Origin of the sequence: Streptococcus mitis (assembly GCF_901542415.1) — a bacterium.
Taxonomy (GTDB): domain Bacteria; phylum Bacillota; class Bacilli; order Lactobacillales; family Streptococcaceae; genus Streptococcus; species Streptococcus mitis_BL.
Window position 1 is genome coordinate 1748416 of the sequence record NZ_CABEHV010000004.1, and the last position, 57671, is coordinate 1806086.

General features: G+C 41.4%; 46 protein-coding genes and 1 pseudogene (1 of these 47 running past the window's edge). 41 read left to right on the top strand and 6 right to left on the bottom strand.

Features of this window, described 5'->3' with window-relative positions; all coding sequences use genetic code 11:
- The 11 genes and pseudogenes from FQT24_RS09135 to FQT24_RS09185 form a co-directional block, all read left to right on the top strand.
- Nucleotides 1–424 carry the end of a proline--tRNA ligase gene (locus FQT24_RS09135; RefSeq protein ID WP_143952794.1) on the top strand. Its footprint begins 1430 nt before the window's first position, so the window shows 424 of its 1854 coding nt (coding positions 1431–1854); the start codon falls outside the window, past its left edge; the stop codon is at nucleotides 422–424.
- A gap of 98 nt (nucleotides 425–522) precedes the next feature.
- Nucleotides 523–1902 (top strand): 6-phospho-beta-glucosidase, encoded by a 1380-nt coding sequence (gene bglA / locus FQT24_RS09140; RefSeq protein WP_143952795.1) that lies wholly within the window; start codon nucleotides 523–525, stop codon nucleotides 1900–1902.
- Between the two features lie 192 nt (nucleotides 1903–2094).
- Nucleotides 2095–3903, top strand: coding sequence for a glutamine--fructose-6-phosphate transaminase (isomerizing) (gene glmS / locus FQT24_RS09145; RefSeq protein WP_143952796.1), 1809 nt, complete (start codon nucleotides 2095–2097; stop codon nucleotides 3901–3903).
- A gap of 117 nt (nucleotides 3904–4020) precedes the next feature.
- A complete protein-coding gene (locus FQT24_RS09150) occupies nucleotides 4021–5070 on the top strand; it encodes an LLM class flavin-dependent oxidoreductase (protein WP_143952797.1) in 1050 nt (349 codons plus the stop codon).
- A 221-nt stretch (nucleotides 5071–5291) separates the two neighbouring features.
- Nucleotides 5292–6299: pseudogene (locus tag FQT24_RS09155) on the top strand (uroporphyrinogen decarboxylase family protein).
- Between the two features lie 9 nt (nucleotides 6300–6308).
- Entirely contained in the window at nucleotides 6309–6512 is a 204-nt protein-coding gene (locus FQT24_RS09160) for a hypothetical protein (protein WP_143952798.1), read from the top strand.
- 2 nt (nucleotides 6513–6514) lie between these two features.
- Nucleotides 6515–7513, top strand: coding sequence for a uroporphyrinogen decarboxylase family protein (locus FQT24_RS09165; RefSeq protein ID WP_143952799.1), 999 nt, complete (start codon nucleotides 6515–6517; stop codon nucleotides 7511–7513).
- An 11-nt stretch (nucleotides 7514–7524) separates the two neighbouring features.
- On the top strand, nucleotides 7525–8403 hold the full coding sequence (locus FQT24_RS09170) for a transporter substrate-binding domain-containing protein (protein WP_143952800.1): 879 nt from the start codon (nucleotides 7525–7527) through the stop codon (nucleotides 8401–8403).
- A 177-nt stretch (nucleotides 8404–8580) separates the two neighbouring features.
- On the top strand, nucleotides 8581–9273 hold the full coding sequence (locus FQT24_RS09175; RefSeq protein WP_004256697.1) for an amino acid ABC transporter permease: 693 nt from the start codon (nucleotides 8581–8583) through the stop codon (nucleotides 9271–9273).
- Between the two features lie 3 nt (nucleotides 9274–9276).
- A complete protein-coding gene (locus FQT24_RS09180; protein WP_143952801.1) occupies nucleotides 9277–9999 on the top strand; it encodes an amino acid ABC transporter permease in 723 nt (240 codons plus the stop codon).
- A gap of 9 nt (nucleotides 10000–10008) precedes the next feature.
- Nucleotides 10009–10773 carry an amino acid ABC transporter ATP-binding protein gene (locus FQT24_RS09185; RefSeq protein ID WP_143952802.1) on the top strand — a complete coding sequence of 255 codons (765 nt, stop codon included), beginning with the start codon at nucleotides 10009–10011 and terminating at the stop codon, nucleotides 10771–10773.
- 74 nt (nucleotides 10774–10847) lie between these two features.
- Here the strand turns inward: FQT24_RS09185 and FQT24_RS09190 are convergent, their stop codons facing one another.
- Both FQT24_RS09190 and FQT24_RS09195 read right to left on the bottom strand, forming a co-directional pair.
- Entirely contained in the window at nucleotides 10848–14744 is a 3897-nt protein-coding gene (locus FQT24_RS09190) for a pullulanase (protein WP_143952803.1), read from the bottom strand.
- Between the two features lie 106 nt (nucleotides 14745–14850).
- Nucleotides 14851–16335 (bottom strand): M protein trans-acting positive regulator PRD domain-containing protein, encoded by a 1485-nt coding sequence (locus FQT24_RS09195; RefSeq protein WP_143952804.1) that lies wholly within the window; start codon nucleotides 16333–16335, stop codon nucleotides 14851–14853.
- Between the two features lie 484 nt (nucleotides 16336–16819).
- Between FQT24_RS09195 and rpoB the strand changes: the two genes are divergently transcribed.
- From rpoB to FQT24_RS09310, 22 genes are all read left to right on the top strand, one after another.
- Nucleotides 16820–20431, top strand: a complete 3612-nt coding sequence (gene rpoB / locus FQT24_RS09200) for a DNA-directed RNA polymerase subunit beta (protein ID WP_143952805.1) — start codon at nucleotides 16820–16822, stop codon at nucleotides 20429–20431.
- Nucleotides 20432–20463: 32 nt separating this feature from the next.
- Nucleotides 20464–24141, top strand: coding sequence for a DNA-directed RNA polymerase subunit beta' (gene rpoC, locus FQT24_RS09205; protein ID WP_185952566.1), 3678 nt, complete (start codon nucleotides 20464–20466; stop codon nucleotides 24139–24141).
- Between the two features lie 108 nt (nucleotides 24142–24249).
- Entirely contained in the window at nucleotides 24250–24672 is a 423-nt protein-coding gene (gene ndk / locus FQT24_RS09210) for a nucleoside-diphosphate kinase (protein WP_143952806.1), read from the top strand.
- Nucleotides 24673–24803: 131 nt separating this feature from the next.
- Nucleotides 24804–25436 carry a competence protein gene (locus FQT24_RS09215; protein WP_260666578.1) on the top strand — a complete coding sequence of 211 codons (633 nt, stop codon included), beginning with the start codon at nucleotides 24804–24806 and terminating at the stop codon, nucleotides 25434–25436.
- Between the two features lie 95 nt (nucleotides 25437–25531).
- Complete coding sequence (gene tsaE, locus FQT24_RS09220) at nucleotides 25532–25975, top strand: tRNA (adenosine(37)-N6)-threonylcarbamoyltransferase complex ATPase subunit type 1 TsaE (RefSeq protein ID WP_143952807.1); 444 nt, start codon at nucleotides 25532–25534, stop codon at nucleotides 25973–25975.
- The gene (locus FQT24_RS09225) at nucleotides 25965–26483 is read left to right on the top strand and encodes a GNAT family N-acetyltransferase (RefSeq protein ID WP_143952808.1); all 519 of its coding nucleotides are present in this window, start codon (nucleotides 25965–25967) and stop codon (nucleotides 26481–26483) included. Before tsaE ends, FQT24_RS09225 begins: the two co-directional genes overlap by 11 nt.
- 7 nt (nucleotides 26484–26490) lie before the next feature.
- Entirely contained in the window at nucleotides 26491–27543 is a 1053-nt protein-coding gene (gene lytR, locus FQT24_RS09230; RefSeq protein ID WP_143952809.1) for a glycopolymer--peptidoglycan transferase LytR, read from the top strand.
- A gap of 93 nt (nucleotides 27544–27636) precedes the next feature.
- A complete protein-coding gene (locus tag FQT24_RS09235; protein WP_143952810.1) occupies nucleotides 27637–28893 on the top strand; it encodes a competence/damage-inducible protein A in 1257 nt (418 codons plus the stop codon).
- A 54-nt stretch (nucleotides 28894–28947) separates the two neighbouring features.
- Nucleotides 28948–30114 carry a recombinase RecA gene (recA, locus tag FQT24_RS09240; RefSeq protein ID WP_143952811.1) on the top strand — a complete coding sequence of 389 codons (1167 nt, stop codon included), beginning with the start codon at nucleotides 28948–28950 and terminating at the stop codon, nucleotides 30112–30114.
- 101 nt (nucleotides 30115–30215) lie between these two features.
- The gene (locus tag FQT24_RS09245; protein WP_143952812.1) at nucleotides 30216–31586 is read left to right on the top strand and encodes an MATE family efflux transporter; all 1371 of its coding nucleotides are present in this window, start codon (nucleotides 30216–30218) and stop codon (nucleotides 31584–31586) included.
- A gap of 368 nt (nucleotides 31587–31954) precedes the next feature.
- A complete protein-coding gene (locus FQT24_RS09250) occupies nucleotides 31955–32905 on the top strand; it encodes an N-acetylmuramoyl-L-alanine amidase family protein (RefSeq protein ID WP_143952813.1) in 951 nt (316 codons plus the stop codon).
- 329 nt (nucleotides 32906–33234) lie between these two features.
- Nucleotides 33235–33678, top strand: a complete 444-nt coding sequence (locus FQT24_RS09255; RefSeq protein WP_260666580.1) for a DUF4231 domain-containing protein — start codon at nucleotides 33235–33237, stop codon at nucleotides 33676–33678.
- A gap of 12 nt (nucleotides 33679–33690) precedes the next feature.
- Entirely contained in the window at nucleotides 33691–34299 is a 609-nt protein-coding gene (locus FQT24_RS09260; RefSeq protein WP_143952814.1) for a hypothetical protein, read from the top strand.
- Complete coding sequence (locus tag FQT24_RS09265; protein WP_000595751.1) at nucleotides 34292–34702, top strand: hypothetical protein; 411 nt, start codon at nucleotides 34292–34294, stop codon at nucleotides 34700–34702. Before FQT24_RS09260 ends, FQT24_RS09265 begins: the two co-directional genes overlap by 8 nt.
- A 10-nt stretch (nucleotides 34703–34712) precedes the next feature.
- On the top strand, nucleotides 34713–36128 hold the full coding sequence (gene ply, locus FQT24_RS09270; RefSeq protein WP_143952815.1) for a cholesterol-dependent cytolysin pneumolysin: 1416 nt from the start codon (nucleotides 34713–34715) through the stop codon (nucleotides 36126–36128).
- A 668-nt stretch (nucleotides 36129–36796) separates the two neighbouring features.
- Complete coding sequence (locus tag FQT24_RS09275) at nucleotides 36797–37513, top strand: YebC/PmpR family DNA-binding transcriptional regulator (RefSeq protein WP_000532893.1); 717 nt, start codon at nucleotides 36797–36799, stop codon at nucleotides 37511–37513.
- A gap of 177 nt (nucleotides 37514–37690) precedes the next feature.
- Complete coding sequence (locus FQT24_RS09285; protein WP_143952816.1) at nucleotides 37691–38161, top strand: MarR family winged helix-turn-helix transcriptional regulator; 471 nt, start codon at nucleotides 37691–37693, stop codon at nucleotides 38159–38161.
- Nucleotides 38136–39905, top strand: coding sequence for an ABC transporter ATP-binding protein (locus tag FQT24_RS09290; protein WP_143952817.1), 1770 nt, complete (start codon nucleotides 38136–38138; stop codon nucleotides 39903–39905). The genes FQT24_RS09285 and FQT24_RS09290 overlap by 26 nt, the downstream gene beginning before the upstream one ends.
- A complete protein-coding gene (locus tag FQT24_RS09295; protein ID WP_143952818.1) occupies nucleotides 39895–41652 on the top strand; it encodes an ABC transporter ATP-binding protein in 1758 nt (585 codons plus the stop codon). Before FQT24_RS09290 ends, FQT24_RS09295 begins: the two co-directional genes overlap by 11 nt.
- Before the next feature lie 98 nt (nucleotides 41653–41750).
- The gene (locus FQT24_RS09300) at nucleotides 41751–42254 is read left to right on the top strand and encodes a phosphatase PAP2 family protein (RefSeq protein ID WP_185952567.1); all 504 of its coding nucleotides are present in this window, start codon (nucleotides 41751–41753) and stop codon (nucleotides 42252–42254) included.
- A 113-nt stretch (nucleotides 42255–42367) separates the two neighbouring features.
- On the top strand, nucleotides 42368–42814 hold the full coding sequence (locus FQT24_RS09305) for a LytTR family DNA-binding domain-containing protein (RefSeq protein ID WP_143952819.1): 447 nt from the start codon (nucleotides 42368–42370) through the stop codon (nucleotides 42812–42814).
- A 4-nt stretch (nucleotides 42815–42818) separates the two neighbouring features.
- A complete protein-coding gene (locus FQT24_RS09310) occupies nucleotides 42819–43493 on the top strand; it encodes a LiaF transmembrane domain-containing protein (RefSeq protein WP_143952820.1) in 675 nt (224 codons plus the stop codon).
- A 259-nt stretch (nucleotides 43494–43752) separates the two neighbouring features.
- On the opposite strand, the gene FQT24_RS09315 is transcribed toward FQT24_RS09310, so the two are convergent.
- Nucleotides 43753–44919, bottom strand: coding sequence for an IS30 family transposase (locus FQT24_RS09315; protein WP_143951979.1), 1167 nt, complete (start codon nucleotides 44917–44919; stop codon nucleotides 43753–43755).
- A gap of 223 nt (nucleotides 44920–45142) precedes the next feature.
- Between FQT24_RS09315 and rpmB the strand changes: the two genes are divergently transcribed.
- Nucleotides 45143–45331 (top strand): 50S ribosomal protein L28, encoded by a 189-nt coding sequence (gene rpmB / locus FQT24_RS09320; protein ID WP_001140948.1) that lies wholly within the window; start codon nucleotides 45143–45145, stop codon nucleotides 45329–45331.
- A 327-nt stretch (nucleotides 45332–45658) separates the two neighbouring features.
- On the opposite strand, the gene FQT24_RS09325 is transcribed toward rpmB, so the two are convergent.
- The gene (locus tag FQT24_RS09325) at nucleotides 45659–46825 is read right to left on the bottom strand and encodes an IS30 family transposase (RefSeq protein WP_143951979.1); all 1167 of its coding nucleotides are present in this window, start codon (nucleotides 46823–46825) and stop codon (nucleotides 45659–45661) included.
- Between the two features lie 205 nt (nucleotides 46826–47030).
- Here FQT24_RS09325 and FQT24_RS09330 point away from each other — a divergent pair, with 205 nt between their 5' ends.
- The 7 genes from FQT24_RS09330 (at nucleotide 47031) to FQT24_RS09360 (ending at nucleotide 55041) form a co-directional block, all read left to right on the top strand.
- On the top strand, nucleotides 47031–47396 hold the full coding sequence (locus FQT24_RS09330; RefSeq protein WP_000216437.1) for an Asp23/Gls24 family envelope stress response protein: 366 nt from the start codon (nucleotides 47031–47033) through the stop codon (nucleotides 47394–47396).
- A 2-nt stretch (nucleotides 47397–47398) separates the two neighbouring features.
- On the top strand, nucleotides 47399–49066 hold the full coding sequence (locus FQT24_RS09335) for a DAK2 domain-containing protein (protein ID WP_070528646.1): 1668 nt from the start codon (nucleotides 47399–47401) through the stop codon (nucleotides 49064–49066).
- 200 nt (nucleotides 49067–49266) lie between these two features.
- Nucleotides 49267–50967, top strand: coding sequence for an acetolactate synthase large subunit (locus FQT24_RS09340; protein WP_020900041.1), 1701 nt, complete (start codon nucleotides 49267–49269; stop codon nucleotides 50965–50967).
- Nucleotides 50960–51436, top strand: coding sequence for an acetolactate synthase small subunit (ilvN, locus tag FQT24_RS09345; protein WP_001253803.1), 477 nt, complete (start codon nucleotides 50960–50962; stop codon nucleotides 51434–51436). The genes FQT24_RS09340 and ilvN overlap by 8 nt, the downstream gene beginning before the upstream one ends.
- A gap of 168 nt (nucleotides 51437–51604) precedes the next feature.
- Nucleotides 51605–52627 carry a ketol-acid reductoisomerase gene (gene ilvC / locus FQT24_RS09350; RefSeq protein ID WP_000290683.1) on the top strand — a complete coding sequence of 341 codons (1023 nt, stop codon included), beginning with the start codon at nucleotides 51605–51607 and terminating at the stop codon, nucleotides 52625–52627.
- Nucleotides 52628–52739: 112 nt separating this feature from the next.
- Nucleotides 52740–53990 (top strand): threonine ammonia-lyase IlvA, encoded by a 1251-nt coding sequence (gene ilvA, locus FQT24_RS09355; protein WP_000952976.1) that lies wholly within the window; start codon nucleotides 52740–52742, stop codon nucleotides 53988–53990.
- 835 nt (nucleotides 53991–54825) lie between these two features.
- Entirely contained in the window at nucleotides 54826–55041 is a 216-nt protein-coding gene (locus tag FQT24_RS09360; protein WP_001130035.1) for a capsule biosynthesis transcriptional regulator, read from the top strand.
- A 243-nt stretch (nucleotides 55042–55284) separates the two neighbouring features.
- On the opposite strand, the gene FQT24_RS09370 is transcribed toward FQT24_RS09360, so the two are convergent.
- Both FQT24_RS09370 and FQT24_RS09375 read right to left on the bottom strand, forming a co-directional pair.
- Nucleotides 55285–56025 carry an amino acid ABC transporter ATP-binding protein gene (locus FQT24_RS09370; protein ID WP_000189477.1) on the bottom strand — a complete coding sequence of 247 codons (741 nt, stop codon included), beginning with the start codon at nucleotides 56023–56025 and terminating at the stop codon, nucleotides 55285–55287.
- Nucleotides 56025–57590 carry an ABC transporter substrate-binding protein/permease gene (locus tag FQT24_RS09375; protein ID WP_143952821.1) on the bottom strand — a complete coding sequence of 522 codons (1566 nt, stop codon included), beginning with the start codon at nucleotides 57588–57590 and terminating at the stop codon, nucleotides 56025–56027. Before FQT24_RS09375 ends, FQT24_RS09370 begins: the two co-directional genes overlap by 1 nt.
- Nucleotides 57591–57671 lie beyond the last annotated feature (81 nt).

Genomic DNA, 57671 nt, shown 5'->3' on the forward strand with positions numbered 1-57671 from the left:
TTACGGTATCGGTGTCAGCCGTCTCCTTTCAGCAGTGATGGAGCAACACGCTCGCCTCTTTGTTAATAAGACACCAAAAGGTGAATATCGTTACGCTTGGGGAATCAACTTCCCTAAAGAATTGGCGCCATTTGATGTTCACTTGATCACTGTCAATATCAAGGACGAAGAAGCGCAAGCCTTGACAGAAAAGCTTGAAGCAAGTTTGATGGGAGCTGGTTACGAAGTTTTGACAGACGACCGTAACGAACGTGTCGGAGTCAAATTCAGTGATAGCGACTTGATTGGATTGCCAATTCGTATCACTGTTGGGAAGAAAGCGGCCGATGGCATCGTAGAAGTTAAGATTAAAGCGACTGGTGACACCATCGAAGTTCATGCAGATAACTTGCTCGAAACGCTTGAAATCCTTAGTAAGAAATAAAAACTATAATCAGAAGAAAAACAAGGAAAAAATGTAACTAGTTTTTACCTTGTTTTTTCTGTATAATGGGAAAAATGAGTAGATAAAGAGGTAAATGTATGCTAAGATTTCCAAAGGATTTTGTCTGGGGATCCTCTACTTCTGGACCACAAACAGAAGGACGTGTAGCTGGTGACGGTAAGGGAGATAATCTCTGGGATTATTGGTACCAAGTGGAGCCAAATCGTTACTATAATGGGATTGGTCCAGATAAAACATCAACCTTTTATGAAAACTGGGAAAAGGATATTGACCTCTTGTTAGAAACTGGTCACACGGCCTTTCGGACTTCTATTCAGTGGTCACGGATTTTTCCACAAGGGCGTGGGGAAGTCAATCCTCAAGGTGTAGACTTTTACCGTAAGGTTTTTGAGGCTATTAAGGCCAAAGGGATTCGTCTTTTAGTCAATCTTTATCATTTTGATTTGCCTTTTGCCCTTCAAGAGGATGGTGATGGTTGGGAAAATAAGGCAACTGTCTCAGCCTATGAAGACTATGCTCGTTTTTGTTTTGAGACTTATGCAGATTTAGTGGATCAATGGATTACCTTTAACGAGCCAATCGTTCCAGTAGAATTTGGCTATTTTTACGATGCCCATTATCCACATAAGGTGGATGCAGAGGCAGCCGTTAAAGTAGCTTATCATACACAATTGGCCAGCAGTCGGGCGGTCAAGGCCTGCCATGAACTCTTGCCTGATTCCAAGATTGGGATTGTCTTAAACTTGACACCGGCTTATCCACGTAGCCAGCATCCTGCTGATGTTAAGGCAGCTCGCATTTCGGACCTTTTTCAAGCTCAATCTTTCTTAGATCCGTCCGTTTTGGGTACTTATCCACAGGAGTTAGTAGAAATCTTGCATGAACACGGTCTCTTGCCTGATGCTACAGAGGAGGAGTTGGATCTCATTCGTGACAATACGGTGGACTTCCTTGGTGTCAACTACTATCAACCTTTGCGTGTTATGGCTCCTCGATTTGCTAAGCATCCAGAAAGTCCACTCTTACCAGAACATTTTTACGAGCCTTATGTGATGCCTGGACGTAAAATCAATCCTCATCGTGGGTGGGAGATTTATGAGCAAGGGATTTATGACATTGCACAAAATATCAAGGAAAATTATGGCAATATTGAGTGGATGTTGACAGAGAATGGTATGGGTGTTGAAGGGGAAGAAAAATTCCGTGAGAATGGAATGATTCAAGATGATTACCGTATTGACTTTGTAAAAGGTCATCTTCGCGAACTTCACCGTGCTATTGAAGATGGAGCCAACTGTAAAGGATACTTAATCTGGACCTTTATCGATTGCTGGTCATGGCTCAATAGCTATAAAAATCGCTATGGCTTGGTCGAATTAGACTTGGAAACGCAAGAACGTCGTCTGAAGAAATCAGGGCACTGGTTCAAGGAATTAAGCGACAATAATGGATTTTAAAAAGGACTCTGACTGATTATCCTAATTGGTCAGAGCTTTTTTGAATACAGAAGGGTAATTTGAACTATACCAATTTTTACTCTTGACAAGTGAAAGAAACAAGTATATACTGTTTTTGCTGATTCTATAAAAGAGGAATTAGACTATACCAATTTTAAGGAGAAAGCACAGCTGGTCTGTGTCGTATATACTATGTGTGGAATTGTTGGTGTTGTTGGAAACACAAATGCAACTGATATTTTGATTCAAGGGCTTGAAAAGCTCGAATACCGTGGCTATGATTCTGCGGGGATTTTTGTCCTAGGTGGTGCTGAAAATCACCTAGTCAAGGCTGTCGGTCGTATCGCAGAATTATCTGCTAAGACAGCTGGTGTTGAGGGTACAACTGGTATCGGACATACTCGTTGGGCGACTCACGGGAAACCAACGGAAGACAATGCTCACCCACACCGCTCTGAGACAGAACGTTTTGTCTTGGTGCACAATGGAGTGATTGAGAACTACCTTGAAATCAAGGAAGAATACCTTGCAGGTCACCACTTCAAAGGGCAAACAGACACTGAAATTGCCGTTCATTTGATTGGAAAATTTGCGGAAGAAGAAGGGCTCTCAGTTCTTGAAGCCTTCAAAAAAGCTCTTCACATCATCCGTGGTTCTTATGCCTTTGCCTTGATTGACTCTGAAAATCCTGAAGTTATCTACGTAGCTAAGAATAAATCACCACTTTTGATTGGTCTTGGGGAAGGATATAACATGGTCTGCTCAGATGCTATGGCTATGATTCGTGAGACCAATCAATACATGGAAATTCATGACCAAGAGTTGGTAATCGTCAAGGCTGATAGCGTGGAAGTTCAAGACTATGATGGTAATAGTCGTGAGCGTGCTAGCTACACTGCTGAGCTAGACTTGTCAGATATCGGTAAAGGAACTTACCCTTACTACATGCTTAAGGAAATTGACGAGCAACCAACTGTTATGCGTAAACTAATCCAAGCCTACACAGATGAGGCTGGTCAAGTAGTAGTAGACCCAGCTATCATCCAGGCTGTTCAAGACGCAGACCGCATCTATATCCTTGCAGCTGGAACATCTTACCACGCAGGATTTGCTTCTAAGAAGATGCTGGAAGAATTGACGGATACACCAGTTGAACTTGGAATCTCATCTGAGTGGGGCTACGGTATGCCACTTCTCAGCAAGAAACCACTCTTCATCTTTATCAGCCAGTCTGGTGAAACAGCGGATAGTCGTCAAGTTTTAGTCAAGGCTAATGAAATGGGAATCCCAAGCTTGACAGTGACAAATGTCCCAGGTTCAACTCTTTCTCGTGAAGCCAACCATACCATGCTCCTTCATGCAGGACCTGAAATTGCCGTAGCCTCAACCAAGGCTTATACAGCGCAAATTGCAGCCCTTGCCTTCCTGGCAAAAGCAGTTGGTGAAGCAAACGGCAATGCTAAAGCTCAAGCCTTCGACCTGGTTCATGAGTTGTCAATCGTAGCTCAGTCTATCGAGTCAACTCTTTCAGAGAAAGAAACCATTGAAGCCAAGGTTCGTGAGCTTCTTGAAACAACTCGCAACGCCTTTTATATCGGACGTGGTCAAGATTACTATGTAGCCATGGAAGCAAGTCTCAAACTCAAAGAGATTTCTTACATCCAGTGTGAAGGCTTTGCGGCAGGAGAACTCAAGCATGGAACCATTGCCTTGATTGAAGAAGGAACGCCAGTCTTGGCCCTCTTGTCAGATCCAGTCCTTGCCAACCACACTCGTGGAAATATCCAAGAGGTTGCAGCCCGTGGTGCCAAAGTCCTCACTATCGCAGAAGAGAATGTTGCCAAAGATACAGACGATATCGTCCTTACGACTGTACACCCTTACCTCTCACCAATCTCAATGGTCGTGCCAACGCAATTGGTCGCTTACTTTGCAACACTCCACCGTGGCCTTGATGTGGATAAACCACGTAATCTTGCCAAGTCAGTAACGGTAGAATAAGCTAAAAAGTCTAGTTATCTAGGCTTTTTCTTATGAGCAAATGGGTTGCTTGTACTCAAGATTCGTGTTAGAATAATTTTTCAAATTGAAGGACAGAAATAGACAGGGAGAATCACAATGGTAGAATTGGGAATTTCAACATTTGGGGAAACAACGGAGCTTGAGGGGACTGGGCAAACTTACAGTCATGCCGAACGCATTCGTCAGTTGCTGGCAGAGATTGAACTGGCTGACAAGGTTGGTTTGGACGTGTATGGGATTGGCGAGCACCATCGAGAGGATTTTGCAGTATCAGCCCCAGAGATTGTTCTGGCTGCTGGGGCAGTTAATACCAAGAAAATCCGTTTGACCAGTGCAGTCAGCATACTCTCGAGCATGGACCCGATTCGTTTGTTCCAACAGTATGCCACTATCGATGCTTTGTCAAATGGGCGAGCGGAGATTATGGCTGGAAGGGGTTCTTTCACGGAATCTTTTCCCTTGTTTGGATATGATTTGAAAGACTACGAAGTCCTTTTTGATGAGAAATTAGACTTGCTTCAGTTAGTCAATGAAAAGACCAAGTTAGACTGGCAAGGTCGATTGACCCAAACAATCTCTGGTAAAGAAGTTTATCCTCGTCCGGTTCAGGACAAATTGCCCTTGTGGATAGCGACAGGTGGTCATGTAGAATCAACAGTGAAGATTGCTCAGACAGGCCTACCGATTGTCTATGCCATTATTGGTGGTAACCCTCGTTATTTTAAAAAGTTGATTCAGGCTTATCGTGAGATTGGAAGCGAAGCGGGTTATGCCAGTCAGGAACTAAAGGTTGGAGCTCATTCTTGGGGTTGGATTGCTGAAGATGGTGAGCAGGCTGTAAAAGATTATTTCCATCCGACTAAGCAAGTGGTGGATGCTATTTCCAAAGACCGTCCGCACTGGCAGGAATTGCGTTATGAGCAATATTTGGAGCAAGTTGGGCCAAATGGTGCTATGTTTGTGGGCAATTCAGATCAGGTGGCCGAAAAATTGATTCGCATGATTGAAGACTTAGGTTTGGATCGCTTTATGTTGCACCTACCTCTTGGTTCTATGCCTCATGAACAAGTCCTGAGAGCTATTGAACTCTTCGGTACACAAGTTGCACCCAAAGTACGGGCTTATTTTGCCATGAAAGAGGCTTAATAAAAAATCCTAATCAAGCTGATAAAAAATCTATATAACAACTATTTTTAAAAAAGTAATAAACAGAAAAGAATCTCTGAAAAGCTAGTAAAATCAAGCTTTCCAGAGATTTTTTTCGTTATTGATATAAACAATCCCAATCAAGTCGATAGTCAATATATATTGGGAAAAGGTCAAAAGGAGTGGTAAGATGGTTTCAATCCAAATGGAAGGAGAAAAGTATGACAAGTAAAAGAGAACTAGTTTTTAGAGCCATCCGAGGAGAAGAGGTGGAACGGGTTCCTGTAGGCTTTTGGTTTCATTTTGTAACACTGGAGGAAAAAGGGCAAGGATTAAATAACCCACGTATCTTTCAAAAAAGTGTAGAGGGGCATCGGAAGTACGTTGAAAGAATCCATCCTGACTTTGTTAAAATAATGAGTGACGGCTTTTTCATTTATCCAAGTAATGTTTATGGTCCTTCAGTTGCAAGTATTCAGGAGTTGGCTTCTATTGAGTCGATTGGTGAAAACCATCCTTAGATTCAGCAACAAGTAGAAGTGGTACAAGCCATTCGAGCAACCTTCACTGAGGAAATTGCTTCATTCTACAATATCTTTTCTCCGATTTCCTACTTGAAAAGGTGGTTTCGTACAGAGGCTTCTAGAGGTGATAAGGATGTTGCAGATATTTTTCTTGAAAATCCAGAGTTATTCAGTGAAATTTTAGACGTGATAGCAGAGGATATCGCTATCCTAACTAAAAAAATCATTCAGGATGGTGGAGCAGATGGAATCTATCTCAGTACTCAAGAAATTCAGGATGAGCGCATCACAGCAGAATTGTATCAGACCTATATTGAGCCAAGCAACATAAAGGTTTTAGAAGCTGCCAATCAGGTAGGTGGGGTAAATATCCTGCATATCTGCGGTTTCCAAGGTGCCAGTAACAATGTGACTATTTTCAAAGATTATCCAGCCCAGGTTTTCAATTGGGCAACCCACCATGAAGCAGTCAGTTTACCTCAAGGTCAGGAGCTATTTTATGGCAAAGCGGTCTTGGGTGGTTTTGAAAATGGGAAGCAGAGCCTGCTTTATGGAGGTAGTAAGGCTAAACTACAAGAGGAAACCAAACGATTGTTGACTGAAGCTGGGACTAGAGGGGTCCTTCTTGGAGCGGATTGCACAGTTCCAGATGACTTTGAATTAGAAAGATTGGACTGGATTCGTCAGGCTGCTATTTTAGAATAGGAGGACCTTATGAAAAGAAAAAAGTGGCTATTGGTAGGGACGGCCCTCGGCTTTGTCATCTTACTTGCGATCAGTCTTACAAAGGGACTTACTTGTAAGGGAGGGCCAAGATGTCATGGAGTTCAGGATTTTCAGAAAGGAAGTCTTCACTTTATTCAAACCAATGATATTGCCAGTGTTTTATTAGTTGAAAAAGAAAGAAATGGAGAATAAAGATGTCAGAAAATAGAGAATGGGTTTTAAAAGCATTTAGAGGAGAAGCGGTCGATCGTGTGCCAGTTGGTTTTTGGCATCACTTTACATCAGAAGAGGAATGGTTAAAGGGTTTTTCAAATCCTGTGATTATTGAAAAGAACATACAAGGTCACAAACAATTTATCCGTGACCTACATCCCGACTTTATCAAGTTGATGAGTGATGGCTATTTTGCTTATCCAAATCCAGTTATTGCCAAAGGAAAGTCACTCCAAGAGCTGTCGGAGATTCAACCTCTGGGTGAAGATCATCCGTGGATTAGAGAGCAGGTAGAATTAGTGAAGAAGATTAAGCAGGAGTTTACGGAAGATATTGTTGCTATTTACAATATATTTGCGCCTGTGACCTACCTCAAATGGTTACTTGGAGAAGTGTCTGGTGGAGATGATCTCATTGCAGATTTCTTGGTCCAAAATCCTCAGAAATTGAAAAAAGTACTTGATGTGATTGCGCAAGATATCGCTAGCTTGAGTCAAGCTATTATTAAAGATGCAGGAGTAGACGGTATTTATCTCAGTGTGCAAAGTATTCAGGATGCGCGTGTTTCTGCTGAAGCCTATCAGGAGATTATTGCGCCGAGTGAACTGACTGTTTTAAATGCAGCTAAGTCGGTTGGTGGGGTAAATATACTTCATATCTGTGGCTATGAAGGAGCCCGAAATGATATTCATATCTTTGCTGACTATCCAGCTCATGTTTTTAACTGGGCAGTTGGTCCAGAAGGGATCAGCTTAAAAGAAGGTCGTGAGATTTTCAAGGGTCATGCTGTTCTGGGAGGATTTGAAAACGGTAAAGATGGCCTTCTTTATCGAGGCAGTAAGGAAGAAATTCAAGCTGAAACCAAACGCTTGATAGAAGAAACAGGTAAAGATGGCCTCATACTTGGAGCAGATTGTACCATTCCGAGCGATATTGCAGTGGAACGTATCCAGTGGGTGAGAGAAGCATTAGATAAATAAAGGAGAAGAATATGAGTAAGAAAACATGGATTATTGGTGGAGTTGCGGTTGTGGCAGTACTTGGAGCAACGATTGTTGGTAGAACTTTGGCAGGAGCATCTGCTAAAGGTGCAGATGCAGCTTCGTCTGGACAAGTAATAACTTTAAAAGTTGCTCATACCCAAAACTATGTCCCTTATGATTTTATTGACGAAAAAGGGGAATCAGATGGTTATGAAGTCGCTGTTTTAAAGGCGGTTGATGAGAAATTAGCAGATTATAAATTTGAGTATACAGGAACTAGTGATGATGATCTTTTGATTGGACTTGAGTCTGGCAAGTACGATATTGGAACTAAAGGTGCTTGGTATACAGATGAACGGGCTAAGAAATTCATTATTCCATCTGAGCCAGTAGGAGCCAGCATTATTGGTTTTACTGTTAGAAAAGAAGATGAAGCCAAATATAAGAATATTGATGATTTCGCCAAAAACAAAGGCAAATTAGTACCAATCTCTCCTCAAAATGCTCAGTGGAATGTTATCAATAGTTATAATGACAAGCACAAGGATTCACCAATTGAGTTGACAGCTGCTGAATCATTCAAGGTGGCAGATGCTTATGCTTGGGTTTTAGAAGGACGTTACGATGCCTTCTTTGATATCAAGTTGTCTTTTGAAAAAGCAGTGACAGCAGAGGATGGTTCTTACCACCAATATGCGGACAAACTTAGCTGGTTCCCTTATAAAGGAATCCCAACCTATCCATTAATTCACCGTGATGAAAAGGGTGAGAAGTTTACTAAAGAGTATGAAAAAGCTATTAAAGAATTAAAAGAAGACGGTACTTTAGCTAAGCTTTCTCAAAAATACTTTAAAGAAGACGTCTTTAGCTACGTTGATAAAGATTAGATGAACAATCAGGCATGTTATACTCTTCGAAAATCTCTTCAAACCGCGTCAACGACGCCTTGCCGTAGGTATGGTTACTGACTTCGTCAGTTCTATCCATAACCTCAAAACACTGTTTTGAGCAACCTGCGGCTAGTTTGCTTTTTGATTTTCATTGAGTATTAGAAAGAGGTTTATATGGTTTCATATGATTTTTCAAGAGTGTTCCAATTTTTACCAACCTTATGGCAGGCTCTTCCTATGACCTTGTCCATTCTCTTTTTTACTACAATCCTCGGTTCCCTTTTCGGTGGCTTACTGGCTTGGGCTCAAGTGGGAGAAGATAAGACTTTTGCAGGTCTTTCCAAGGGCTATATTTTCACTCTTCGCTGTACTCCCCCCATTGTCTTACTGTTTTTAGTTTTTTATGGTTTGCCTGAATTTTTAAAATGGTGGCTGAATTTAGATATCAACAACTGGTCTAAGACGGTCTTCGTCTTATTCACCATGGTCTTACTATTTGCGGCTATCATTGCAGAAGTATTTAAGGCGTCCTATCAGGCAATTCCCAAAGGTCAGATGGAGGCTGGAGTCAGTATTGGTCTGACCCCTAGTCAGACATTTTGGAGAATCATTTTTCCTCAGGCTTTTCAAGTGGCTCTTCCAAATATGACGACCGCTATTCTAAATTTGATGCGGGACGCTGCCCTAGCCTATACGATTGGTTTTGTGGATGTCATGGGGGCTGGGAATCTCTTAATCAGTCGCAATTTGGGGAATTACTCTCTGGAAACCTATACAGCGGTTGCCATTCTTTATTGGGGTGTAGCCTTGGCTGTTTCCTTCTTGAGTCGCTTGTTAGAAAAATCTTTGGAAACGAAAGGGAGATAGGATATGGATTTAGACTATATTGCAAAAACCTTTTTAGAGACCTTAAAAGGGGTACCGACCACCTTGATTATCATGATTGTAGCCATGATCTTAAGTTTTCTACCAGCCTTGTTTTTAGCTCTGGGACAAATATATAAAGTAAAAGGTGTTCGAACTTTCTCTCTCGTGTATCTAGCTTTTATAAGAGCAACACCTCCGATTTTGCTGATTCTTTTCTTTTATAGTTTGTTTCCGAGTTTGCTCAATCAATTTCTCAAAAGCATAGGGAGTGATGTTGATATCTTTAAACTCAATCCGATCTATTATGCTTTTATTATCTATAGTTTGATGACGACAGGTAGTTTATCAGAAATCTTACGTTCGGCTATTTTGACTGTGGATAAGGGACAATTAGAAGCTGCACAAGCGATTGGCTTAACCACTAGTCAAGCTTATGTGAGGATTGTTTTTCCACAGGCCTTGCGATCAGCTTTGCCCAATCTGGCTAATCTAGTTATAAATATTGTAAAAGGAACCTCATTGGTCTTTGTGATGACTATTAAGGATATTACAGCAATTGCCCGTGTTGAAGCATCTTATGGTTATCAGTATTTTGAATCCTATTTTGTGATCTTTTTACAGTACATTCTTATTTGCGGATTGATTCAATGGGGCTTTTCAATCTTAGAGAAACGCTATATTCGAAGAGAAAAGGGACAAGTAGTGCCCAGTACAGGTTTAGCATAGGAGGAGACAATGTTACAAGTAGAACATGTTGCAAAAAAATTTGGAAACAGACAAGTCCTAGAGGATGTTAATCTCAAAGTCAACCAAGGGGATGTGGTTGTAATATTGGGGCCATCTGGATCAGGTAAAACGACTTTTCTCAGATGTCTCAATCATTTAGAAAAAGCAGATAGTGGCTCTTTGAAGCTTGCTGATAAAGACTACGATCTTGGCAAATTGACCAAAAAAGATATTTTAGAAATTCGCCAGAAGACCGCCTTTGTTTTTCAACATTATAATTTATTTGCTAATAAAACGGCCTTGGAAAATATTTTGGAGGGCCTGGTGATTGCGCGGAAAATTCCTAAGGAAGAAGCAACCAAACGTGCGGAAGCTGCCTTAGAAAAAGTTGGTTTACTAGCTTATAAAGATTACTATCCCTCTCAGCTTTCTGGAGGTCAGCAACAACGAATCGGCATTGCGCGTGCCATCGCTGTGAAACCAGAGGTCATTTTATTAGATGAGCCAACATCGGCCTTGGATCCAGAGTTGGTAGGGGATGTTTTAGATGTTTTAAAACAGTTGGCAAAAGAAGGGGTTACTATGGTAGTAGTGACTCATGAGATGGGTTTTGCTAGAGATGTAGCCAATCATGTCATTTTTATGGATGGTGGGAAAATTGTTGAAGAAAATAATGCCCATGATTTCTTTAGTCGTCCAAAAGAAGAAAGAACCAAGCAATTTTTGGCACGAATACTCTCGGATGCGACCTATAGTGTAGAATATATGATTTGATAGATAGGATTATTAGGGAAAAATCAATCCCCCGAGCATTGAGGCTCAGGGGATTTTTCTATAGGAGGGCTAGTTTAGTTCTCTTTTTTGTTTTTTAGTAAGAAACTGAGACCTAGAAGGGCAAGGAGACTAATTCCTGCAAACAGGAGTTTGTGATCGTTTTTGGTTCCTGTATTTGGAAGTTCAGCTTGTTTAGCTAGGGGTGAAGGTGTATTGTCTTTGCTAGAGTTTTCTACCGATTCGTTTTGAACCGCCTCTTTTACAGATGATGCTTGTGCTTCTTGTGCGGGTTGTTTAGCGTGTGAATCGGTTGTAGCTTGGCTAGGTTTATTTTCCGCATCAGCTACTTTGGCATCTGGTTTTGCAGAATCAGGTTTAGTTTGTGGAGCTGGAGTTTGCTGTTCCGGTTTGACTACTCGGTTGGACATATTGTCTTGGCTGTTATTTTGACCGTGTTCTTGTTTTAAGCTAGAAAGATCAAATTCTGGTTTTTCTTCCATAGCTGGGGCAACAATGGCACCGCCTTGAGAGACTCGAAGAACAGTAGCTGTAAGGGCATTTAATTTCAAGCCTTTTTCAGTCCACTCAAGTCCTTTCGGGTTGGCAATTCCGACTGGCCCTGCTTGGTTTTCATCTGCTAAAACTTCAGCATTTCTGAGATGTGCAAAGGCAGTTCCCAAATTAAATTCGCGAGCTTTTTCGTCCGCATTGACAAAGACTGCGTAGATATCCCCATTTGGAGCAGTGATTTGGTAGCCAATTACCACGTCCTCTTTTGCCACACCATTTTGGCCTGGAACAGTGATGAGGTGGACACGGTCTTTGATATCTTGGAGACTCTTAAGTCGGAAGGCATCTGTAGATTGACGAAGGGCAATCAAACCTTTCATATAGTCACGGCTCTTGACATTTTCAGGATATGCTTTTCCATCTGTAGCCTTAGTCCAGTCAAACTTGTTAATAGCATCACTCGAATCGTAAGAGTCATGGATGAAGTAAGGATAGTCAAATGGATTGCCGTCCTTATCACGCAACAAGTGAGATTTGTTTGGGACCTTATCCTCTGCTACTGGAGTCTTGTAGGCTGGGTCACGGAATTGTTTGGTACGTCCGTATTCCTGACCAGAGTGGATAAATGGAGTTCCTTGAGCTGTCAAGACCATGAGGTTTCCAAGTCGCAAACGACGGTGGATTTCAGCATAGTTCTCAGCCTTGCTTGGGTCTTTTTTGATAGACTGGGCAATGATGTCAAAGAGGGTCAAGTTATCATGGGCTGCGATGTATTGGATAACATCTCCAGGACTATCTGCTTCAAAGTTGGTTGGTTGAGCAATGAGATTTTTGAAGATAGTGTTGATATCACGCTTGCCACCTGTGATAAAGGCAGGTTGACCTTCGTTTGGATAACCAGACTTGAGGTTGTTACGGATGTCGTCTGAGAAGACTGCTACAGTATCGGTATGTTTCATCCAATCTTGGTCAGCAGCTTTAGTAGGCATATTTTCATCACCAGCATAGGTTCTCCAACCTTCACCCAGCATGATGAGGTTTGGATTGAGGGCGCGTGCAGCCTTGTACGCTTCTTCGATAGAAGCGGCATCATGGTCTCCCATCATATCGAAGCGGAATCCATCCACTTTGTAGGTATCAACTAGATATTTGATAGAGTCAACTAGGAGTCGTTTGGCCATATGATGGGTTGTTCCCAAACGTCCACCACCAAAGCTAGTGCGAGGTGTACCATCAGCATCCATAAAGTGGTAGTAGTTTGGTTCTAAATCTTCAAAGATATCGACTTTAGCTGTATGGTTATACACTACATCCAGGATAGCTCCCATGCCACGTTTGTGGATCTCGTTGATGAGGTTTTTAAATTCTGCGATTCGTTTTTCTGGATTTTTAGGATCGCTTGAGTACATACCAGTCAATGAGAAGTAGTTTTGAGGGTCATATCCCCAGTTATAGTTGCTGTTGCTTGAAGAATAGTCAGACAAGCGTTCATGGTTTTTCAATTCATTGACAAAGTAGTAAGACAAGACTGGAAGGAGCTGGATGTGGGTCACACCTAAGTCTTTGAGATAGTCTAGTTTTTCAATAAAGGCTTCAAAGGTACCAAATGGTTTGGTCAAGTCTTTTGCAATGGCAGGATCTGAAGTGAAGTCACGCACATGAGCTTCATAGATAACGGCATCTTCACGAGTCTTGAAGTTGTGAATCTTACCATAAGTTAAGTCTTGAGGTCCTAGTTTAGCTGGATTTACAAAGGCGGCTTTAGCCACTTTATGGGAATCGTCAATCTTAGCATCGTCGCTATTCCAAGCAGCGAGGGACTTAGCGTAAGGATCGAGTGCAAGAACCGTTTTACCCTGACGCTCGATTTGGTATTGATAATAGTATCCAGTGAAATCTGTGATGCCTAGTTTATTTGTGCTATCTAGAGTTTGTTTCCAAGTTCCTTTTTCCCCTTTTTCAAGAGCGACAGTTCCAACCACTTTTTCAGGGTCATTCTTGTCGTAGACAACAACAGAAACCTTATCAGCACTTGGTGACCAGAGAGTTAAATCAACCTGTTTTCCATTTTCTTTGAGGTCAGCTCCAAGTTTACCATCATAGCTGTAAGTCTCATCTTTAAGACGCCAGCTTGTTTTGGTAGTGAATTTGTCAGAGTTGTAGCTAACTGTATAAGGATGTTGTGTGTCAGAGAAATCTCCGCTGTAGGTCACTTTCTTGCCGGCTTCATCGATTGCGACATCGGTAATAGCTACTTTTTCTCCTAGGTGATTAGTGATGCTAGAGTGCTTGAGGATATCCTCTTTTTTAGCACCTACAAGTGTTGAAAAGCTACTTTCAATGCTAGAAGTTCCTACGTGTTGGGCTCCTGTCATACGGATATCATGGACATAGTATGGATTTGTGTAAATCGTTTCGTCATCGTCTTTTAGGAAAATTTGGCTATGGTTTTTCAAATCTGTGAACTTATAATCTTCTTTACGGATTTTCACGTCATCTCCTTGCTTGCTTCTGTCTAATAATAAAAATCCAAGGTCTTTAGCTGCATCTTTGAGTGGAATATCGATATAGCGACCGTATTTGCCTGTGGCCGTAAAGTCTGTTCCGTTAGGCCATTCACCACTACTTGGATTTTTCACATCTCCCCAGTACCAGAGAGATTTCTTGTCATAGTTGCCATCTGTACGGTAGTAGTTGACGCGAATAGTTCCTGCAGGCTGTGGTTCGTAAGAGAAAACCTTGTGATCTTGGTCCAACCAAGCCTCATTCATCTTTGGTGCCAGTTTTTCTACCGATTTATCACCTGTCAGATTTTTTCCAGCTGTATTGTTGATGAGGAAGCTAATTTTCTTGGCTTGTTCTCCCTTTAATTTGACATCTAGGTAATAGCCGTAGTCATCTTTTTTGGCATCCTTAAAGGACAAGGCTCCGTTAGGCCAATTTTCAGATGGTTTTTCAACATCATCCCAAGTCCATAGTCCTTGACTATCCTTGTTTTCTTCAGGAAGTTTTTTGACGTGGATACGGAAATAGTTGTCTTCGATTGGCTCTTCTGCCTTAGTTTCAGTCGTTACTGGACTCGTAGAAGTTGTTGGCTCGCTTGAACGATCTTGCCCAATTTGTGGTGCTGAGTCGGCTGGAGTTGCAGCAGGAGTAGTTATCTCTGTTGCAGGTTTTTCTTCTGTTTTTTCTAGGGAAGCGTTTGCATTTTTAGGCGAAGAAATATCACTTTCCTTCTTATCAGCGTTGGCTGTTGTATCAGTAAAAGGTTGGGCAAGGGCAGTAGTAGTTTCATTACTAGTTCCCTTATTATTTGTAGTATTTTCATTGGCTGAGATAGTTGGTGTAACCATGGCAAGCAGAACAAGGCTTGCTCCAATAAGGACAGAACCAGTTCCATTCTTGAGGGAACGGATGCTGTAAACCATTTTTTTCTCAGTGTGAGATGGTGTTTTTCTCATAATCATTCTCCTGTAAATGAATTTCTCTATCAGTATAGCATGTAGTAAAACAATATGCAAGCGTTTTCCTGGAATTAAACTAAAAGAAAAATCGCAACAGGTTTTGTTACGATTCAGTCAGTCTTTCTTTATGAATTTGTGAACCCAAAAGGTGGAGGTGGTGAAATAGTTCTGCAGTAGAAAGATTCCGACTACAAATAATTGGTTTCGGACAGTTGGAAACAGGGAAGGTAGTGATCACAATATCGTGAGAAATTTGATTGAAAATTGAGAATGAAATAGTAGCTTCTTCCCAAGAATCAAAGAGATAGAGATTATTGCCGTAGTGAGTTAGGGTGTCAATTAGATTTTGTGCGTGATGGCTATCCAGATGACTAATGACTAAAACACGTATTTTGGGAAGTTTTTGAAGTAATTGGACTAAAATTCGATGCCCTTGAATCGAAAAGGTATAGACAAGTTCTTGTAGCTTAATTTGGTGATTTTCCAGTCCCATCTCAATCAGATAAGATTGGAATTTGTATTGACTTACTTCAAATAGTTTTGGGAATTCTGCTTGATAATTACTTAAAATCTGGGATTTCTGTCTGTCGAGAGACTGGTTACTGAGTAAATGGAAGAAATCAGATTGGGCAGTGTAGTGGAGGAGCCAAATCAATTCCTCACGATTTTCAATCTGTAGGTGAAATTCTTTGGCCAGTTCTTCTAGAATTTGGCTCAATAAACGGTAGGATTTTTGAATCTGATGAATGTCTCCTAACGCTCCACTACTAGGATTAGTTGCGATTTGAGGAGACTTTACTGGGTTTGAAAATAGCTGTTCCAGTGTTTCTTTTGTCGGTTCAAAATAGAGCTTTTTAGCTATCTTCTTAATATTTTCTTCAAACTGGGTAATCTGCATGAGAGAGCTGTAGTGACTGGTTAAAAGGGGAGTAGGATTTTCAATCAAATGACTCTTATTAAAGCGCTCCAGATTGATAGCGAGGATATATTTGATTTGCCGTAAGCTACTGAGGTTGGGTGAAACTTGTTGGGCGTCCAAAAATAGCTGAATCAAGTGTGTGAGTGATTCTTCAGAAATAGAAGGGAAGGGCCAATCAAGAAAACTGTAACTTTGGCTAAAGTAGTCCAGATAAAAGGTGCGAATGTCTTCTTCTGCTCCCTCCAAGACTAAAGGAGAAAGTTGGATGTTGACGCTATAGTGTTGTGGAAGTTTAGTGTTGATACGATGAATGATTTCCTCAATCTGCTCTTGATTAGTGGAAAGTGCCTGACATATTTGCTCAAGCGATTGCCCCTCTTTGAAAAATAACTGGTTCAAAAAAGAATAGGTTTCAGATTGTTTAAAAATCGCAATCCTAGGATCCAAGGTGTTTTGAAAGTCAAATTGCAATTGAATACCTTTAGTTCTTGATTGTATCAGGAGGTTTGGGAATAATTGCTCAAGCTTAAAAAGGTGTTCTTGTAATTCTTCTATTGAACAATTCAGCTTCTCAGCCAAGACTGAAAGTGCTATCCAATCATGGTGTTTGGTTAATTCTTCCAGTAAGAATAGCAAGTCTTGATCAGTTTTAGACAGCAAGATATTCATCGCAAACCTCCCTATATATTTATACATATATATTAAAAGAAAAGCCTAGTAAAGTCAAGAAAAATAGCCTAAGATAAAAAAGTAAAGTTGTGATTTACTATATTTTGTATCGAACTGTTAAACTGAAAATGAAGTTTGCAAAGTAATCATTGAATTTAAATTTTTATAGGAAAAGATTTTGTCAAAAAATCGTTAATCCCCTTGAAAAATCTAGCTAAATAGGGTATAATATGAGTAATCATTTGTCGTAGGTTTTGTCTGAAATATTGTCCAGACAAGGCTCACAGCAGTTAAATCTTCTGGAAAAGTCAGATTTAGCTGCTCTTTTTGTGCTTTTTTTCAGGATTTCGCGTGTTTGTAACAAAGACTTAAAGATTCTGAAAATTCATCAAGAGGACACGGTGATAGGGGTTTTTAAAACCATATGACGATTAGAAAAGCCTGATTGACAAGGCTTGGAACTTATTTACAAAGGAGAATCATCTTGGCAGGACATGACGTTCAATACGGGAAACATCGTACCCGTCGTAGTTTTTCAAGAATCAAAGAAGTTCTTGACTTACCAAATTTGATTGAAATTCAAACTGACTCATTCAAAGATTTCCTAGACCATGGTCTGAAGGAAGTGTTTGAAGATGTATTGCCAATTTCAAACTTCACAGACACAATGGAGTTGGAATTTGTTGGATATGAAATCAAGGAACCAAAATATACGCTAGAAGAAGCTCGTATTCACGATGCTAGCTACTCAGCACCAATTTTTGTAACCTTCCGCTTGATCAATAAAGAAACAGGCGAAATTAAAACCCAAGAAGTTTTCTTTGGTGATTTCCCAATCATGACTGAAATGGGTACTTTCATCATCAATGGTGGTGAACGTATCATCGTATCTCAGTTGGTCCGCTCACCAGGTGTTTACTTTAACGATAAAGTTGATAAAAACGGTAAAGTGGGCTACGGTTCAACTGTTATCCCTAACCGTGGAGCTTGGTTGGAACTTGAAAGCGACTCAAAAGATATCGCCTACACTCGTATCGACCGTACTCGTAAGATTCCATTTACGACATTGGTTCGTGCGCTTGGTTTCTCAGGTGATGATGAAATCTTTGATATCTTTGGTGATAGCGAATTGGTTCGCAACACTGTTGAAAAAGATATCCACAAGAACCCAATGGACTCTCGTACAGACGAAGCCTTGAAAGAAATTTACGAACGCCTTCGTCCAGGTGAGCCTAAGACTGCTGAAAGCTCACGTAGCTTGCTTGTGGCTCGTTTCTTTGACCCACGTCGTTATGACTTGGCAGCTGTCGGTCGTTACAAAATCAATAAAAAACTCAATGTTAAAACACGTTTGCTCAACCAAACCATTGCGGAACCATTGGTAGACCCTGAAACAGGAGAAATCTTGGTAGAAGCTGGTACAATCATGACTCGTAGCGTGATTGAAAGTATTGAAAGCCATTTGGATGGTGATTTGAACAAGATTGTTTACATTCCAAATGATGCAGCCGTTGTGACTGAGCCAGTTGTTCTTCAAAAATTCAAGGTTGTTGCTCCAACTGATCCAGACCGTGTTGTAACTATTATTGGTAATGCTAATCCAGATGACAAGGTTCGTATCGTCACTCCTGCAGATATCCTTGCTGAGATGAGCTACTTCCTCAACTTGGCTGAAGGACTTGGGCGTGTAGATGATATCGACCACCTTGGGAACCGTCGTATCCGTGCGGTTGGTGAATTGCTTGCCAACCAAGTACGTTTGGGACTTTCTCGTATGGAACGTAATGTCCGTGAACGTATGTCTGTTCAGGACAACGAAGTTTTGACACCGCAACAAATCATCAATATCCGTCCTGTAACAGCTGCTGTTAAAGAATTCTTTGGTTCATCACAGTTGTCACAGTTCATGGACCAACACAACCCACTTTCTGAGTTGTCTCACAAACGCCGTTTGTCAGCCTTAGGACCTGGTGGTTTGACACGTGACCGTGCTGGATATGAAGTACGTGACGTGCACTACACTCACTACGGCCGTATGTGTCCAATCGAGACACCTGAAGGACCTAACATTGGTTTGATCAATAACTTGTCATCTTACGGACACTTGAACAAATATGGTTTTGTTCAAACACCATACCGTAAAGTTGACCGTGAAACAGGTATTGTTACTAACGAAATCGTTTGGTTGACAGCCGATGAAGAAGATGAATTTACTGTAGCACAGGCTAATTCTCGTCTGAATGAAGATGGAACATTTGCTGAGAAAGTTGTCATGGGACGTCACCAAGGGGTCAACCAAGAGTATCCAGCTAATGTTGTTGACTACATGGACGTATCACCAAAACAGGTAGTTGCCGTTGCGACAGCATGTATTCCTTTCTTGGAAAACGATGACTCCAACCGTGCCCTCATGGGAGCCAACATGCAACGTCAGGCTGTGCCATTGATTGATCCAAAAGCGCCTTACGTTGGTACTGGTATGGAATACCAAGCAGCCCACGATTCTGGAGCGGCTGTGATTGCCCAGTATGATGGTAAAGTTACTTACGCAGATGCTGATAAGGTAGAAGTACGCCGTGAAGATGGTTCATTGGACGTTTACCACATCCAAAAATTCCGTCGTTCAAACTCAGGTACTGCTTACAACCAACGTACGCTTGTTAAAGTTGGCGATGTCGTTGAAAAAGGCGACTTTATCGCTGACGGACCTTCTATGGAAAATGGGGAAATGGCGCTTGGACAAAACCCAATCGTTGCCTACATGACTTGGGAAGGTTACAACTTCGAGGATGCCGTTATCATGAGCGAACGCTTGGTTAAAGACGATGTCTACACATCTGTCCACCTTGAAGAATACGAATCAGAAACGCGCGATACAAAGCTCGGGCCTGAAGAAATTACGCGTGAAATTCCAAACGTTGGTGAAGATGCCCTTAAAGACCTTGACGAAATGGGGATTATCCGTATCGGTGCTGAGGTTAAAGAAGGCGATATTCTTGTAGGTAAAGTAACACCTAAGGGTGAGAAAGACCTTTCAGCTGAAGAACGTCTCTTGCACGCTATCTTCGGAGACAAGTCTCGTGAAGTACGTGACACTTCTCTTCGTGTACCACACGGTGCCGATGGTGTCGTTCGTGATGTTAAAATCTTTACCCGTGCAAATGGAGACGAGTTGCAATCAGGTGTTAACATGCTGGTTCGCGTCTACATCGCTCAAAAACGTAAGATCAAGGTCGGAGATAAGATGGCCGGACGTCACGGAAATAAAGGGGTTGTCTCTCGTATCGTTCCTGTAGAAGACATGCCTTACCTTCCAGACGGAACTCCAGTCGATATCATGTTGAACCCACTTGGGGTGCCATCACGTATGAATATCGGTCAGGTTATGGAGCTCCACCTTGGTATGGCAGCCCGTACTCTTGGTATCCACATTGCAACACCAGTCTTTGACGGAGCAAGTTCTGAAGATCTTTGGTCAACCGTTAAAGAAGCAGGTATGGATAGCGATGCCAAGACGATCCTTTACGATGGACGTACTGGTGAACCGTTTGATAACCGTGTTTCTGTCGGAGTCATGTACATGATCAAACTCCACCACATGGTTGACGATAAATTGCACGCGCGTTCTGTCGGACCTTACTCAACTGTTACTCAACAACCACTCGGAGGTAAAGCTCAGTTTGGTGGACAACGTTTCGGTGAGATGGAGGTTTGGGCTCTTGAAGCCTACGGTGCGTCAAATGTCCTTCAAGAAATCTTGACTTACAAGTCTGACGATATCAACGGACGTTTGAAAGCTTATGAAGCTATTACAAAAGGAAAACCAATTCCAAAACCAGGTGTTCCAGAATCCTTCCGAGTTCTTGTCAAAGAATTGCAATCTCTTGGTCTTGACATGCGTGTCCTAGACGAAGATGACCAAGAAGTGGAGCTTCGCGACTTGGATGAAGGAATGGACGAAGATGTCATCCACGTAGATGACCTTGAAAAAGCCCGTGAAAAAGCAGCCCAAGAGGCTAAAGCAGCCTTTGAAGCTGAAGAAGCTGAGAAAGCAACAAAAGCGGAAGCAACAGAAGAAGCTGCTGAAGAAGAATAAGCAGTTCACTTAGAATAGAAAGGGAAGAAATAGTGGTTGATGTAAATCGTTTTAAAAGTATGCAAATCACCCTAGCTTCTCCAAGCAAAGTCCGTTCATGGTCTTATGGAGAAGTCAAAAAACCTGAAACAATCAATTACCGTACCTTGAAACCAGAACGTGAAGGACTCTTTGATGAAGTCATCTTTGGTCCTACAAAAGACTGGGAATGTGCTTGTGGTAAGTACAAACGCATTCGTTACAGAGGGATTGTTTGTGACCGTTGTGGGGTTGAAGTAACGCGTACAAAAGTTCGTCGTGAGCGTATGGGGCATATCGAGTTAAAAGCTCCTGTATCTCACATCTGGTACTTCAAGGGAATTCCAAGCCGTATGGGCTTGACCCTTGATATGAGCCCTCGTGCCCTCGAGGAAGTAATCTACTTTGCAGCTTATGTGGTGATTGATCCGAAGGATACACCACTTGAGCACAAGTCTATCATGACAGAGCGTGAATACCGTGAGCGCTTGCGTGAGTATGGTTATGGATCATTCGTTGCCAAGATGGGTGCCGAAGCCATCCAAGACCTTTTGAAACAAGTAGATCTTGAAAAAGAAATTGCTGAACTCAAAGAAGAGTTGAAAACAGCGACTGGACAAAAACGTGTCAAAGCAATCCGTCGTTTGGATGTTTTGGATGCCTTTTACAAGTCTGGAAACAAACCTGAATGGATGATTCTCAATATCCTTCCGGTTATTCCACCAGATCTTCGTCCAATGTTGCAGTTGGATGGTGGCCGTTTTGCCTCATCTGACTTGAACGACCTTTACCGCCGTGTTATCAACCGTAACAACCGTTTGGCTCGTTTGCTTGAGTTGAATGCACCAGGTATCATCGTTCAAAATGAGAAGCGTATGCTTCAAGAAGCGGTTGACGCTTTGATTGACAACGGTCGTCGTGGTCGTCCAATTACAGGACCAGGTAGCCGTCCATTGAAATCATTGAGCCACATGCTGAAAGGTAAACAAGGACGATTCCGTCAAAACTTGCTCGGTAAACGTGTTGACTTCTCAGGACGTTCCGTTATCGCCGTTGGTCCAACACTTAAGATGTACCAATGTGGTGTGCCGCGTGAAATGGCAATCGAGCTCTTTAAACCATTTGTCATGCGTGAAATCGTTGCTCGTGATATCGTGCAAAACGTCAAAGCAGCTAAACGCTTGGTGGAACGTGGAGACGAACGCATCTGGGATATCCTTGAAGAAGTGATCAAAGAACATCCAGTGCTTCTTAACCGTGCACCGACTCTTCACCGTTTGGGTATCCAAGCCTTCGAGCCTGTCTTGATTGATGGTAAGGCCCTTCGCTTGCACCCACTTGTCTGTGAAGCCTACAATGCCGACTTTGACGGGGACCAAATGGCCATCCACGTACCGCTTTCAGAAGAAGCCCAAGCAGAAGCTCGTATCCTCATGCTCGCTGCTGAGCATATCTTGAACCCGAAAGATGGTAAACCAGTTGTTACTCCATCTCAGGATATGGTTTTGGGTAACTACTACTTGACCATGGAAGAAGCTGGTCGTGAAGGTGAAGGAATGGTCTTCAAAGACCGTGATGAAGCTGTCATGGCTTACCGCAATGGTTATGTTCACCTCCACTCACGTGTTGGTATCGCAACTGACAGCCTTAACAAACCATGGACAGAAGAGCAAAAACACAAGGTCTTGCTTACAACAGTTGGTAAAATTCTCTTCAACGATATCATGCCAGAGGGACTACCATACTTGCAAGAACCAAACAATGCCAACTTGACAGAAGGTGTTCCAGCTAAATACTTCTTGCCACTTGGTGGAGATATCAAGGAAGCAATCAGCAAACTTGAACTCAACCCTCCATTCAAGAAGAAAAACCTTGGAAATATCATCGCTGAAATCTTCAAACGTTTCCGTACGACAGAAACTTCTGCCCTACTTGACCGTATGAAGAACCTCGGTTACCACCACTCAACTCTTGCAGGATTGACAGTGGGTATTGCCGATATCCCAGTCGTTGATGACAAGGCTGAAATCATTGAAGAATCACACAAACGTGTAGAACAAATCACAAAACAATTCCGTCGTGGTATGATCACAGACGACGAGCGCTACAATGCTGTTACAGCTGAATGGCGTGCTGCTCGTGAAAAACTAGAGAAACGTTTGATTGCCAACCAAGATCCTAAGAACCCAATCGTTATGATGATGAACTCAGGAGCCCGTGGTAATATCTCAAACTTCTCACAGCTTGCCGGTATGCGTGGTCTGATGGCTGCTCCGAACGGACGTATCATGGAATTGCCAATCCTTTCAAACTTCCGTGAAGGTTTGTCAGTACTCGAAATGTTCTTCTCAACTCACGGTGCCCGTAAAGGTATGACCGATACGGCCCTTAAGACAGCCGACTCAGGTTACTTGACTCGTCGTTTGGTTGACGTTGCCCAAGACGTTATTATCCGTGAGGACGACTGTGGAACTGACCGTGGTCTCTTGATCCGCTCTATCGCAGAAGGAAAAGAGATGATCGAGTCTCTCGAAGAGCGTCTCAATGGTCGTTACACTAAGAAAACTGTTAAACATCCAGAAACTGGTGCAGTAATCATTGGTCCAAATGAGTTGATTACAGAAGACAAGGCGCGTGAAATTGTCAACGCTGGTGTGGAAGAAGTGACTATCCGTTCCGTATTTACATGTAACACTCGTCATGGTGTCTGCCGTCACTGTTACGGTATCAACTTGGCGACTGGTGATGCGGTTGAAGTTGGTGAAGCAGTTGGTACAATCGCTGCCCAATCTATCGGGGAACCTGGTACACAGCTTACAATGCGTACCTTCCACACGGGTGGGGTTGCCTCAAATACCGATATCACTCAGGGTCTTCCTCGTGTCCAAGAAATCTTTGAAGCCCGCAATCCTAAAGGGGAAGCGGTTATCACAGAGGTTAAAGGACAAGTTACTGCTATCGAAGAAGATGCGTCAACTCGTACCAAGAAAGTCTTTGTTAAGGGTGAAACTGGCGAAGGCGAATATGTTGTTCCATTTACCGCTCGTATGCGTGTTGAAGTTGGTGACCAAGTAGCGCGTGGTGCTGCTCTTACAGAAGGTTCTATCCAACCAAAACGTCTCCTTGCAGTTCGTGATGTCTTGTCAGTTGAAACTTACCTTCTTGGTGAAGTACAAAAAGTTTACCGTAGCCAAGGGGTAGAAATCGGTGACAAACACATCGAGGTAATGGTTCGTCAAATGATCCGTAAAGTCCGTGTCATGGATCCAGGTGACACAGATCTTCTCATGGGTACCCTCATGGATATCAATGACTTTACAGATGCTAACAAAGATGTCCTTATCGCAGGTGGAGTTCCAGCGACAGGTCGCCCAGTTCTTATGGGAATTACCAAAGCCTCACTTGAAACAAACAGTTTCTTGTCAGCGGCTTCCTTCCAGGAAACAACTCGTGTCCTTACAGATGCGGCTATCCGTGGTAAGAAAGACCATCTCCTTGGACTTAAAGAAAATGTTATCATCGGTAAGATCATCCCAGCAGGTACTGGTATGGCCCGTTACCGTAACCTTGAACCACATGCTATCAACGAAGAAGAATACCTTAACCCTCCAGTAGAGGAAGAAGAAAACGAAGAAGCAACAGAAGTAGTTGTGGATACTGCCGTTGAAACTGTGGAAGAAACAGTAGAATAAAAGAGAATGAGAGAGCCTTCGGGTTCTCTTTCTCTTTTCTGAAAACTTTCTCCATTTTTCCATGAAATGTGGTAAAATAAAAGAAAGAAGCTGACAAAGGAGACGGGTATGGAACAAACATTCTTTATCATTAAACCAGATGGTGTAAAAAGAGGACTAGTGGGTGAAGTGTTGAAACGGATCGAACAACGTGGATTTACAATTGAAAAATTGGAGTTGCGTTCACAGGTTTCAGAAGAGTTGATTGACCAGCACTATCAGGACTTGGTTGGTCAGAGTTTTTACCCACCGATTCGTGAATTTATGACTTCAGGACCGGTTCTTGTAGGTATCATTTCTGGTCCCAAAGTAATTGAAACTTGGCGAACTATGATGGGGGCAACTCGTCCAGAAGAAGCTTTACCAGGAACTATTCGAGGTGATTTTGCAAAAGCTGCTGGAGAAAACCAAGTTATCCAAAATGTTGTACATGGTTCAGATTCAGAAGAGTCAGCTAAGCGAGAAATTGCTCTTTGGTTTAAGGAAAAATAGCAAAAGGTTTGATGTAAGGATTACTTGCATCAAACTTTTTTGCATTTTAGAGTAGAAAACGGACAGTTGAGAAATATTCTAGCAATGGTGAGGATTTCTAGCATATAATAAGAGCAAGTAAGGGAGGAAGAATGATGGAAAGAATGAAAAAGCAAATTCGAGCTTTGCTATTGCTGACAGTTTTTGGTCTTAGTAGCTGTTCTTGTTTAAGTTTATCGACTTGGTCCTTGATGTTAAATCAAAACTGCTTCTATTATTTAGTGGGTATGTTGCTCCTTGCGAGCATTGGAGCAGGGCTAAACTATTATAGAGGGCAGCGAAATCAACATTATTCAGTTTTTAAAGAAGATAGACAGCAATTCTTGTATACTCTGTTGCTATTGGTAAATGTTTTAGGTTTAGCTTTGATTATCATAGAATATCTTCTTACAGGAAGGACAACTGGTGAAGAGTTTGTGGAAGTCTTTCTACCGAGTTTCTTTTTCTTATTTGGTATTGATTTGTTAGTCTTTCTGCCAATTCAGAAGTATGTATATGTCTTGAAAAAGATTTTGGGTAAAAAGCAAATCTGTTTTATTAGTGGATTAGCTATTTTAATCGTACTCAGAAATCCTTGGTCAATATTATCCATGACATTTTATATTGCCTTGGGAATGCTATTTCTAGGACTGTTGGTGCCAAAAGTCATTCGCTGGGAAGTTTCATTTTATAGCCACTTGATGAGAGATATATTATTAGTCGTTTTCTTGTTGTTTCTATTTTGAAATCAAAATATGAACTGGGATAAGTTTTACAATTTATAATATGGACTTCACAGATAATATCTCGACAAAGAATAACTTTTTGGTATAATAGAAATATGTACACTAAAAGCGAAGAAGAGTTACAGTCCTTAGGTGAACGTTTGGGCTGTTTATTAGAGAAGAATGATGTCTTAATTCTAACTGGAGAACTTGGAGCAGGTAAAACGACCTTTACTAAGGGACTTGCTAAAGGTTTACAGATTTCTCAGATGATTAAAAGTCCAACCTATACTATCGTGAGAGAGTATGAAGGTCGTCTTCCTCTTTACCACCTAGATGTTTATCGTATTGAGGGGGATGCTGATTCTATTGATTTGGATGAGTTTCTCTTTGGTGGTGGGGTAACTGTCATTGAGTGGGGACATCTTTTAGGTGATGCCTTACCAGATACTTATTTAGAATTGGAAATTCTAAAAGAGGAAGATGGTCGCAGATTAAACTTCAAAGCCAAGGGGTTACGTGCAGAAAAACTCTTAGAGGAGCTTCGACATGGAGTATGAATTGCTCATTAGGGAAGCAGAGGTTGAAGATGCGGCTGCCTTAGTATCATTTTTAAATCGTGTTAGTGTAGAAACAGATTTTACCAGTCTGGACAGGGATGGTATTTTGATGACAGATACTGAGATGGAGTTATTTTTGGATAAACAGGCTCACTCGGAAAATCAAATCACTTTACTGGCCTTACTGAATGATGAAATTGCTGGTCTTGTAAATATCACAGCTGATCAACGCAAGAGAGTTCGTCATATTGGAGATCTCTTTATTGTGATTGGTAAGAAATATTGGAATAATGGATTGGGAAATTTGTTACTTGAAGAAGTCGTAGAATGGGCGCAGGCTAGTGGCATTCTTCGTCGACTTCAACTAACTGTCCAAACTCGTAATCAAGCTGCAGTTCATCTTTATCAAAAGCATGGCTTTGTAATTGAAGGTCGCCAAGAGCGTGGAGCATATATAGAAGAAGGGAAATTTATCGATGTTTACCTGATGGGTAGACTGATAGATTAATAGAAATATGGTTAAAAAAATTATTGGAATGGTGCTAGCTTTTCTAGCTGTGACAATTTTGGGTGTTGGTGTCTTCGCTTATACTATTTATCAGCAAGGTACACAAACCTTATCAAAAACCTATAAAAAAATTGGAGAAGAAACCAATGTTATTGAGGCGACTGAACCTTTAACGATCCTTTTAATGGGAGTTGATACTGGAAATGTTGAACGAACTGACCCTTGGGAGGGAAATAGTGATTCTATGATTCTCTTAACGGTTAATCCGCATACGAAAAAGACAACGATGTTGAGTTTAGAGCGAGATATTTTGACGAAAATTCAGCATAAAGATGGACAAATCGAAGAAGCGAAACTGAACGCAGCCTATGCTGGAGGAGGTGCAGAATTAGCTATCTCAACTATTCAGAAGATGATGAACATTCATATTGACCGCTATATTATGGTCAATATGCAAGGTTTGCAACAATTAGTCGATGCGGTAGGGGGAGTTACGGTTAATAATACACTAGGTTTCCCAATCTCTATCAGTGACCAAGAGGAATTTAACACCATTTCTATTGGTGTTGGGCAACAAACTCTAAATGGAGAAGAGGCTCTCGTTTATTCCCGTATGCGCTACCAGGACCCAGAAGGGGACTACGGACGTCAGAAGCGTCAGCGTGAAGTCATTCAAAAGGTTGTTGAAAAAGTTCTTAGTTTAAATAGCGTTAGGCACTACCAATCCATCTTAAAAGCTCTAAGTACTAATATGCAGACCAACATTGATTTGTCTGCTAAGAGTATTCCAAGCTTGTTAGGTTACAAGGACTCGTTTAAAACGATTGAAACTCAACAATTAAAGGGCGAAGGAGAGATGTTGCAAGGTGTTTCTTACCAGATTGTTTCGAGAGAGCACATGTTGGAAATGCAGAATATATTGCGACGTTCTTTGGGCCAAGAAGAAGTCACTCAACTTGAAACCAATGTAGTCTTATTTGAAGATTTGTTTGGAAGAGTGCCTGTTGGTGATGGGGATAATCAACAACAAGGTGTCTTTGTAACAAATGAAGTAGAATAGTTCGTTCGTTTGTTTGATACAAATAAAAAATCAATCGTGGGAAATTTCCTGCGATTTTTTCAAAAAAATACGAATAGATAGGTAGGAGGAAACATGAAAGCAGAAATCATTGCTGTTGGAACAGAGATTTTGACAGGACAGATTGTCAATACCAATGCTCAGTTTTTATCGGAAAAACTAGCAGAGATTGGGGTAGATGTTTATTTTCAGACGGCTGTAGGAGACAATGAAGTTCGTCTCTTGTCCCTGCTTGAGATTGCCAGTCAACGTAGCAGTCTGGTGATTTTGACAGGCGGTTTGGGGCCAACTGAGGACGATTTGACCAAACAAACGTTGGCTAAATTTTTAGGGAAAGAATTAGTTTTTGATCCTCAGGCGCAGGAGAAGTTGGATGTCTTTTTTGCCCATAGACCAGACTATGCCCGAACACCGAATAATGAAAGACAAGCTCAAATTGTAGAAGGAGCGACTCCACTGCCAAACGAAACAGGATTGGCTGTTGGAGGAATCTTAGAAGTTGATGGAGTGACCTACGTCGTTCTTCCTGGTCCACCAAGTGAATTGAAACCCATGGTCTTAAACCAACTTCTACCCAAGTTGATGACAGGGAGCAAGCTGTATTCCCGAGTTCTTCGTTTCTTTGGAATTGGCGAAAGTCAGCTAGTGACCATTTTGGCTGATTTGATTGACAATCAAACAGATCCGACCTTAGCGCCTTATGCCAAGACAGGAGAAGTCACTCTGCGTTTGTCAATAAAGGCTAGCAGACAAGAAGAGGCGAATCAAGCGCTGGATATCTTGGAAAATCAAATCTTAGGTCGCCAGACCTTTGAAGGCCTTTCTTTACGAGAACTTTGTTATGGTTATGGGGAAGAGACTAGTTTAGCCAGTATTGTGGTAGAAGAACTGAAAAAGCAAGGGAAAACTATCACGGCAGCAGAGAGTTTGACAGCAGGGCTTTTCCAAGCTACTGTGGCGGATTTTTCAGGAGTTTCAAGCATATTTAAGGGTGGTTTCGTGACCTATAGCTTGGAGGAAAAATCAAAGATGTTGGATATTCCTGTCAAGGATTTGGAAGAACATGGTGTGGTGTCTGAATATACAGCTCAGAAGATGGCTGAGCAGGCACGAAGTAAGACCCAGTCTGATTTTGGTATTAGCTTGACTGGAGTAGCAGGGCCAGACAGTCTAGAAGGGCATCCGGCTGGGACAGTCTTCATAGGATTGGCTCAAGAGAAAGGAACTGAGGTTATCAAGGTGAATATTGGAGGTAGAAGCCGAGCAGATGTACGTCACATTGCGGTTATGCATGCCTTTAACCTAGTTCGCAAGGCTTTATTAAGTGACTAACTTTTGATATAATAGTAGATAGGTCTAAGGACCATTAGAATGTAGGAGAATAGAATGGCGAAAAAACCAAAAAAATTAGATGAAATTTCAAAAAAATTCGGGGCAGAACGTGAAAAAGCCTTGAATGACGCTCTTAAATTGATTGAGAAAGACTTTGGTAAGGGTTCAATCATGCGTTTGGGTGAGCGTGCGGAGCAAAAGGTGCAAGTGATGAGCTCAGGTTCCTTGGCTCTCGATATTGCTCTTGGTTCAGGTGGTTATCCTAAGGGACGTATCATCGAAATCTATGGGCCAGAGTCATCTGGTAAGACAACGGTTGCCCTTCATGCAGTTGCGCAAGCGCAAAAAGAAGGTGGGATTGCAGCCTTTATCGATGCGGAGCATGCCCTTGACCCAGCTTATGCTGCAGCCCTTGGGGTCAATATTGACGAATTGCTCTTGTCTCAACCAGACTCAGGAGAGCAAGGGCTTGAAATTGCAGGAAAATTGATTGACTCAGGTGCTGTGGATCTTGTCGTAGTCGACTCAGTTGCGGCCCTTGTCCCTCGTGCGGAAATTGATGGAGATATCGGAGATAGCCACGTTGGTTTGCAGGCTCGTATGATGAGTCAGGCCATGCGTAAACTTGGTGCTTCTATCAATAAAACCAAAACAATTGCCATCTTCATCAACCAATTGCGTGAAAAAGTTGGGGTCATGTTTGGAAATCCAGAAACAACTCCTGGTGGACGTGCCTTGAAATTCTACGCTTCAGTGCGTTTGGATGTTCGTGGAAGCACGCAAATCAAGGGAACTGGTGACCAAAAAGACACCAATGTCGGTAAAGAAACTAAGATTAAGGTCGTGAAAAACAAGGTGGCTCCGCCATTTAAGGAAGCCTTCGTTGAAATCATGTACGGAGAAGGGATTTCTAAGACTGGTGAGCTCTTGAAGATTGCAAGCGATTTGGATATCATCAAAAAAGCAGGAGCTTGGTACTCTTACAAGGATGAGAAAATCGGTCAAGGTTCTGAAAATGCTAAGAAATACTTGGCAGATAATCCAGAAATCTTTGATGAAATTGACCATCAAGTCCGTGTTCAATTTGGTTTGATTGATGGAGAAGAAGCTTCTGTAGAAGGTATTGAAACTGAAAAAGATGACGCAGTTCAAGCAGCTTCTGTGAATGAAGAAGTGACACTTGACCTAGGCGACGAACTTGAAATCGAAATTGAAGAATAAGTTGTTAAAGTAGTGGAGAAATTCACTGCTTTTTCATTGCCTAGTTCTGGCATAGTTTGCTGTTTCTTGTCGCTCCTCTAGAAAGCTGATATAATAGCCTTATGAATAAAAAACGAACAGTGGACCTGATTCATGGTCCTATTCTTCCCTCGCTTTTGAGTTTTGCCTTCCCAATCTTGCTATCCAATATTTTCCAACAACTCTATAATACCGCTGATGTCTTGATTGTTGGACGATTTCTTGGCCAAGATTCTTTGGCAGCAGTAGGGGCGACAACTGCCATTTTTGACTTGATTATAGGCTTTACGCTTGGTGTTGGTAATGGAATGGGGATTGTCATTGCCCGCTATTATGGGGCTCGGAATTTTACAAAGATCAAGGAAGCAGTAGCAGCCACCTGGATTTTAGGTGCTCTTTTGAGTATTGTGGTTATGCTGCTAGGCTTTCTTGGTTTGTATCCTCTCTTGCAATACCTAGATACCCCTGCAGAAATCCTTCCCCAGTCCTATCAATATATATCTATGATTGTGACCTGTGTCGGTGTCAGCTTTGCCTATAATCTCTTTGCAGGCTTGTTGCGGTCAATTGGTGATAGTCTAGCAGCCCTTGGCTTTCTGATTTTCTCTGCCTTGGTCAATGTGGTTCTGGACCTCTATTTCATTACGCAACTGCATCTTGGAGTTCAATCCGCAGGACTTGCTACCATTATTTCGCAAGGTTTGTCAGCGGTTCTCTGCTTTTACTATATTCGTAAGAGTGTTCCAGAACTGCTCCCTCAACTCAAGCATTTTAAATGGAACAAGGCCTTGTATGCGGATCTTTTGGAGCAAGGTTTGGCTATGGGGTTGATGAGCTCGATTGTGTCCATCGGCAGTGTGATTTTACTGTCTTCTGTTAATACTTTTGGAGCCGTGATTATTAGTGCTCAAACAGCGGCTCGACGCATTATGGCCTTCGCCCTTCTTCCCATGACCGCTATTTCTGCCTCGATGACGACCTTTGCTTCTCAGAATCTAGGAGCTAAGCGATCTGACCGTATTGTTCAAGGCCTTCGAATCGGCAGTCGTTTGAGTATGTCCTGGGCAGTTTTTGTTTGTATCTTCCTCTTTTTTGCCAGTCCAGCTTTGGTTTCCTTCTTGGCCAGTTCGACGGATAGTTACTTGGTAGAAAATGGAAGTCTCTATCTGCAAATCAGCTCAGCCTTTTATCCTATTTTGAGTCTCTTGTTGATTTATCGCAATTGCTTGCAGGGCTTGGGGCAAAAAGTCCTTCCTCTGGTTTCCAGCTTTATTGAACTAATCGGAAAAATTGCTTTTGTGGTCTTGATTATTCCTTGGGCAGGCTATAAGGGAGTTATCCTTTGCGAACCCCTCATCTGGGTTGCCATGACAGTTCAACTGTACTTTTCGCTTTTCCGTCACCCCTTGATCAAAGAAGGCAAGGAAATCTTGGCAACTAAGGTACCATCCTAGCTCGATTTGCTGAATAAAATCTCTTTCCTCTAGTGAAAATCGAAAAAACTTGTGTTCTCCTCTTTTAGTTTGGTCTTGAAAATAGTTTAATATACTTTTGACTTCTTTTATATGATATAATGTATTTATTAAAAAGACATATAGAGACTGTAAAAATATACTTTTGAAAAGCTTTTTAGTCTGGGGTGTTATTGTAGATAGAATGCAGACCTTATCAGTCCTATTTACAGTGTCAAAATAGTGCGTTTTGAAGTTCTATCTACAAGCCTAATCGTGACTAGGATTGTCTTCTTTATGAGGTATAAATAAAGGAGTTTCTAGCTCTGGATTGTAAAAAATAAGTTGTTTTAATTGATAAGGAGTAGAATATGGAAATTGATGTGAGTAAATTAAGAACAGATTTGCCTCAAGTCGGCGTGCAACCATATAGGCAAGTCCATGCCCATTCCACAGGCAACCGTAACTCAACGGTGCAAAATGAGGCTGACTACCATTACAGAAAAGATCCTGAATTGGGCTTCTTTTCTCACGTAGTCGGTAATGGTCGTGTTATGCAGGTAGGACCTGTTGATAATGGTGCCTGGGATGTTGGGGGCGGTTGGAATGCAGAAGGTTATGCACAAGTTGAACTGATTGAAAGCCATGAATCGAAAGAAGAGTTTCTGATTGACTATCGTCTCTATATCGAACTCTTACGCAATCTAGCGGATGAAGCTGGTATACCGAAAACGCTTGATACTGCTGATTTAGCAGGTATCAAGACACACGAATACTGCACCAATAACCAACCTGACAACAACTCAGATCATGTTGACCCTTATCCTTATCTTGCCAAATGGGGTATTAGTCGTGAGCAATTCAAGCAGGATATTGAAAACGGCTTGACCATTGAAGCAGGATGGCAACAGAACGATACTGGCACCTGGTATGTACACTCAGACGGTTCTTATCCAAAAGATAAGTTTGAGAAAGTCAATGGTACTTGGTATTACTTTGACGGTTCAGGCTATATGCTTGCAGACCGCTGGAAGAAGCACATAGACGGCAACTGGTACTGGTTTGACCAGTCAGGCGAAATGGCTACAGGATGGAAGAAAATCGCTGAGAAGTGGTACTATTTCGATGGAGAAGGTGCTATGAAAACAGGCTGGATCAAATACAAGGAGACTTGGTACTATCTTGATAGTCAAAATGGGGACATGGTTTCCAATGCCTTTGTCAAATCAAATGATGGCTGGTATTACCTTAAAGAGGATGGCACGATAGCAGAAAAACCAGAATTTACAGTCGAGCCTGAAGGTTTGATAACAGTAAAATAATAATGGAATGTCTTTCAAAGCAGAAAAGCGCATATTATTAGGTCTTGAAAAGCCTTAATCCTCAATTATTCCTATCTCACACTAACGAACTAAACAATTCAAAAATCACCAGAAAAGCTAGTTGGAATACTGTCCTTCTGGTGATTTTTATTTTGAAACTTTTTATCTTTCCTCTTTGTGCTATTTTTCTCTCATTTCACAAACATTTCATATTTGAGTTTTATAATAAGATATAGCTTTCCAGTTTTTACTATACTTTGACATTCAAACATGTTATACTATGACTATCAAAGTAAATGAAAGGGGTTACGAACATGACGCCGGAATAAATGTACTTGACAGATCGATTGGACGTACAGATAGCTCATTTTTTAAAGAAAAGCGTTCAACATCGTAGACGCTATAAGGTATTAAAAATAACAGAAATCGTGGCAGGTTTTCTCATAGCTGTCTTTTGTGCTATTCCTATGCCAGGTGATCGCTACCGTTTGATTTCGGTTGCCTTGTCCAGTCTAGGCTTGCTGTGTGAGGGGATTCTCAATTTGTATAATGCCAAGGAACACTGGATTTCTTACCAAAAGACTGCGCAACTCCTGGAGAGAGAAAAATTCCTCTATCAATGTCAAACAGAGAAATATGCAGGAAAAACCAAGGCTTTTGCCCTATTTGTCAAGACATGCGAAGGTCTTATCTCAGAGGAAATTAACCAGTGGGAAAGTATCCAGTCAAAAGAAGTGGCAGCTAGTGCAGATGCTCCAGAGAAAAAAGAATAGGAGGTGGAGGAAATGTCTCAATCCAGCTACCTGTCGCCCTTGCTCTGGTTGAAAAAAGAAGCCGATAAAGAAGAGATGAGCGCAACTCAGTGCCAGATATTTTTCTTTTACTATCAAATGTTTGAACTCTTATTTGCTAGAGAAAGCGACTTGAGAGACTTGTGTCTGGGAAGGCAAGGTTTTTATTTCTCGCAGTTAGAGAAAGATTTGTTTTCTGGAGTTTCCCACTTTTTAAAAAACTTGGAGGGCAAGGGGACTCTCAAGGCTAATCAAGAAGTATCAGCTCGCAAAGCCCTTTTTCTAGCCTTGACAACTAGCCAGTCAGATTGGCAGGAGTTAGCTCCTGTTTTTGATTTTTATCAGGCTGTCGGGAGGCTTGAAACGCCCTTACTCTTGAGTTTTCAAGACAGACAAGATCTGATGTGGATTTACCAGTCAGCTTTGGAGAAGGATTATAGTGTCAAGGTAATTGGCGACAAGCATTTTGTATTGAAGAGACAAGATGTTACTAAATTGACAGGGCGCCAAACTCAAACTTTGGAAGCACTGAGTCAATTAGAAGACTTGGTCAATCCTGTCTATGTTACATTAGGAGAAAAGGGGGTGCTCTTGCTTGATTAAGAGAGGAGATGTTGTGGCTCTTTATTTGCCTTTTCCAAGTATTAGTAGCGATTTGGCTGTGAAGAATCATATGTATATCTGTATCGACAACAGCATGACTAAAAACAAAGAGTTGGTTAAAAATCAGACCTTCAAACCAGCTCTCTTGACCAGACGTTTGGTCAAGAACTTTATGATAGAAGAGCCGGATCTAGCTCGTAATCCTTTTACAAGACCAACCTTGATTGACTTAGATAAGGTATTTATGTTGGATAATACGGTCATTCCGACTTCTTATCTAGCCAGACGGCGACGCAATGTCTCAGAAGAATTGTACGAGGAAATTTTGGATCACTTAGTCCAACCACGGCTGATTTCGCTGAACAAGTCTGAGTTTATGCAACTCAATCCAGGAACTTATTAGGAGGTAGAAGATGACAAATAAAGCAGTAAATGACTTTATACTAGCTATGGATTACGATAAAAAGAAACTTTTGACCCATCAGGGAGAGAGTATTGAAAATCGTTTCATCAAAGAGGGGAATCAGTTACCCGATGAGTTTGTTGTTATCGAAAGAAAGAAGCGGAGCCTGTCGACAAACACAAGTGATATTTCCGTGACGGCTACCAACGATAGTCGCCTCTATCCTGGAGCCCTTCTCGTAGTGGATGAGACCTTGTTAGAGAATAATCCCACTCTTCTTGCGGTCGATCGTGCTCCGATGACTTATAGTATTGATTTGCCTGGTTTGGCAAGTAGTGATAGCTTTCTCCAAGTAGAAGACCCCAGCAATTCAAGTGTTCGCGGAGCAGTAAACGATTTGTTGGCCAAGTGGCATCAAGATTATGGTCAGGTCAATAATGTCCCAGCTAGAATGCAGTATGAAAAAATCACGGCTCATAGCATGGAACAACTCAAGGTCAAGTTTGGTTCTGACTTTGAAAAGACAGGGAATTCTCTTGATATTGATTTTAACTCCGTCCATTCGGGCGAAAAGCAGATTCAGATTGTTAATTTTAAGCAGATTTATTATACAGTCAGCGTAGATGCTGTTAAAAATCCAGGAGATGTGTTTCAAGATACTGTAACGGTAGAGGGTTTAAGGCAGAGAGGAATTTCTGCCGATCGTCCTTTGGTCTATATTTCGAGTGTTGCTTATGGGCGCCAAGTCTATCTCAAGTTGGAGACCACGAGTAAGAGTGATGAAGTAGAGGCTGCTTTTGAAGCTTTGATAAAAGGAGTCAAGGTAGCTCCTCAGACAGAGTGGAAACAGATTTTGGACAATACAGAAGTGAAGGCGGTTATTTTAGGAGGGGATCCGAGTTCGGGTGCCCGAGTTGTAACAGGCAAGGTGGATATGGTAGAGGACTTGATTCAAGAAGGCAGTCGCTTTACAGCCAATCATCCAGGCTTGCCGATTTCTTATACAACTTCTTTTTTACGGGACAATGTAGTTGCGACCTTTCAAAACAGTACAGACTATGTTGAGACTAAGGTGACAGCTTACAGAAACGGAGATTTACTCTTGGATCATAGTGGTGCCTATGTTGCCCAATATTACATTACTTGGGATGAATTATCCTATGATTATCAAGGTAAGGAAGTCTTGACTCCTAAGTCTTGGAACAGAAATGGGCAGGATTTGACGGCTCATTTTACCACTAGTATTCCTTTGAAAGGGAATGTTCGCAATCTCTCTGTCAAAATTAGAGAGTGTACCGGACTTGCCTGGGAATGGTGGCGTACGATTTATGAAAAAACCGACTTGCCACTAGTGCGTAAGCGGACGATTTCTATTTGGGGAACGACTCTTTATCCTCAGGTAGAGGATAAGGTAGAAAATGATTAGGAGAGAAGAATGTTTGCGACAAAAAGAGGCGATGATCTCTCTGCGAATATCTGAAAGTTTATCTCTTGCCTAGCGATTTCCATTGGAGTATGCTCGTGATGTTAAAATAAGTCTATCAAACAGGATGTGTAAAAAAGTAAAAAGGGTAGTGAAACTCCTTGCTATACAGGGGATTAGCTACCTTTTGCTTGTTTTAGAAGTGCCAGTGTACTAGTCTAATTTCAGTATCATGTGAAATCAAAAAGAACATAAATTTCTGTTTCGGGAACATATAAATTATGGTTTTGTTTAGAAACTCTTCTATTGATTTCTTAGAATACAATAGCACCTATAAGAACTGTTGAATTTCAAAGTATTTACTTGAACTATGATACGTCTGGAGTAGACTGTCAACAAAAGGTGCAGTATAATGGTTTTTGTCGCTTATATCTACAACCTCAAAACAGTAGCTTGAGCGGACTTTGTCAAACTTGGCTGAAACTTTCTATTTGCAGATATGGTCTAGTTTGTTTTTTGAATGTTGATAAGGATAGAAAGGCAAGACCATCTTGGCAACAAAAGTGTCATCCTAGCTTGATTTACTGAATAAAATCTATTTCCTTTAGTGAAAATCGAAAAAACTTGTGTTATAATAAGAAAGATTAAAATGTGAAAAAAGGAGATTCCTAATGGGACGTAAATGGGCCAATATCGTAGCCAAGAAAACGGCTAAAGATGGAGCTAACTCTAAAGTATATGCAAAATTTGGTGTAGAAATCTATGTAGCAGCTAAAAAAGGTGATCCAGACCCAGAATCAAACACTGCTTTGAAATTCGTTATCGACCGTGCTAAACAAGCCCAAGTGCCAAAACACGTTATCGATAAAGCGATTGATAAAGCAAAAGGAAACACAGACGAAACCTTTACAGAAGGACGTTACGAAGGTTTTGGACCAAATGGTTCTATGCTGATCGTTGATACTTTGACTTCAAACGTCAACCGTACAGCAGCTAATGTCCGTGCAGCTTTTGGTAAAAACGGCGGAAACATGGGTGCTTCAGGTTCTGTTTCTTACCTCTTTGACAACAAGGGTGTTATCGTATTTGCTGGTGAAGATGCGGACGCGGTCTTTGAGCAATTGCTTGAAGCAGATGTGGATGTGGACGATGTAGAAGCAGAAGAAGGAACAATCACGGTTTACACAGCTCCAACAGACCTTCACAAGGCTATCGTTGCCCTTCGTGAGTCAGGTATTGAAGAATTCCAAGTGACTGAACTGGAAATGATTCCTCAGTCAGAGGTGGAATTGTCAGGCGATGACCTTGAAACTTTTGAAAAACTTTACAGCGTCCTTGAAGACGACGAAGACGTACAAAAAATTTACACAAACGTAGACGGCTTCTAATTTAACCTAGAAAACATAATCCTAAGTGAGAAAATCACTTGGGATTTTTTTAATCAAGAAAATAGTTCTTATGGAAACTTTTATCTTGACATCTCTTTTCAAAGTGGTAAAATAGTTCTCATGAAAACTTATTTAGTTCTCAGAAGAACTAAATGCGATAGTTAGAAAGGAGTTAGTATGGATAAACCGATGTTGGTTTTAAAACGTTTTGGGCGCCAGGCGCATCTGATGGTACAAAAGGAAGCCAAACGTTGTGGCATTGAATTTATGGGTGGACCGCAAGGTCATGTGGTGTTTTTTTTGGATATCCGTGAGGAAAATCAAGACTTGGTCTTGATTAAGGATATCGAGCAGGAACTCAATATTACCAAGTCTGTTGCTAGTAACTTGGTCAAGCGTATGGTGCAAAACGGTTTGGTGGAATTGGAGGCGAGTCCTGTCGATAAGCGAGCCAAGTTTGTACGTTTGACGGACAAATCGCGTTCTCAAATGAAGCAGGTTAAAGCCTTCTTTGAACGCATTGATCAGAGTCTGCTGGATGGTGTTTCAAAGTCAGACTTGGCAATCTTTGAAAAGGTCCTCGGTCAGTTGCAAGAAAATGTTGAGAAGATAGGAGGAGAGAATGAAGAAATTAGCAAAACGAATTAGTGGAAAAGAATGGGGGATGATTTTACTAGCCATTCTCTTTACCTGCTTTTCGATTTATCTAGAGTTGGAAGTGCCGACCTATATCTCTAAAATCACGGATTTGCTGGGAACTCAGGGAACCAACTTAGATGAGTTATGGCAACCAGCAGGTATGATGGTAGGAATGTCCTTTCTGGCCTTCTTGTCCGCAGTTGCAGTTGGATTTTTTGCATCCAGAGTGGCAGCTTCTTATACTAGTAGGCTAAGAAGTGATATTTTTAACCGAGTTTTAGACTACTCACAGACAGAGATTAAGAAATTCTCTATTCCAAGTCTTTTAACTCGTACCACCAATGATATTACTCAGGTTCAGATGTTGATTACCATGGGCTTGCAAGTGGTGACGCGTGGTCCGATTATGGCTATCTGGGCCATTGGGAAGATTTTAGGCCATTCAGAATACTGGCTCTGGGCCGTTCTGGTGGCAGTGATTGTCAACGTTTTGATGACGATCGTTTTGGTGACGCTAGCCTTTCCAAAACAGTCCTTGATTCAAAGTCTGACAGATAAACTGAACAGTATCACTCGGGAGAGTTTAACAGGTATTCGAGTCGTTCGTGCCTACAATGCAGAGGATTACCAAAATGAAAAATTTGCAGCAGCAAATGATGAATTGACACGCTTGAATTTGTTTGTCAACCGTCTTATGGCTATTTTGAATCCTATCATGATGGGCATTTCAAGTGGTTTGAGTGTGGCGATATACTGGATTGGAGCCTATGTGATTAACGACGCTGCTCCGACAGCGCGTCTGCCTCTCTTTAGTGACATGGTTGTTTTCATGTCTTATGCCATGCAGGTTGTTATGGGCTTCCTTCTCATGGGAGCGCTCTTCATCGTTCTTCCTCGAACTATGGTCTCTGCCAAGCGGATTAATCAGGTTTTAGATTTGCATTCTTCTATCCAAAATCCTGCTCAAGTGCAGCTGGCTGATGAAAATCTCAACGGTCAGGTCGAGTTTAAGGATGTGACCTTCCGCTATGCTGCAAATTCGGAGGCAGTTATCGAGCATGTTAGCTTTAGAGCAGAAGCTGGCCAAACAGTTGCCTTTATCGGCTCAACTGGTTCTGGTAAGTCAACTCTAGTCAATCTGATTCCACGTTTCTATGACGTATCAGCAGGAGAAATTCTAGTGGACGGAGTTAATGTTCAAGATTACGGTTTGGAAGATTTGCGCAACAAGGTTGGTTATATTCCACAAAAAGCTGTGCTCTTTTCTGGAGATGTCAAGGGCAATCTAGACTTTGGACGCAGCCAAGAAACACCACTTAGTGAGGAGGCTATGTGGCAGGCCTTGGAATTGGCCCAGTCTAAGAACTTTATCGAAGACAAGGAAGCGGGCTTAGAGTCAGAAGTAGCCCAAGGAGGAACCAACTTCTCAGGTGGACAAAGACAACGTTTGGCCATTGCGCGTGCCTTGGCTCGGAAGCCAGAAATCCTCATCTTTGATGACTCCTTCTCAGCCTTGGATTACAAGACAGATCGTGTCCTACGCCAAGAGCTAGCAGAGAAAACAAAATCTATGACCAAGCTCATCGTAGCACAGCGTATTTCAACCATTATGGATGCAGATTTGATTTTGGTCTTGGATCAAGGAAAAGTCGTGGGACAAGGCACCCACAAGGAACTTCTAGCTACCAACGAAGTTTACCAAGAAATTGCCTATTCACAATTATCGAAGGAGGAATTGGAACATGGAAAATAAAAAAATGTCGCTCTGGAAACAGAGTAAACCCTATCTTGCAGGTCTCCAGTTTGCCCTTCTGATAGCCTTTCTAGCAACAATCCTATCCAATATCATTACTGTATATGGTCCAACCCGTATCAAGGAAATGACCAATATCATTGCCAGTGGACTAGAAACAAGTGTAGATGTCGCGGCGGTTGCAGCTATTGGTGGTTTTTTGGCCGTCATCTATGTGATTGGGCTTCTATCAAATTATTTGCAAGCCTTTCTGTTTACAACAGCCATTCAACGTTTTTCAGAGCGCTTGAGAACAGCGATTGCAGAGAAAATTAATCGTCTTCCATTAGGATATTTTGATGGACATTCTCAAGGAGATACCTTGTCTCGTGTGACCAATGACGTTGACATTGCAGCCCAATCCCTCAATCAAAGTCTGGGAACAGTTCTTTCATCAACTTTACTGGTCGTGGCAGTCTTAGTAACTATGTTTGGAATGAACTGGATTTTGGCCTTGGTGACGGTTGTTTCAACTCTTATCGGTTTTGCTTTCGTGTCCGTCTTTATGGGCAAATCGCAGGGCTTCTTTAAGAGTCAGCAACAGGATTTGGCAGCTGTAAATGGTTATGTGGAGGAAATGTACTCTGGCCATAATGTGGTGACCAGTTACAATGCTATTGAGAGTACCAAAGAAGAATTTGCGACCTTAAATCATCGTCTGTATGACAGCATCTGGAAATCTCAGTTTATTTCAGGGATTATGATGCCGATTATGATGTTTATTGGTAACTTTAGCTATGCCTTAGTGATTATCGTCGGTGCAGCCTTGGCCTTGAATGGGCAGATTAGTATTGGGATTATCGTTGCCTTTATGGCCTACGTTCGTATCTTTTCTCAGCCTCTTTCACAAATTGCCCAAGGGATTACTAGTTTGCAGCAGGCTAGTGCAGCCATGGGACGTGTTTTCGAATTCCTAGCTGAAGAGGAAATGGAGGATGAATCCCATAAAGAAAGACAATTGAGCGACATGAAAGGTCAAGTGGTCTTTGATCGAGTTTCCTTTGGTTACACACCAGAGCGAACCATTATTCATGACTTTTCTGCGACCGCTCATGCAGGTCAAAAGGTTGCCATTGTCGGACCGACTGGAGCTGGGAAGACAACCATTGTCAATCTTTTGATGAAGTTCTATGAGATTGATAAGGGAAGTATCCATATCGATGGTGTGGATACCAAAGAGATGAAGCGTTCGGAAGTGCACGATTCCTTTTCAATGGTCTTGCAGGATACTTGGCTCTTTGAAGGAACCATTCGCGACAATCTTATCTATAACCAAAAGGGGATTAGTGATGAGCGCGTGATTGAAGCCAGCAAGGCTGTAGGGATTCACCACTTTATTATGACCCTACCAGATGGTTACGATACCGTCTTGGATGATACAGTGACCTTGTCTGTCGGACAAAAACAACTCTTGACCATTGCTCGTGCTTTGCTGAAAGATGCGCCACTCTTGATTTTGGATGAGGCGACCTCTTCTGTTGATACACGGACGGAGGAGTTGATTCAGAAAGCCATGGATCATTTGATGGAAGGCAGAACGTCCTTTGTCATCGCCCACCGCTTGTCAACCATCCGTAATGCTGATTTGATTCTTGTTATGAAGGATGGTAATATCATCGAGCAAGGCAATCATGATGAGCTGATGGCGCAAGCTGGTTTCTACGCTGACCTCTACAACAGTCAATTTACAGAAGACGAAGCAGAATAATAAATCGAAAGAAGGCTTGACGGCCTTCTTTTTCTGCACTATACTAGAAGACAAGTGCTTCCCTATAAGCAAAATTTGAATAAGTGATGAGAAAATATATGAAAAATTATCAAGAATGGTATGACCACGTTGCTGGTAAGATTGAAAATAGACCTATCTTTCTGAGATTGTTAAGAACTTTCAATCGGTTCATGACGGTAGTTATGCCTATGATTTATCTAACCTTGTTAGCTACTACCTATCTCCAAGAAGGACTTGGGAAACAAGTCTTGATCTATGTGTTTATCCCTGCATCAGGTTTTGTGATTTTGTCCTTTCTTCGTAAGAAAATCAATGCCCCTAGGCCTTATGAGGAATGGGATATTAAACCCTTGCTTGACAGAGATAGTCCTGGTCAGTCTATGCCCAGTCGTCATGTCTTTTCAGCAACCATTATCTCCATGGCTTGCTTACATGCTAGTTTATCTGTAGGGGTTATCTTGTTGGTCTTGTCAGCCCTCCTCGGTCTAGTGAGAGTCTTGGGTGGAGTGCATTTTCCCAAGGATGTAGTGGTTGGCTATATTTGTGCTCTTGTGTGGGGTGTGATTTTCTTTCTATGTTGACCTGTAAGTTAAGGTGGTCCTACAACCACTTACGGGTCTAAAGTAACCACTTGCTTTTTTGCTCTTGTTTTCTTATTTTAGCTTTGATATAGTAGAGTCAGAAAGGAGATGGAATGAAGTTACGAATCGAAATTGACAGCAATTTAGAGGAAACTGAAATTGTCATCAAGGCAGCGGCTTTGACAGATGAGATTGCGGATTTACAGCGGCTCTTGCAAGAGTCCAAGTCTCCTCGGTTGATTTTTTACAAGGGAACGGGTGAATATTATCTGGATTTGTCGGAAATTCTCTTCTTTGAGACGGAGGGTAGCAAGATTTATGCCCATACCCAGAAAGATGCCAACGAAGTTCGGCTTAAACTCTATGAGTTAGAAGCTATCCTTCCTCGCTATTTCAGTCGGGTATCCAAGTCAACTATTGCTAATATTCGGCAAATCTATTCGGTGGATAAGTCCTTTTCAGGAACGGGGACCATTTCCTTTTATCAGACCCACAAGGAGGTTCATGTCTCACGGCATTACCAATCCCTCCTAAAAGAAAATCTAAGAAACATGAGGTAATAAGATGAAAAAGAAAGCATTTGGTATTGTATTGCTTGTTTTGGCGGCTTTAGTATTATTGCAGGGGAATTTTGGAATCCCTTCTCTGGGGGGGCAAATTTGGCCCTTGATTGGTATTGCTTTTTTTGCCTACCAATCAGTCGGAGCTTTGTTGCGTCGCCACTTAACTTCAGCCTCTTTTACAGCTCTAGTAGCCTTAATGATTGCTAACCACTTTTATAATATTTTACCGATTCCAAATCAGTCACTATTCTGGGCTAGTATTTTAATCGTACTGGGTGTCAACGCACTTACTCATTCTAACAGAACTTGGAATGGGAAAAAATGGTGGTATGATGGTAAAAAGACCATTCTGACAGATAAGGAGGTCGCTTTTGGGACTGGGACTTTCTACAAGCAAAACCAAGAATTGGTAGAAGACCAAGTAGAAGTTGGTTTTGGCAATGCTAAGATATATTATGACAATGCAGAGATTTTAGGAGATATTGCAACCCTGAAAGTAGAAGTTGGTTTTGGCAATGCAGTTATCTATGTTCCCCAACATTGGCGAGTGGATTTGAAGGTGGAAACTTTCTGTGGTGTAGCCAAGGCAGACACTTCTCTAGCTCCAACCAGTAAAACTTTGATTATCCGTGGAGATGTGGCTTTTGGTAAACTTGGTGTTGTCTACGTCAAATAAAAAAATCGGTAAATTCGCAAACTAAGTTCCACCGCTAGTAGAAGTGGAAGTTAGTCTGATAAAAATCCTAAAAACCAGTGGAAATCCGTGTCAGGGTAAGTTCCACTGGTTTTACTAATGCTTGATTTCATCGCTTTTGTAACCAAAAGGAATCGAAAAAAAGAGCGCACAAAATCCCCTCATCTGAAAGCGTTTCAGATTAAGTTCCGCTATGGTGGAAGTTAGTGTGAGACGTTTGAATGCGGTTAAAGGTTAGTTTTTAGAACTTATGTTGGAGTAATTTCGAAGACTGACAGACGTCTTCTGCAGGTATTTTAGAAATACCTAGAAGCTTAGGAATCTCTTCTCCATAGGTAAAGGCAAAGAGCTCATAGGCTGACTTTCCATTCAAAGCAGCACGTTTGACACTGTTGACATGAGAGCAGACGAGATTGATGTCCTCTTGAGTTAAGTTGTCAAAAGCAGTTCCCTTAGGTAGAATGTCTCGAATCAGTGTGTGGTTTTTCTCAATTCTCCCTTTCTGGTCAGAGCGATTAGGGTCACAAAAGAAGAGTTTACTCTCTCCTCGCACATCCATTTCGATATCATCAACCCTGGCAAACTCTCCACCATTATCGGTAAGAATGACAGGAAAGAGTTGGAAGAAATCTTTATCAGCTTCATGAAGAGTGTTCTTGATGGTATAGAGGTGTTTGGTAACCTCAAGGGCAGTTTTATTATCCAGAAGCCTAGCGAAGATAAAGTTACAGAAAGACAGGTTGAAGGTAAGTAGGACTTTACCTCCCATCCTCCCCAGAACTGTGTCCATTTCCAGCCAAGAGTCTAGTTGATTAAGGACTAAATAGTTTTGGAAATCCTCATAGGAACGGCCTTTTTTAGCTTCTTTAGGGATGGAAGGTAGTTTCCTTTTCCGTCTTTCTTTGAATTTAACGGCTCTGGCTAGGTCAATATGAGCGATAGATAGGTATCCTTTTCGGATGTGTCGATAGACGGTTGAGGAACTGACATCAAGGTTATGAGTTTTGAGGATATGATAGATGTGTTGTCCCTTTTTAACACCATCAGAAATGACTTTGTCCATGTCCCAGAAGGCCTTGGAATTAAGGGGAGTTCCTTCACGAGCTTCGACAAGAGTTTGTTCGTACTGTTTTTGAGCTTGTTTAGCAAGGTAGAAGATTTTTTTAAATCCACAATTTTGTCTTCTTTTAGGGCATCCATTACAGACAAAGGGAGCCTTATCGAGTAAAGGGCAAGGAAGGTTATCGCATGTAGACTCTCGGACTTGTCTGTTTCGTTTGACTTCTTTGGAAACAGTAGTTGGGTCTTTTAGAATGGATTGTCCGATAGCTTTGAAGGTTTCACCGCGCTCTAAGCCTAATTGGATATCATTACGGTCTGAAAGGGTAAGGTGTTTATGTTTTGTCATAGTAGACCTCATTTCTAACTCAAACGTCTCACACTTAATTCCACCATAAAAATCCGTTTTAGACTAATTTCCACTTTGGTTGGGCAAGTGGAAGTTACTTTGAGAAATTAGCAAATAAAAAAATCTTCCAATTCCCTTGCAAAAAAGAAGAAAGTGTGATAACATAGTACGGTATGTGGTGCTAGCACATCCGCTATATTAGATCTAATAGGAGGAAAACACAATGGCTAAAGTATGTTACTTTACAGGTCGTAAGACTGTATCAGGAAACAACCGTTCACACGCGATGAACCAAACAAAACGTGCCGTAAAACCAAACCTTCAAAAAGTTACTGTTCTTATCGATGGTAAACCTAAAAAAGTTTGGGCTTCAGCTCGTGCTTTGAAATCAGGTAAAGTTGAACGCGTTTAATAATAAAAGTAAGGAGACCTTAGGGTCTTTTTTCTTTTACTATAGATATAAAATCATTTGAAAAATAGAGTAAATGGTAAATTCGCAAACTAAGTTCCACCGCTAGTAGAAGTGGAAGTTAGTCTGATAAAAATCCTAAAAACCAGTGGAAATCCGTGTCAGGGTAAGTTCCACTGGTTTTACTAATGCTTGATTTCATCGCTTTTGTAACCAAAAGGAATCGAAAAAAAGAGCGCACAAAATCCCCTCATCTGAAAGCGTTTCAGATTAAGTTCCGCTATGGTGGAAGTTAGTGTGAGACGTTTGAATGCGGTTAAAGGTTAGTTTTTAGAACTTATGTTGGAGTAATTTCGAAGACTGACAGACGTCTTCTGCAGGTATTTTAGAAATACCTAGAAGCTTAGGAATCTCTTCTCCATAGGTAAAGGCAAAGAGCTCATAGGCTGACTTTCCATTCAAAGCAGCACGTTTGACACTGTTGACATGAGAGCAGACGAGATTGATGTCCTCTTGAGTTAAGTTGTCAAAAGCAGTTCCCTTAGGTAGAATGTCTCGAATCAGTGTGTGGTTTTTCTCAATTCTCCCTTTCTGGTCAGAGCGATTAGGGTCACAAAAGAAGAGTTTACTCTCTCCTCGCACATCCATTTCGATATCATCAACCCTGGCAAACTCTCCACCATTATCGGTAAGAATGACAGGAAAGAGTTGGAAGAAATCTTTATCAGCTTCATGAAGAGTGTTCTTGATGGTATAGAGGTGTTTGGTAACCTCAAGGGCAGTTTTATTATCCAGAAGCCTAGCGAAGATAAAGTTACAGAAAGACAGGTTGAAGGTAAGTAGGACTTTACCTCCCATCCTCCCCAGAACTGTGTCCATTTCCAGCCAAGAGTCTAGTTGATTAAGGACTAAATAGTTTTGGAAATCCTCATAGGAACGGCCTTTTTTAGCTTCTTTAGGGATGGAAGGTAGTTTCCTTTTCCGTCTTTCTTTGAATTTAACGGCTCTGGCTAGGTCAATATGAGCGATAGATAGGTATCCTTTTCGGATGTGTCGATAGACGGTTGAGGAACTGACATCAAGGTTATGAGTTTTGAGGATATGATAGATGTGTTGTCCCTTTTTAACACCATCAGAAATGACTTTGTCCATGTCCCAGAAGGCCTTGGAATTAAGGGGAGTTCCTTCACGAGCTTCGACAAGAGTTTGTTCGTACTGTTTTTGAGCTTGTTTAGCAAGGTAGAAGATTTTTTTAAATCCACAATTTTGTCTTCTTTTAGGGCATCCATTACAGACAAAGGGAGCCTTATCGAGTAAAGGGCAAGGAAGGTTATCGCATGTAGACTCTCGGACTTGTCTGTTTCGTTTGACTTCTTTGGAAACAGTAGTTGGGTCTTTTAGAATGGATTGTCCGATAGCTTTGAAGGTTTCACCGCGCTCTAAGCCTAATTGGATATCATTACGGTCTGAAAGGGTAAGGTGTTTATGTTTTGTCATAGTAGACCTCATTTCTAACTCAAACGTCTCACACTTAATTCCACCATAAAAATCCGTTTTAGACTAATTTCCACTTTGGTTGGGCAAGTGGAAGTTACTTTGAGAAATTAGCAAATAGAGTAAATATCCGCTGATACAGTATTCTGCTTTTACACTTGGGCTGAAATATGATAAAATAGAGTATCAACTAGTTGAGGTAAAAAGGATGACTGTAAAAATTAATACAAAAGATGGTCAAATCGAACTAACAGATGAAGTGATTGCAACCGTCGTAGGTGGAGCAGCAACTGAGATTTTTGGTGTGGTCGGTATGGCTAGTAAAAATGCCCTCAAAGATAATTTCCAAGCCCTTCTAGGTAAAGAAAATTATTCCAAAGGTGTCGTCGTAAAGGCAGCCGAAGATGGCAGTATTGCAGTTGATGTATATACCGTGTTGAGCTACGGAACAAAGATTAGCGAAGTGTCAAAAAACATTCAAGAGCGTGTTCGTTTTAGTTTGGAAAACCAACTTGGAATTACCGCTCAGACTGTAAATGTCTACATTCAAAATATCAAAGTTGTAGGAGAATAACCGTGTCAAAAATTACTACTAGCTTATTTCAAGAAATGGTGCAGGCTGCATCAACTCGTTTGAATAAGCAAGCTGAATATGTCAATTCATTAAACGTCTTTCCAGTTCCAGATGGAGATACTGGAACAAACATGGGAATGACCATTGAAAATGGTGCTAAGGAAGTTGCAGACAAACCAGCTTCTACAGTTGGAGAGGTAGCGAGCATTCTTGCCAAAGGTCTTTTGATGGGCGCGCGTGGGAACTCAGGAGTTATTACGTCTCAGCTTTTCCGTGGATTTTCACAAGCCATCAAGGATAAAGACGAGTTAACAGGTCAAGACTTGGCCCTTGCCTTCCAATCAGGTGTGGAAGTTGCCTATAAGGCAGTTATGAAACCAGTTGAAGGAACGATTTTAACAGTTTCTCGTGGGGCTGCTATCGGTGCTAAGAAAAAAGCTGAGCAAACAGATGACGCTGTTGAAGTCATGCGCGCAGCCTTGGAAGGTGCTAAAACAGCTCTAGCTAAAACACCAGACATGCTTCCAGTATTGAAAGAAGTTGGTGTTGTGGACTCAGGTGGTCAAGGATTGGTCTTTATCTACGAAGGTTTCCTTTCAGCTCTTACTGGCGAATATATTGCATCTGAGGACTTTGTAGCCACTCCTGCTAACATGAGTGAAATGATCAATGCAGAGCACCACAAGTCTGTAGCTGGTCATGTAGCGACTGAGGATATCACCTTTGGTTACTGTACTGAAATCATGGTAGCTCTTAAGCAAGGCCCAACCTATGCCAAAGATTTTGACTACGATGAATTCCGTAACTACTTGAATGAGCTTGGAGACTCTCTCCTCGTTGTTAACGATGATGAAATTGTCAAAGTCCATGTCCATACAGAAGATCCAGGACTTGTTATGCAAGAAGGTCTCAAATATGGTAGCTTGGTCAAGGTAAAAGTTGACAATATGCGTAACCAACACGAAGCACAGGTTGAAAAAGAAGCTGCTCAAGTTAGCAAACCAGCTGAAGAAAAAGAGTATGCTTTGATTGCTGTGGTGGCTGGTAAAGGTCTAGCAGATATCTTCCGTTCTCAAGGTGTGGATTATGTTATCGAGGGCGGTCAAACCATGAACCCTTCAACAGAAGACTTTATCAAGGCTGTTGAACAGGTTAACGCTCGTAACATCATCTTCCTGCCAAACAACAAAAACATCTTCATGGCAGCTCAATCTGCAGCAGAAGTTTTGGAACAACCAGCAGTAGTGGTGGAAGCTCGTACTTTGCCACAAGGTTTGACAAGTCTTCTCGCCTTTGATCCAAGTAAGTCCATAGAAGAAAACCAAGAGCGTATGACTGCTGCTCTTAGCGATGTCGTTAGTGGAAGCGTCACAACAGCTGTGCGTGATACAACCATTGATGGCTTAGAAATCCATGAAAACGATAATCTAGGTATGGTGGATGGGAAAATCCTCGTGTCAAACCCTGATATGCACCAAACCTTGATAGAAACCTTGAAACATATGTTGGATGAAGATAGTGAAATTGTAACCTTCTATGTCGGTGAAGACGGAAGCGAAGAACTTGCCAATGAAATTGCCCAAGAAATCACAGAAGAATTCGAAGATGTTGAAGTCGAGATTCATCAAGGTCAACAACCTGTTTACCCATACCTATTCAGTGTGGAATAAGATTAATGAAGAACTGAGAAATCAGTTCTTTTTTCTTTTTTAGTAAATGAAATCGGTATCTTTTTAATAAAAACAAAAATAACATTCATAAATAAACGTTAAAATAGAAAATTCAGAAAATTTCTTCTTTTCTCTTGAAAAATTTTGAAAAAATGGTATGATAGTAACAAGTTATTTTTAAGAGAAGAGAAAGGGGAACAATGGAGAAAATCAGTTTAGAATCTCCTAAGACGGGGTCGGACCTAGTTTTGGAAACACTTCGTGATTTAGGAATTGATACCATCTTTGGTTATCCTGGTGGTGCAGTCTTGCCTTTTTATGATGCGATATATAATTTTAAAGGCATTCGCCACATTCTAGGACGCCATGAGCAAGGTTGTCTGCATGAAGCTGAAGGTTATGCCAAATCAACTGGAAAGTTGGGTGTTGCCGTCGTCACTAGCGGACCGGGAGCAACAAATGCCATTACAGGGATTGCGGATGCCATGAGCGACAGTGTTCCCCTTTTGGTCTTTACAGGACAGGTTGCGCGAGCAGGGATTGGGAAGGATGCCTTTCAGGAGGCAGACATCGTGGGAATTACCATGCCAATCACTAAGTACAATTACCAAGTTCGTGAGACGGCAGATATTCCGCGTATCATTACGGAAGCTGTCCATATCGCAACTACAGGTCGACCAGGGCCAGTCGTAATTGACCTACCTAAAGACGTATCTGCTTTGGAAACAGATTTCATTTATTCACCAGAAGTGAACCTACCAAGCTATCAGCCGACTCTTGAGCCGAATGATATGCAAATCAAGAAAATCTTGAAGCAATTATCCAAGGCTAAAAAGCCAGTCTTGCTAGCTGGTGGTGGAATTAGTTATGCTGAAGCTGCTGCAGAATTAAATGAATTTGCAGAGCGCTATCAAATTCCAGTGGTAACCAGTCTTTTGGGGCAAGGTACGATTGCAACGACTCATCCACTCTTCCTTGGAATGGGAGGTATGCACGGATCTTTCGCAGCTAATATTGCCATGACGGAAGCTGACTTTATGATTAGTATTGGTTGCCGTTTCGATGACCGCTTGACAGGAAATCCTAAGACCTTCGCTAAGAATGCCAAGGTTGCTCACATTGATATTGACCCAGCTGAGATTGGCAAGATTATCAGTGCAGATATTCCTGTAGTTGGAGATGCTAAGAAAGCCTTGCAAATGTTACTAGCAGAACCGACAGTTCATAACAATACTGAGAAATGGATTGAGAAAGTTACTAAAGACAAGAACCGTGTTCGTTCTTATGACAAGAAAGAGCGTGTGGTTCAACCGCAAGCCGTTATTGAACGCATTGGTGAATTGACGAATGGAGATGCCATTGTGGTAACAGACGTTGGTCAACACCAAATGTGGACAGCCCAGTATTATCCCTACCAAAATGAACGTCAGTTAGTGACTTCAGGTGGTTTGGGAACCATGGGATTTGGAATTCCAGCAGCAATTGGAGCTAAAATTGCTAACCCAGATAAGGAAGTAGTCTTGTTTGTTGGGGATGGTGGTTTCCAAATGACTAACCAGGAATTGGCTATTTTGAACATTTACAAGGTGCCAATCAAGGTGGTTATGCTGAACAACCACTCACTTGGAATGGTTCGCCAATGGCAGGAATCCTTCTATGAAGGTAGAACGTCAGAGTCAGTCTTTGATACCCTTCCTGATTTCCAATTGATGGCACAAGCTTATGGCATTAAAAACTATAAGTTTGACAATCCTGAGACCTTGGCTCAAGACCTTGAAGTCATCACTGAGAATGTTCCTATGCTAATCGAGGTAGATATTTCTCGTAAGGAACAGGTGTTACCAATGGTACCAGCTGGTAAGAGTAATCATGAGATGTTGGGGGTGAAGTTCCATGCGTAGAATGTTAACAGCAAAACTACAAAATCGTTCAGGAGTCCTCAATCGCTTTACCGGTGTCCTGTCTCGTCGTCAGGTTAATATCGAAAGCATCTCTGTTGGAGCAACAGAAGATCCGAATGTATCGCGGATCACCATTATTATTGATGTAGCTTCACATGATGAAGTGGAGCAAATTATCAAGCAACTCAATCGTCAGATTGATGTGATTCGCATTCGTGATATCACAGACAAGCCTCATTTGGAGCGCGAGGTGATTTTGGTTAAGATGTCAGCGCCAGCTGAGAAGCGAGCTGAGATTCTAGCAATTATTCAACCTTTCCGTGCAACAGTGGTAGACGTAGCGCCAAGCTCGATTACCATTCAAATGACTGGAAATGCTGAAAAGAGTGAAGCTCTATTGCGAGTCATTCGACCGTACGGTATTCGCAATATTGCTCGAACGGGTGCCACTGGATTTACCCGCGATTAATACTCTTCGAAAATCTCTTCAAATCACGTCAGCTTTGCCTTGCCGTACTCAAGTACAGCCTGCGGCTAGCTTCCTAATTTGCTCTTTGATTTTCATTGAGTATAAAAATATTTTAAATTTGTTAAACCAGCCTAAAAGGCAATAAATAATAGAAAAGAGAGAAAAACTATGGCAGTTCAAATGGAATATGAAAAAGATGTTAAAGTAGCAGCACTTGACGGTAAAAAAATCGCCGTTATCGGTTATGGTTCACAAGGACATGCGCATGCTCAAAACTTGCGTGACTCAGGTCGTGATGTCATCATCGGTGTACGTCCAGGTAAATCTTTTGACAAAGCAAAAGAAGATGGATTTGACACTTACACAGTAGCAGAAGCAACTAAATTGGCTGACGTTATCATGATTTTGGCACCAGACGAAATCCAACAAGAATTGTACGAAGCAGAAATCGCTCCAAACTTGGAAGCTGGAAATGCAGTTGGATTTGCTCATGGTTTCAATATCCACTTTGAGTTTATCAAAGTTCCTGCGGATGTAGATGTCTTTATGTGTGCTCCTAAAGGACCAGGACACTTGGTACGTCGTACTTATGAAGAAGGATTTGGTGTTCCAGCTCTTTACGCAGTATATCAAGATGCAACAGGAAATGCTAAAAACATTGCTATGGACTGGTGTAAAGGTGTTGGAGCAGCTCGTGTAGGTCTTCTTGAAACAACTTACAAAGAAGAAACTGAAGAAGATTTGTTTGGTGAACAAGCTGTACTTTGTGGTGGTTTGACTGCCCTTATCGAAGCAGGTTTCGAAGTCTTGACAGAAGCAGGTTACGCTCCAGAATTGGCTTACTTTGAAGTTCTTCACGAAATGAAATTGATCGTTGACTTGATCTACGAAGGTGGGTTTAAGAAAATGCGTCAATCAATTTCAAACACTGCTGAGTACGGTGACTATGTATCAGGTCCACGTGTAATCACTGAACAAGTTAAAGAAAATATGAAGGCTGTCTTGGCAGATATCCAAAATGGTAAATTTGCAAATGACTTTGTAAATGACTATAAAGCTGGACGTCCAAAATTGACTGCTTACCGTGAACAAGCAGCTAACCTTGAAATTGAAAAAGTTGGTGCAGAATTGCGTAAAGCAATGCCATTCGTTGGTAAAAACGACGATGATGCATTTAAAATCTATAACTAATTGATAGAAATTAAGGTGAAGGCGAGTTGGGGGACTAACTCGCTTTTATAATCAATTCATCTCTTTTTAAAAGATGTATTACGATAAGTTTGAAATAGTCTAGGAGAAAATGATGTTAAGTTCAAAAGATATAATCAAGGCTCATAAAGTCTTGAACGGTGTGGTTGTGAATACCCCACTGGATTACGACCATTATTTATCGGAGAAGTATGGTGCTAAGATTTATTTGAAAAAGGAAAATGCTCAACGTGTTCGTTCTTTTAAGATCCGTGGTGCCTATTATGCTATTTCTCAGCTCAGCAAGGAAGAACGTGAGCGTGGGGTAGTCTGTGCCTCTGCGGGGAATCATGCTCAGGGAGTTGCCTATACTTGTAATGAAATGAAAATTCCTGCTACTATCTTTATGCCCATTACTACTCCGCAACAAAAGATTGGTCAAGTTCGCTTTTTTGGTGGGGACTTCGTGACTATTAAATTAGTTGGAGATACTTTTGATGCCTCAGCCAAAGCAGCTCAAGAATTTACAGTTTCTGAAAATCGTACTTTTATTGATCCATTTGATGATGCCCATGTTCAAGCTGGTCAAGGGACAGTTGCTTATGAGATTTTAGAAGAGGCTCGAAAAGAATCGATTGATTTTGATGCTGTTTTAGTCCCTGTTGGCGGGGGTGGTCTCATTGCTGGGGTTTCTACCTATATCAAGGAAACAAGTCCAGAGATTGAAGTCATTGGGGTAGAGGCTAATGGAGCACGTTCCATGAAGGCTGCCTTTGAAGCTGGTGGACCAGTTAAGCTCAAGGAAATTGACAAATTTGCGGATGGAATTGCTGTGCAAAAGGTAGGGCAGTTGACCTATGAAGCAACTCGTCAACATGTTCAAACTTTGGTAGGTGTCGATGAGGGATTGATTTCTGAAACCTTGATTGACCTTTATTCTAAGCAAGGGATAGTCGCAGAGCCTGCTGGAGCAGCTAGTATCGCCTCTCTAGAGGTTTTAGCTGAATATATCAAGGGGAAAACCATTTGTTGTATCATTTCTGGAGGAAATAATGATATCAACCGTATGCCAGAAATGGAAGAGCGCGCCTTGATTTATGATGGGATCAAGCATTACTTTGTGGTCAATTTTCCACAGCGTCCAGGGGCTTTGCGTGAGTTTGTAAATGATATCCTGGGGCCAAATGATGATATCACACGTTTTGAGTATATCAAGCGAGCTAGCAAGGGTACAGGGCCTGTACTGATTGGGATTGCCTTGGCAGATAAGCATGATTATGCAGGCTTGATTCGTCGAATGGAAGGTTTTGATCCATCTTATATTAACTTAAATGGTAATGAAACGCTCTATAATATGCTTGTCTGAGGACAAATAAAAAAATATCATATTATTTGCACAACTGATGTATAGGTGCTATAATGAGGGTGAAGAAAGGGGGCGATTCCTATGGACTTAGGAAATCGATTACGCTATTTCTATCACAAGTCATTATAGTACCTATTATTTTTTGATTCAGTTTATAGTAAGGGAGTAAAATTACTTGTTATATATAAGGAGTATTTTTAGAATCCACTATTTTATATATAGCTAATATGAAATTTGGTTAAATATAATAGGAATTAGAAAAAATAATCAATACTAATGAGAAGCCTTATACTGAGATGGCTGAGAAGAGTGATGGGGTACGAAAAGCAGTAGAAAATGTTGAAAGATAGGATACAACTGTTTCCTGACTACTCATTTTTTAATGAGGTAGGAGAAACAAAAGGAATCTTGATAAAGTAAATAAATAGTACCAGTTGAGCAAGTGAAAAAGTGCTTATACAGACAGGAAGAAAGTCGAAGAAGGAGAAGAAAAAGAATAGTTAGTAATAGTGTGGAGAGAAAGCTTTCCGCTATTAGGAATGTCCTTTTAAAGTTGGATAAATAGAATAAAGCTGAAGATAAAACCTGTCTAACCTATCAAGAACTGGTATTTGAGAATATGAATATTCTTACAAATAAAAGAGTTAATAATGCAATTATTTTAAAGGTATTTACTAATGGTTTATAGCAAGCAAAAACCTATATATTATCGGCTTTAATAAGGTAGTAATAGAAATATAAGTCATTAATTTTATTGAATATATGTTTTTTTATTGACAAAAGACATAAAAACGTATACAATTAAATATCGTAAAGAAGAAAATAGGAGAAGGACATGGCTAAGTCAAACTTTGAAAAAGTAGAATCAGTTGTTGGCTGGGTTCGTGATAAGAAGATCACAGGCTACCGTATCTCTAAAGAAACGAATGCGCGTGAAATGTCTATCATTGCTCTAGCGCAGGGGCGTGCAAAAGTAAAAAATATTTCGTTTGAAACGGCTCTAGGTTTAATTGATTTCTATGATAAAAATCATGAAAAATTTGAAGATTAATCTTTGGATAATGGCGGATTCTTGAATAGGGTCTGCCTTTTCATTTTGATACTCAATGAAAATCAAAGAGCAAACTAGGAAGCTAGCCGTAGGCTGCTCAAAGCACTGCTTTGAGGTTGTAAATAAGATTGACAGAGTCAGTAACATATACCTACGGCAAGTCGAAGCTGACGTGGTTTGAAGAGATTTTCGAAGAGTATGAGGACAGCAAAAAGACTGCACGGTTGATGCAGTCTTTTCTTTTTATTTGAGATAGCGTTGAAGGAACTCTTTTGTACGGTCTTCTTTAGGATTGGTAAAGAGGTCTTCAGGTTTGCCTTCCTCAGCAATTACTCCCTTATCCATAAAGATAACACGGTGAGAGACATCACGGGCGAATTCCATCTCGTGGGTTACGACAATCATGGTCAAGCCTTCCTGAGCTAAATCCTGCATGATTTTGAGGACTTCTCCAACCATTTCTGGATCGAGAGCTGAAGTTGGTTCATCAAAGAGAATAGCGTCAGGATTCATTGAAAGGGCACGAGCGATAGCCACACGTTGTTTTTGACCACCTGAGAGTTGTTTTGGCTTCGCTTGCCAGTAGCGTTCTCCCATGCCGACTTTTTCTAAGTTTTCTTTGGCAATTTTTTCAGCTTCTGTACGTTCGCGTTTAAGGACAGTCGTCTGAGCGACGATTGTGTTTTCAAGAACGTTGAGATTTTCAAAGAGGTTAAAGGATTGGAACACCATTCCTAACTTTTCACGGTATTGTGTGAGATCATAGCCTTTTTCGAGGACGTTTTGTCCATGATAAAGGATTTGTCCATCAGTTGGTGTTTCAAGTAGGTTAATGGAGCGTAGGAAGGTCGATTTCCCGCTTCCTGAGCTTCCGATGATAGAGATAACCTCTCCCTTGTGGACAGTGAGAGAAATGTCTTTTAGCACTTCGTTTTGACCATAGGATTTTTTGAGGTGTTTAATTTCAAGGATTGCTTGTGTCATTATTTCAAATCCTCCGTTTGCATTTGGTTAGCACCTGTAGTATAGGTATCCATGTCCATTTGGCGCTCGATGAAGCGTAGGATACGTGTTACGGTGAAGGTGAGGACAAAGTAAATCACGGCGATGATTGTAAATGTCTGGAAGTATTGATAGGTCTGAGTTGCCACGGTATTTCCTGAGAAATAAAGCTCAACAACAGAAATAACGTTCAATACAGATGTATCTTTGATATTGATGACAAATTCATTACCAGTTGCTGGTAGGATGTTACGGACTACTTGAGGTAGGACAATCTTACGCATTGTTTGGTTATGAGTCATACCAAGAGCAGTAGCGGCTTCAAATTGTCCCTTGTCAACTGCTAGGATACCACCACGAACGATTTCAGTCATGTAGGCACCAGTGTTGATTGAAACGATGAAGATAGCAGCCAGTGTGCGGTCAAGGTTGATCCCGAAAGCTTGAGCAGTTCCATAGTAGATAACCATCGATTGAACAATCATAGGTGTACCACGGAAAATTTCAATGTAGACATTGAGGATCCAGCCGACTAGTTTTTGTAGGCCGTAAATGGCTTTGTTTTCAGAGAGAGGAGCAGTACGGAAAACACCAATAGCAAGACCGATAATGAGACCTATGATGGTTCCGACGATAGAGATTAAAAGAGTGATACCAGCACCACGCAAGAGTTGTTGCCAGTTTTCAGAAAGAATTTTAGCGACTTGGTTAAAGAAACTACTGCTAGTCTCTTCAGTTGTTGTTGCTTCGGCAGGTTGTTCCTTGATCATACGATCCATTAGGGCAACTTGGTCATCTTTTGAAATGGTTTCAATGCTGGCATTGATTTGGCTAATACGAGTGTCATCTTTACGAAGTCCAATGGCAATAGCTGTATCTTCTTCTCCAGTTTTGAAACCTGGTTCTACTTGAATCATCTTAAACTTAGAGTTAGCTGCTTCGGCAGTCAGAGCTTCTGGGCGTTCAGAAACATAGGCATCAATGACACCAGCCTCAAGAGCTTGGCGCATTTGAGCGAAGTCTCCCATGGCAGTTTCTTTTTTAGCACCTGGGATTTGACCAATCAAGTCGTAGAGGTAGACACCTTGTTGAGAAGTGATTTTTGCACCATTAAAGTCATCCAAAGATTTGGCATTTGCATAGGCAGAATCTTTTTTGACAAGTAGGACAGGCTCGCTAGTGTAGTAGCTGCTTGAAAAGGCGACTTCTTGTTTACGTTCAGCAGTAGGGCTCATACCTGCGATAATCATATCAATCTTACCAGAAGTAAGGGCAGGGACCAGACCTTCCCACTTGGTTTTAACAACCAAAGGTTCTTTACCTAAGTCCTTAGCAATTTTCTTGGCAATCTGGACATCGTATCCATTGGCGTACTGGTTGGTTCCATCGATTTTGACAGCTCCATTGCTATCATCATCCTGAGTCCAGTTAAAGGGGGCATATGCTGCTTCCATCCCGATGCGTAAATATTCATCAGCTTGAGCAACATTGACAAGTCCTAGCATCAGCAAGAGACTTGTGAAAATAGATAAGTATATTTTTCTCATGATTTCTCCTATTTCTAATCTATTAAAAAATAACTGTCTCCTATTTTATCGAAAAAAACTCTATTTTTCAATACGGGTAAG

What these genes read in the sequence shown, in the direction of transcription:
- FQT24_RS09310 (WP_143952820.1), top strand. Translation starts at nt 42,819, where the DNA reads ATGAAAAAGAAAGCATTTGGTATTGTATTGCTTGTTTTGGCGGCTTTA.
- FQT24_RS09360 (WP_001130035.1), top strand. Translation starts at nt 54,826, where the DNA reads ATGGCTAAGTCAAACTTTGAAAAAGTAGAATCAGTTGTTGGCTGGGTT.
- FQT24_RS09190 (WP_143952803.1), bottom strand. Translation starts at nt 14,744, where the DNA reads ATGAGAAAAACACCATCTCACACTGAGAAAAAAATGGTTTACAGCATC.
- FQT24_RS09300 (WP_185952567.1), top strand. Translation starts at nt 41,751, where the DNA reads ATGAAAAATTATCAAGAATGGTATGACCACGTTGCTGGTAAGATTGAA.
- bglA (WP_143952795.1), top strand. Translation starts at nt 523, where the DNA reads ATGCTAAGATTTCCAAAGGATTTTGTCTGGGGATCCTCTACTTCTGGA.
- FQT24_RS09275 (WP_000532893.1), top strand. Translation starts at nt 36,797, where the DNA reads ATGGGACGTAAATGGGCCAATATCGTAGCCAAGAAAACGGCTAAAGAT.
- FQT24_RS09315 (WP_143951979.1), bottom strand. Translation starts at nt 44,919, where the DNA reads ATGACAAAACATAAACACCTTACCCTTTCAGACCGTAATGATATCCAA.
- FQT24_RS09195 (WP_143952804.1), bottom strand. Translation starts at nt 16,335, where the DNA reads ATGAATATCTTGCTGTCTAAAACTGATCAAGACTTGCTATTCTTACTG.
- FQT24_RS09290 (WP_143952817.1), top strand. Translation starts at nt 38,136, where the DNA reads ATGAAGAAATTAGCAAAACGAATTAGTGGAAAAGAATGGGGGATGATT.
- FQT24_RS09215 (WP_260666578.1), top strand. Translation starts at nt 24,804, where the DNA reads ATGATGGAAAGAATGAAAAAGCAAATTCGAGCTTTGCTATTGCTGACA.
- FQT24_RS09340 (WP_020900041.1), top strand. Translation starts at nt 49,267, where the DNA reads ATGGAGAAAATCAGTTTAGAATCTCCTAAGACGGGGTCGGACCTAGTT.
- rpmB (WP_001140948.1), top strand. Translation starts at nt 45,143, where the DNA reads ATGGCTAAAGTATGTTACTTTACAGGTCGTAAGACTGTATCAGGAAAC.
- FQT24_RS09185 (WP_143952802.1), top strand. Translation starts at nt 10,009, where the DNA reads ATGTTACAAGTAGAACATGTTGCAAAAAAATTTGGAAACAGACAAGTC.
- FQT24_RS09245 (WP_143952812.1), top strand. Translation starts at nt 30,216, where the DNA reads ATGAATAAAAAACGAACAGTGGACCTGATTCATGGTCCTATTCTTCCC.
- FQT24_RS09180 (WP_143952801.1), top strand. Translation starts at nt 9,277, where the DNA reads ATGGATTTAGACTATATTGCAAAAACCTTTTTAGAGACCTTAAAAGGG.
- FQT24_RS09235 (WP_143952810.1), top strand. Translation starts at nt 27,637, where the DNA reads ATGAAAGCAGAAATCATTGCTGTTGGAACAGAGATTTTGACAGGACAG.
- lytR (WP_143952809.1), top strand. Translation starts at nt 26,491, where the DNA reads ATGGTTAAAAAAATTATTGGAATGGTGCTAGCTTTTCTAGCTGTGACA.
- glmS (WP_143952796.1), top strand. Translation starts at nt 2,095, where the DNA reads ATGTGTGGAATTGTTGGTGTTGTTGGAAACACAAATGCAACTGATATT.
- FQT24_RS09295 (WP_143952818.1), top strand. Translation starts at nt 39,895, where the DNA reads ATGGAAAATAAAAAAATGTCGCTCTGGAAACAGAGTAAACCCTATCTT.
- FQT24_RS09150 (WP_143952797.1), top strand. Translation starts at nt 4,021, where the DNA reads ATGGTAGAATTGGGAATTTCAACATTTGGGGAAACAACGGAGCTTGAG.
- ply (WP_143952815.1), top strand. Translation starts at nt 34,713, where the DNA reads ATGACAAATAAAGCAGTAAATGACTTTATACTAGCTATGGATTACGAT.
- FQT24_RS09255 (WP_260666580.1), top strand. Translation starts at nt 33,235, where the DNA reads ATGTACTTGACAGATCGATTGGACGTACAGATAGCTCATTTTTTAAAG.
- ndk (WP_143952806.1), top strand. Translation starts at nt 24,250, where the DNA reads ATGGAACAAACATTCTTTATCATTAAACCAGATGGTGTAAAAAGAGGA.
- ilvC (WP_000290683.1), top strand. Translation starts at nt 51,605, where the DNA reads ATGGCAGTTCAAATGGAATATGAAAAAGATGTTAAAGTAGCAGCACTT.
- FQT24_RS09170 (WP_143952800.1), top strand. Translation starts at nt 7,525, where the DNA reads ATGAGTAAGAAAACATGGATTATTGGTGGAGTTGCGGTTGTGGCAGTA.
- FQT24_RS09370 (WP_000189477.1), bottom strand. Translation starts at nt 56,025, where the DNA reads ATGACACAAGCAATCCTTGAAATTAAACACCTCAAAAAATCCTATGGT.
- FQT24_RS09250 (WP_143952813.1), top strand. Translation starts at nt 31,955, where the DNA reads ATGGAAATTGATGTGAGTAAATTAAGAACAGATTTGCCTCAAGTCGGC.
- FQT24_RS09325 (WP_143951979.1), bottom strand. Translation starts at nt 46,825, where the DNA reads ATGACAAAACATAAACACCTTACCCTTTCAGACCGTAATGATATCCAA.
- recA (WP_143952811.1), top strand. Translation starts at nt 28,948, where the DNA reads ATGGCGAAAAAACCAAAAAAATTAGATGAAATTTCAAAAAAATTCGGG.
- FQT24_RS09285 (WP_143952816.1), top strand. Translation starts at nt 37,691, where the DNA reads ATGGATAAACCGATGTTGGTTTTAAAACGTTTTGGGCGCCAGGCGCAT.
- FQT24_RS09260 (WP_143952814.1), top strand. Translation starts at nt 33,691, where the DNA reads ATGTCTCAATCCAGCTACCTGTCGCCCTTGCTCTGGTTGAAAAAAGAA.
- FQT24_RS09175 (WP_004256697.1), top strand. Translation starts at nt 8,581, where the DNA reads ATGGTTTCATATGATTTTTCAAGAGTGTTCCAATTTTTACCAACCTTA.
- FQT24_RS09305 (WP_143952819.1), top strand. Translation starts at nt 42,368, where the DNA reads ATGAAGTTACGAATCGAAATTGACAGCAATTTAGAGGAAACTGAAATT.
- FQT24_RS09375 (WP_143952821.1), bottom strand. Translation starts at nt 57,590, where the DNA reads ATGAGAAAAATATACTTATCTATTTTCACAAGTCTCTTGCTGATGCTA.
- ilvN (WP_001253803.1), top strand. Translation starts at nt 50,960, where the DNA reads ATGCGTAGAATGTTAACAGCAAAACTACAAAATCGTTCAGGAGTCCTC.
- FQT24_RS09160 (WP_143952798.1), top strand. Translation starts at nt 6,309, where the DNA reads ATGAAAAGAAAAAAGTGGCTATTGGTAGGGACGGCCCTCGGCTTTGTC.
- FQT24_RS09225 (WP_143952808.1), top strand. Translation starts at nt 25,965, where the DNA reads ATGGAGTATGAATTGCTCATTAGGGAAGCAGAGGTTGAAGATGCGGCT.
- FQT24_RS09330 (WP_000216437.1), top strand. Translation starts at nt 47,031, where the DNA reads ATGACTGTAAAAATTAATACAAAAGATGGTCAAATCGAACTAACAGAT.
- tsaE (WP_143952807.1), top strand. Translation starts at nt 25,532, where the DNA reads ATGTACACTAAAAGCGAAGAAGAGTTACAGTCCTTAGGTGAACGTTTG.
- ilvA (WP_000952976.1), top strand. Translation starts at nt 52,740, where the DNA reads ATGTTAAGTTCAAAAGATATAATCAAGGCTCATAAAGTCTTGAACGGT.
- FQT24_RS09165 (WP_143952799.1), top strand. Translation starts at nt 6,515, where the DNA reads ATGTCAGAAAATAGAGAATGGGTTTTAAAAGCATTTAGAGGAGAAGCG.